Here is a 57,032-nt window from a genome sequence, read left to right as displayed (position 1 = left end):
ACGATAATTTTACTTTATCACCAAAACGCTTTTAAGCATTAAAGCGAAAAACCAAAAAAACCCAAACGGATTTCGTTTGGGTTAGACTTATAGAACGGAAGCAAGCTGGTCTTTTGTGATTTTCCAATGAGATTCATTCCACTCCGGTTTTCCATTTTTAAAATAAATCACCTGAGGAGATTCATGTCGAATATCCGTCACCTGAGCAATATGATTGGATAATTCCCGCGCTTCCTGGACCGCCAGGTAGACCCCCTGCTGACCAGAATCAGGGTCTTTTATAAATGATTCGTATGATTCGTATGCGGCAGCACTGATGGGACATGTGGTACTATGCTTTAGTAAAAAGAAAGGCTCATTTCTTTCCAAAAGTTCTTCAAACTCCGCAATATACATAATCTTCTGCATCCTGACAGCTCCTTTTTCAAAATGAAAAGCCGGAACTAGTCCGGCTTATTCTTATTTGTTGTTAAACTTTTTATTTGAGTTGTTATTTCTGTTGCCGTTGTTATTGTTGTTGTTGTTATTTAAACCGCCGTTTTTCTTTTTTTCATTAATACCTTTGTCAGCTGGTTCCACCCATCCGGCAGAAGTAGCATTCGTTGATGCTGTTGTGCTCGAAACCGTTGCTGTTGAGGTTGATGTATTGCTTGATGTGTTGCTGCTTGTTTGATTTGAATTATTTTTTGCTTTTTCTGCTTCGTCAAACGCTTTTTTTGTTTCATCAAGCTTTGTTTTAGCTGTATCAGCTGTTGTATCTACTGTATCTTTTACCGCTTCTGCTACGCTGTCTACAACCGATTTTGCATCTTCTTTTTTCTCATCCAGCGATGCCGAATTCATTGTTCCAGTTCCTGAGTCAGCATTGTCAGATGACTTCATGGACTTCACTTTATCCATTAAAGTAGAAGATTTTTCCTGAACTGCGCTTGTTAAAGAAGATGTTTTATCTTTTGCCGTATCCGTTAAGCCGCTGGCACGCTCTTTTAAAGAGCCGGCCTGCGAATTTAAGCTGCTGCGCAGTTCTGTACCTGATTTGGGTGCAAACATCAAAGCGGCCGCAGCACCAACAACTGCACCAAAGATAGCGCCTGTAACAAAGTCTTTCGTATTCATCGACTCTTCATAATCATAACGGTCTGTACTCAAATCAAAGCTGTCATATTGAGGCTGAGCCTGAATTGGGTATTGAGGTGAATTAACCCCATTCTTTTTAATATTAAACTGATCATATGTGTTTTTAGTTCTCATGGGTAAACGCTCCTCTTCAAATTTAGTCGTTATGCTTTACTTTTTAGTCATTCATATGTCGTTGTTTTTGTAAGCTGGGGCTGGTAAAGCTTCCGTACGTCCTGCTGGGGACGGGGAGCCTGCTGTATTTTTTTCGTCCTGTTTAAATTTGTCAACCAGCTGCTTTATAACATTTCCCCATTGCACAGCTTGAGAAATTTTGTATTGATTTTTTTCTACCTGGGATGCAACAGTTGTTGTCACCTTTTTCAATGAATGGTTCAAGTTATGAACAGATGAACCAACATCCTTTACAGCATAAACAACTGTATTCAGCTGCTCCGTTTTATGCTGAACATCCTCAGCCAGCGCATTCGTTTTATGTAACAGTTCAGCCGTTTCCGCTGTCACATTTTTCAATTGCCCTTCTAGGCGGTCAACTGTACGGGATAGAGTATCAAGCGTGTTATCGACGGATTTTAATGTTCTGGACAAATTAAGGACCAGAATTAAAAACGCGATAGCCGCAACTGCCGCACTCAAGTAAAGAATAATTTCCACTCCGGGACACCTCCAACGTTTGTTTATGTAATAAAATTACCCTGTGCCTATGATTATAAACACTAATTTTATTATTTCTTTTTTTACGATTAAATTTCCTGCTTTTTGCACAAAGTTTCGGGAAATCGTACAATAAAAAGGATTAGGAGGATGATTTTATGAAAGATTCACGTATTCAAACATTAGCTGCCAATTTGATCAACTACTCCTGCCGAATACAACCCGGTGAAAAAGTATTGATTGAAAACTTTGGTCTGCAGCGCGAATTGGTCACTGCTCTGGTAGAAGAAGCATATAAAGCTGGAGGATGGCCCTACGTGCTGTTAAAGGACCATAGAGTAGACCGCTCGCTTCTGATGGGTGCACAGGAAGGCCAGTTTAACCTTATGGCCGACTTTGAAGCGAATGTAATGAAGGAAATGGATGCTTATATTGGTCTGCGGGCCGGTGATAATATAAATGAGCAAGCTGATGTGCCGGCAGAAAAAATGAAAATCCACAGCAATACGATCGGCAAAAAGGTACACCGTGACATTCGGGTGCCGAAAACAAAATGGGTTGTTCTTCGCTATCCGACATCTTCTATGGCGCAGCTTGCCAAAATGAGCACAGAAGCGTTTGAAGATTTTTATTTCGATGTATGCAACTTGGACTACAGCAAAATGGATACAGCAATGGAGCCGCTTGTAGCGCTCATGAACCGCACAGACCGCGTACAGATTAAAGGACCTGGAACAGATTTAACTTTTTCCATTAAAGATATTCCTGCTGTTAAATGCGCGGGCCAGCTGAATATCCCGGATGGTGAAGTATACACAGCGCCTGTGCGTGATTCTGTGAACGGCGTCATTTCTTTTAATACGCCTTCTCCTTATAATGGCTTTACGTTTGAAAACATAAAACTGCGGTTTGAAAACGGGAAAATTATTGATGCACACGCCAACGATGTTAAACGAATTAATGACATTTTTGATACTGACGAAGGGGCTCGGTTTATCGGTGAATTTGCCATCGGTGTCAATCCTTATATTCTTCATCCGATGCAGGATATTTTATTCGATGAAAAAATTGACGGCAGCTTTCATTTCACGCCCGGTGAATGTTATGAAGATGCTTATAACGGCAATCATTCGAATATTCACTGGGATATGGTCAATATTCAGCGTCCGGAATACGGCGGCGGTGAAATATGGTTTGATGATGTATTGATTCGAAAGGATGGCCGGTTTGTTCTTCCGGAGCTTGAAGGCTTGAATCCAGAAAACTTAAAGTAAAAAGTGAATTTGCCCCACAAAAAATGCCCGCTGCCGGGTAACGGCAGCAGGCATTTTTCGTTAAGCAAGCTGTTCTTCATAAGCAGCCTGGAATTTTTGAATGTCCCCAGCGCCCATAAAAATTAAAACGCTGTTTTCATGCTTTCTTAAAACCGGCGTGCCGTCTTCTTTTATAAGCTGCGCGCCTGGAATTTTTTCTTGAAGATCTTCAATTGTGAGTTTGCCATGGTTTTCACGGGCTGACCCGAAAATATCACATAAGTAAACCGCATCTGCTCCATTTAAGCTGTCTGCAAATGCATCGAGGAAAGCCTGTGTACGAGAAAACGTATGCGGCTGGAATACAGCTACGATTTCACGGTTTGGATATTTTTGGCGTGCTGCATTAATCGTTGCACGAATTTCAGTTGGATGGTGCGCATAATCGTCAATCAGCACCTGCCCTCCTGCCTGCTTCTCAGAAAAGCGGCGTTTTACACCCGAGAATGTCAGCAGCCGTTCTTTTACGATGTCTGTATCAATATCCTCATAGTGGCATAAGCCAATAACCGACAGAGCATTTAAAACGTTATGATCGCCGTAGCCGGGGATGCGGAACGTCGCATAAAATTCATTCCGGACAAACACATCAAAAGTGGTTCCTTTTTCGTCAAAAGACGTATTGCGTGCCTGGAAATCATTTTCATCGCCAAAGCCATAAAAAACAACCGGTACGTTCGCTTGAATGCCCTGCAAATACTCGTCATCACCGCATGCAAAAATACCTTTTTTCACCTGCATGGCCATTTGTTGAAAAGCAGAAACAACATCCTGCACATCGGCAAAATAATCAGGATGATCGAAATCGATATTCGTCATAACGGCGTAATCAGGCGAATAAGATAGGAAATGACGGCGGTATTCACATGCCTCAAATACGAAATAGGCTGCATCTTTTGCTCCGCGGCCTGTTCCATCTCCAATCAAGTAAGACGTTGGCGCCGAGCCGCTTACAACGTGTGCCATCAAGCCGGTTGTAGACGTCTTCCCGTGTGATCCTGTAATCGCCACGCTCGTAAAGTTTTGCATAAAATCTCCTAAAAACTTATGGTAGCGGATCACCGGCACGCTCATTTCATGAGCGCGTTTGATTTCTTCGTGATCATCTCCGAAAGCATTTCCCGCAATAACCGTCATGCCTTCTTGAATATTATTTTCGTTAAATGGCAAAATTAAAATGCCTGCTTCTTCAAGCGCTTTTTGTGTAAAAAATGTTTTTTCTACGTCAGATCCCTGCACAGTATACCCTTTATCGTGAAGAATATGGGCGAGGGCGCTCATTCCAGAGCCTTTTATTCCAACAAAATGATAGGTTGTCATCATTAAACCTCCAGCATTCTCTAGCCTTTTACATGTAGTATATGTATTCCCGCCTCATTTGAAACGGAAGGCAGTCAATCATTGCATTTGTCCATTATAGCATTTTTTTCAGAGTGTGACTATTCTTCAAAAAACCGGTGCATATGCACCGGCCGGTTAATTTGATTCTTCGAAATAAGTCATCAGCTCTTCTTCCGAAATCAACACTTCCCGCGGCCGTCCCGCCCGCTGTCCAGAAACAAGACCTTTTTCTTCCATTATTTCAATCAGGCGGGCAGCGCGATTATAGCCTACCTTTAAATTCCGCTGCAGCATGGAAGTCGAAGCGCCTCCCTGGCGGACTACCAGCTCACAGGCTTCTTGAAACAGTTCATCTTCTTCCTCATGAACGGCTGCTTTTTGCAGTAGCTCTTCCTGCTTAAACAAATAATCGGGCTGCTGCTGTGCTTTTGCAAATTGAACCACTTCATCAATTTCCTCATTGGTTACAAACGTTCCCTGCAGACGGACAGATTCGCTCGCGCCGTTATTTAGGAACAGCATGTCCCCTTTTCCAAGCAGTTTCTCCGCTCCTACTTTATCTAAGATCGTGCGCGAGTCAATTTGTGAAGAAACCGAAAAGGCAATCCGCGTGGGAATGTTCGCTTTAATCAAACCTGTAATAACATCTACAGACGGGCGCTGGGTTGCCACAATCAAATGAATACCGCAGGCGCGGGCTTTTTGGGCAATCCGGCAAATCGACTCTTCTACATCCCCTGGTGCCATCATCATTAAATCTGCCAATTCATCAATCACTATGACCAAATACGGTAGATGCGGTTCATTGAATTCCGAGGCTTTTACTTTTGCATTGTAAGAAGCCATGTCCCTTACACCTGCATGGACAAAAAGCTGATACCGCCGCTCCATCTCTTCTACCGCCCATTTCAATGCCGCAGTCGCTGCCTTTACATCCGTGATCACCGGGCTCGCTAAATGCGGAATGCCATTATACGGCGTTAACTCAACCATTTTCGGGTCAATGAGAAGCAGTTTGAGTTCATGAGGCGCTGCTTTGTACAAAAGACTCACTAAAATGGAATTAATACAGACGCTTTTCCCCGAACCCGTCGCACCGGCAATGAGCCCGTGCGGCATTTTTTGCAAATCCAGCACAACCGGATTTCCGGCAATATCAAGACCCAGCGCGGAAGCCAGCGGTGAAGAGTGTGATTGAAAACGGCTGTGGCCGATAATTTCACTGATATAGACCGGGCGGCTTTTTTCATTAGGGAGCTCAATGCCGACCACCTGGGTGCCTGGAATTGGTGCTTCAATTCGAATCGTCCGCGCGGCAAGACTGCGTTTAATATCGTCTGTTAAACTAACAATCTTGCTCACTTTAACCCCAATCGCTGGTGTTACTTCAAAGCGCGTAATAGACGGGCCAGTGGTTACTCCGGTTACATGTGCATTAATATTAAAGCTTTTCAATGTTTCATTCAGCAAAGCTGACTTCTCCTGTACCCAATTATCGTCAGCTGATTCCTGTGCCGGCGGTGTTAAAAACGAGAGCGGCGGGCGATTTATTTTCTCTGGGATCACCGCCGGTTCCTGTACAGGCGGCTTGTCCTCTTTGGCTTTGGCGTCAGGCACATTGGATGGAGCAGAAGCGGAATGGGGCTGCTGCTTCAATGCCGGCTTGGGCTTTGCAATTTTCTCGCGATCTTTCTTCAGCATGACAACGTTAAAAGGGGAATGGCGCCGTTCTCTCGGCTTTTCTTTTTGCTCGGAAGACATGCTCTTTTCTGGATAAAGGACGGCCGGCTTTTGTGCCGGCGCCTCCTCTTCCTCCCTCGGCTTTGGTACTTCCCGTCTTGGCACCTCTTGTATAGGTGCTTCCTTCTGCCGTTCAAGCGGACGCTTCGCTTGCTCTTTTGAAAACAGCAGAAGCGGCTCATTCCTTTTTTCCCGCTCTTCGCTGCGTACACTGCGTATATCTTCTTTCACCGGCCGGGACCGAAACCCATAAATAGGTGACGGAATCTCTGTTGGCTTAAACGGACGCGGTGCAACACGCGATGCTCCTGACGCAGAAGTATACACGGGCTTGTGTCCCTGCTCACTCCTCGATGATTCGGCCGGCGCCGCGGAAGCAGGCTCGTGCCGGGTGATGCGCGGCGAGCGGCGTGGATTTTCCTCATGCCCGCTCCGCTTTACAGTCGGATACCGGTATGCTACACGCGTAGAAAGCTGCTGCACGGATGGAAGCGAAGGAATGGCGCGCTTCTGCTCAAAAGAAGCAGGGGCTGGAGCCCGGCGCGGCGGCTGCTCTTCCACCGGCTCTGGTTTTGGCTCTTCAACTGTATCAGCATCGACTGGTTTCGTTTCATCTACTTCAATGATTTCAATTTCTTCTCTGAAATAGGAGAGAATTTTTTTAAACAGACTCATTTGTAATCACTCTTTCTCCTTAAAGTCTTTTTCATTGTACCAACTATACACGATTTGTTAACAGAAAAACGAAATTTTGGGAAAATAGATGGGGATGAAAAAGAACCGTCCGCTAAAGACGTTACTCTTTATGCGGACGGTTTTTCGCTAAAATAAAGATTGGTTCAAGGTGTCCTTCTTCATACACAAAAGAAAGAGCGGTGATCGGAACACGGCCGGCTGCGAAAAAGCTCATCGCCATCTGTGCCAATATGTCATAGCCTGTTTCATTCCGAATGTCCCCAATAATGAGTACATCCCCATGTGGAATAGAAACCGTCATCGCTCCTTCTATTTTCTCACTCATTTCCTTTAAAAACCGTTCATTTAAAATACGAGTGGCATCATAGCCATCATTTGAATTCAAGAAATAAAACACATTTCCCGCTACTGTATCCTGTTTCATCTCAAGCGTCAGGGAGCGCAGGTTAAAACGGGCTATTTCCCGTATTTGCTCTGCTGTCCATCCTTCTTTTTTCATGAGCTTCTCATCGATCAGCCGATAAGTGGTGCCAAGGTCAACCGCATAATATATACGGGTTTCTGCTGTATGTTCATCCCAAAAAAGCGGCACACCTTCCTCCGCCTCTGTTGGAAAAGAGGCGGCCCGGATTACCGGAAAAATCTGCTTTTCTTTTTCTTCTTTTTGCCCGGCTCCATCGAATGCATTTAACGCTTCATTTACATAATAAATCGTTTCCTCAGCTGCTTTTTGAACATTGCCTTCAAATTTAGCCAAAATGCCACCCAGTGCCACTGTAACGCCTTTTTTCGTTTCACTGTTTTCAATCCGCATTTCTTCTTTTTCACGGTCGTATACGATGGTTCGATTCGGCTGTTTAAGCGTTTGTTCAAGTTCTCTTTTTAATTTCATGGTAGACATATCAGTCTCCCCCCATCTTTAGTATTGCTTGATCGTATCAACCACTGCTTTATCCATACTGGTGACCAGTCGAACGAGCAGTTCTTTGGCTGCATCATAATCGTCCGTATGAATAATAGATGAATGTGTATGAATGTACCGGGAGCAAATACCGATCACGGCACTTGGCACGCCGCTTCCTGTCGTATGAACACGGCCCGCATCTGTACCACCGGGCGATACGAAATATTGGTAAGGGATGCTGTTTGATTCTGCCATATCAAGTATAAACTCACGCATACCCCCGTGCGTCACCATAGAGCGGTCAAAGATACGCAGAAGAACTCCCTTGCCGAGCTGTCCGAACTCCTTTTTATCCCCTGTCGCGTCATTGGCCGGGCTTGCATCCAGCGCAAAAAAGATATCTGGGTTGATTAAATGGGCAGCGGTTTGTGCCCCGCGAAGACCTACTTCTTCTTGAACGGTTGCGCCTGAATACAGCATGTTAGGGACTGTTTTTCCACGAAGCTCTTTGAGCAGCTCAAGCGCCAATCCGCATCCATATCGATTATCCCAGGCTTTCGCCATGATTTTTTTCGGGTTTGCCATTGGTGTGAATGGGGAGACAGGCAAAATAGATTGACCCGGCCTAATGCCAATCGCTTCCGCATCTGCTCTGTCGTCTGCTCCTACATCGATCTGCATGTGCTTAATCTGCATCGGTTTACTACGTTGATCTTCCGTTAACAGGTGCGGCGGTGTGGAAGAAATCACCCCTTCTATCGGACCATTCTTTGTGTAGATGCGGACTCTTTGGGCCAGCATGGTTTGATTCCACCAGCCGCCAAGCGTTTGAAAGCGAATCATTCCATTATCGGTAATCGCGGTTACCATAAAAGCAACTTCATCCATATGGCCTGCTACCATCACACGCGGCCCATTTTCATCTCCGTTTTTCACCCCAAATATGCTGCCAAGGTGATCTTGAATAATAGAATCAGCGTAAGGCTCCATTTCCTTTTTCAAAAAAGCGCGCACGGCATGTTCATTTCCCGGTGCACCCGGCAGTTCTGTCAGCGTTTTAAACATATTTTTGGTTTCCTGATTCATTTGCTCCATTCCTCCCGCTTTTCTTTTGTTCATTATACCGAAAATAACGCTCAAGGTGGACTGAAGCGCATTTTAGTTTTCAGTCCTTTCGTCTTCTTGTATACTAAAGAAGCAATCAACTAGATAAACAGGGGGTTTCAATATGGTAAAATGGGATCGAACCGCTTTTTTGATCGGCGCAGCCGCTGGAGCAGCCGCCGCCATTTTGATTCAAAAACAAACGTCCAAATCAATGAATATTCCACCTGAAAAAGTATTGAAAAAAGTAAAAGAGACCTTTAAACAGAATGGACCGGTCGATGGTTCCTGGATTCAAATGAAGCCGGAACAAATTGACAACAATGGATTTCCTGTACTCGTTTATAAAGGCGGTATTTCCCGCCCTGGCGATTCCGGAAATACACAATTTGAATTTTCAGCAGATGCAAAAACTGGCACACTGTTAAACGTGCAGCCTGTATAAAACAAAAATCCCAAACGGGTTCGACCCGTTTGGGATTTTTTATGGACGCGGCTGGAATCGGGCCTCCGAACGGTAAATTCGCTGGCCTTTTGCCGAGAATTTTTCTTCATATTCAGTCATCACATTTCCTTCAAAGGAGCTGTTGTGCAGATCCAGGCTGACAAACGTTAACAGCATACCATATTCGGAAAAGCTTTTTAACGAGAATTCAAACAGCCCTTGGTTGTCAGTTTTAAAATGCACTTCCCCGCCCTCAGGCATAAGGGATTCATACAAGCTTAAAAACGTCTTATAGGTTAAACGCCGTTTGGCATGGCGGCTTTTAGGCCATGGGTCAGAAAAGTTTAGATAAACGCGGCCTACTTCCCCTTTTTCAAAATAATTGAGCAGCTCTGCTCCATCTACATTAAGCAGTTTCAAGTTAGGAAGGCCTGCTTCAATAAGCCGGTCAAGCGCCGTCACAATGACGCTTTCATACATTTCAATCCCGATATAGTTAATATCAGGGTTTTGTTTTGCCATCCCTGTTACAAATTGGCCTTTTCCTGTTCCTACCTCAATATGGACCGGATTGTTGTTGCCAAAAATTTCATGCCAGTGCCCTTTTGCTTCCTCAGGATTTGGAATAATATATTGTGGATGAGCGCTGATTTTCTCGCGCGCCCATGGTTTATTTCGTAAACGCATCTTGCCTGTTCTCTCCATTTCCAAATAAATTATGCTCTGCTTCCAACAGCTGATGCAGAGAAGCTAAACCGCGGTTCATATCGTGGAAGCGGGTTTTTTCACGGTTCCACTCAATAGATGAAAGCAGCTGTGCCGCCGCATACCATTTCATGCGGTGAAAGAAATCTGGTGTTAATGCCCAGCCATATTGATTGAGCCACTCGGCCCAGTTTTCCCGTTTCACATATCCAAACAGCAATGTGCCAATATCCATCGCCGGATCGGCAATCATGGCGCCATCCCAATCAATTAAGAATAACTCGTCCTCGTCAGAGAGGAGCCAATTATGATGGTTTACATCCGTGTGACATACGACAAATTGATAATCTGGCACATTTGGCAGACCCTCTTCTAAAAAACGAAGCGCATCTGAGACAATCGGATGGGCAGATATCGAATGAACTTGGGAACGGATATCAGATAAAGTAGCTGCCGGCAGTACAGGCTGTTTTCCAAGCCGTTTGAGCATGTTTAAAAGCGGTTTGGATGAATGAATTTTCCCCATCAGCCGGGCAACACGATCTGACTCCATTTCTTCCGGCCCAAGTTCCCTGCCATTCATCCAATGCTGCGCGGAAATCACATCGCCGTTTTCAAGCCGCTTTGTCCAAACAAGTTTTGGGACAATTCCCTCAGCTGAAAGCATAGCAAGAAAAGGAGAAGAATTCCGCTTTAAAAACAGCTCCTGTCCAGCATGGCGCGCAAAAAAAGCTTTTCCCGTTACGCCTCCGGCAGGCATGATTTCCCAATCTCTTCCCAAAAAGTGTTCCAAAAACCTCACCTTTTTCATAAAAAAAAGACAGCAGCCGCTTCGAGAAACAATCGCTGTCTTTTTTATTACTTGTATCGTTCGTCTATCGTCTGACATATTGTATCATGAATCGGCGCTTTCGGCCAGTTCCTTTATGAAACATTCTATCTGACGTAAACGGCACAGCTGAACGGCTCTACTGAAGCGTCTTGCTTCACCGTTTGAAGCGGCTTTGTTCCAGCTTGAGTACCTGAAACGATCTGGTGCCATTCTTCTCCTTCCGGAAGTGCAAAAGTCGAAGCCATTTTGCCCGTATTAAAGCTTAAAACCAAATCTTTCCACTTGCCGTACGAGCCGACATCCTTCAGCCAGACAGTTAGTGTATCTGCATTGGCCGGCCATTTAACAATATGATAGCAAATGGCTTCTTCTTCTCTAAGACGCAACGCCCCCGTTGATTTTCGGACTTCTATCAGCCCTTTCACGTATTGCACATGGTCTACAAATTCACCACGGCGGCGCCAATCCATTTGATTAATGATGTCGGAGCTTGTATAGCTGTTTTCAACTCCATGCTTTGTCCGGCAAAATTCCTGTCCGGCATGCAGGAATGGAATTCCCTGAGAGAAAAGCACAATGGCGGTGGCCAGAAGATGCCTTTTCTTATTGGTTTCCGTATCTCCTGGAAAGCAAGCTTCAAGCTTATCCCATAGTGTGTAATTATCATGACATTCTACATAGTTGACAGACTGGGCCGGCGAGTGAAACAACCGGTCCACACCGCTGCATCCGACATTGGCCGTCAGTGCGGCAAAGGCATTGTCGAGCATCTTGCTGTTTCCAAACGCAAAACCGGTTTCAAACAGCTGAAAGGTACTTCCCTTTATGGAGTCACGGAACCGGTCATTGAAAAAAGCAATCTCCGGCAGTGCATGTTCATTGCGAATCGCCGCTTTTTCCTCGGCGGGCAGCGCAGTGTTTAAGTCCCATCCTTCTCCCAGCAGAATAAGACCTGGATTATGACGGCGAAGACGGCTGGCTGCCTGCTTCATCGTTTCCACATCAATCAGTCCCATCAGGTCGAAACGAAATCCATCAAGATTGTAGGCTTCCATCCAGTACTGAAGAGAATCTAAAATAAATTTGCGGCCCATTTTCCGCTCTGATGCAAAATCGTTTCCGCACCCTGAACCGTTCGAAGGCATTCCGTCGATTCCCTGGCGGAAAAAGTAGCCCGGAACGAGCTTTTCAAACGAGGAAGTCTCCCGAACGAATACATGGTTGTACACCACATCCATGATGACTCGGAGCCCTTTTTTATGAAATGCTTCGATCATTTGCTTCAGCTCTATTGAACGTGCATACAAGTCAGCTGGATTGGAGCTGAAGCTTCCTTCCGGCACGTTAAAATAAAGAGGATTATAGCCCCAGTTGTAGTTGGCGGAAAAATCTGTGTCGGATACACCAAAAAAATCGAAAAAGGGCATCAGTTGTACATGGGTGACACCGAGCGACGCAATATAATCCAATCCAGTCGGCTGCCCGTCAGGACTCTGTGTCCCTTCCTCTGTCAGCCCAAGATACAAGCCCTGGTGCTTAATGCCGCTTTCCCGCTGGCTCGAAACATCACGAATGGAAGCTTCGTAAATAATCGCATCGAGCGGAGAAGAAAAAGGAGGGAGCTGGTTCTTTTCCACCTTCATTTTTTCATCATCGACAACACGTGCCCACTCGCTGTGAACTGAAACCATTTTTGCATAAGGGTCCACCGCTTCATGCCAGATATTATTGACCCGCACCTGGTAATGGTAAAAAAATCCTTCTGCATTTCCGTTTATTTCCGCTTCAAATGTACCGGATGGTCCTCTTCTCATTGGCATATAGCGGAGCGGGGCTTCCTCTGTTTCTTTAAACTTCACAAAAGCTTCAGTTGCCGTCGGTGCCCACACGCGAAAAGAGGTTTTCTCCGGCGTGTACATGCTTCCCAGCCTACCTTCGTAGTAAAAGAGCCGGTCGAATTCTTTCGTCCGGATTACACTGCCCATTTGCAAATCGGTACGCATAAGGCGTTCATCTAAAATAACATGCTCCCGGCCAAATTCCGGCATTTCTTTTAAGCGGCACGTGTATTTTATTTCTGCATTCAATTCCTGCACGCTCACAAGCTCCATTTTCGTTACGTTGCCCCCGCTCTCAATATAAAAAGCAGAAGACTTCCCTGAATAATAATGCTTTGGAAGCAAAACAGCGACTTCGGTCAGTGTATCTAAATATGCATTAAACGGACGGGTTGAAATCATTTATATCTCCTCCTCCCATTCTGGGCGGCGCAGGCTGATCGAATCTGCATGTGTAAGCAAAACTTTTGCTGCTTTCAGCTGAATCGTTTTCAGTGGTGAAGACAACTGTCTCATTTCTTGAAACCAGTGGGGAAATTCACGCTTATCAATGTAATATATGTCTGCTGGTGCGGACGGGTCATCAATGTAGCCGTTTCGAGATAAAATCGCTTTTCGAACGGGGATATCCACTTCATGATGCCGGAGCAGTTTTTTGACGATCGTTTCTGTTCTCGCCAATGAAACGGCAGGACTTAACACTTTAGATTCCTTTTCTCGAAAACGCTTCATCCAAAACCGGTCAGAAGAACCGGTAAAAACCGCTTCGTCCTGCTCTTCCAAAAATGTAAGGCACCAGACCTGCAGCGGTGTGATCAATACAATGTCCAGCTCGACAATGGCTTTTTGAAAGCGGAAAACCGGCTTATACAAAATAAGGAACGTATCCGGCAGACGCATCGCTAAAAATTTCAGCTGCTCATCCACATAATATTTGTGGTCGAGCGGTGATTGATGCAGCAGCGTTGAACTTGCCCATTTCACTTGAAAAGCAAACATTTTATCAACGAATGCTTTTTTTGCATCCTCTTCTGTTTGTAAGTATGTGAATTCTGATTCATTCATTGAAAACAAAGCTTCATTTTCCTGCAAAGGCCCGGGCTCTGTTTCTACCCGTTTTTCTTTTTTAGAAAACAACCCCCGGAGCAAAGCATGCTTTTCCTTTGGTTCTTCCAGCAGCCAATTTCCCTCTTCGCCGGGTTCTGTATGTATTATTCCCGTGCTCCGCTGGTATTCCCACTGGTTATGAAACTTTTCCCACTCTCCTTTTTTCAGCCGAACATACCGGGCTGGGTAATGGAAAGGGTCTTGTTCATATCTTGAAATATAATTTTGAAGCTTAATTAATTGCGCCATGGCTCTTGTTCCTCTCCTGACCCGCTTAATAGACAGGACCATCTTTTCACGTACTTTGGACCCTCTGCCCTTTTCGTTTCATACAAAGCAATTTCAGCTGCAGGAAAAGACGGCCATTCCGGAAGTACATCTGGCACATACGGCTTGGAACCCGCCCATTTTCGCGCAGTGGTAATATGGGGGCGAAACGGTTTTTCATCTATGGAAATTCCTGCTTTCCGGCACGCAGCTGCCACCCCTTTTTGCACATCGAAAAGAGAAGAAGGCCCATTCGTTCCAATCCAGAAAATACGTGGAGACGTTTTTTGGCCAAACGCACCAAATGACGTCAGTTTAAGTTCGAAAACAGGTATATGTTTTATGTTTTCCTCTATAAACACGCAGGCTTTTTCCAGATCCGAAAGATCAGCTGCGCCCACAAATGCCAATGTCAAATGGTAATCCTCCTTATGGACCAGCCGTTTAAAAAGCTCATTTCTTCCTTTCATTTCATCCGCAATCGTTTCTTTCACATCATTGGGAAGAACAAGTGCAAAAAAATAATGTGGCTGCATACCCTACACTCCTTTTTTCGACCAATTGTTATTTTTAGTTTACCAAAAACCCGCAAGAAAAGTCGTCTTTTCTCATCCACTGTATTTCGATTGGAATTGTTCGAGTAATGTGCTTTAATTGAACAAAGAAAGGGTGACGTTTGATGAAAGTTGCTGATAATATTGCCAAACTGATTGGCGACACACCGCTCGTAAAGCTGCAGCGTTTGTCACCTGAACATGGAGCAGATGTATACGTAAAATTAGAATTTTACAACCCGAGCAGAAGTGTAAAGGACCGCGCTGCTTATAACATGATTATAGAGGCAGAAAAATCAGGAAAGTTAAAACCGGGAGCTGTGATCATTGAACCGACAAGCGGAAATACAGGCATCGGTATTGCCATGAACGCGGCTGCCAGAGGGTACAAAGCCATTTTGGTAATGCCGGACACGATGACAAAGGAACGCATCAACCTTTTAAAAGCATATGGTGCAGAAGTCGTTTTGACGCCGGGAGATGAAAAAATGCCTGGCTCCATCCGCAAAGCACTGGAGCTGGCCGAGCATATTCCAAACAGTTTTATACCCATGCAGTTTGATAATCCCGCTAATTCGGATGCCCACCGTGGCACGACCTCCTCGGAAATTTCCGAAGCTGTAGAACAGATTGGCAAGCGGTTTGCTGCTTTTGTGGCAACTGCAGGCACAGGCGGAACAATTACGGGTACAGGGGAAGAACTAAAAAAGCAATTCCCTGATTTAGCTGTTTATGTCGTAGAGCCGGCCGGGTCCCCTGTTTTATCAGGCGGCCAGCCTGGCCGGCACAAGCTCGTCGGTACGAGCCCCGGGTTTATCCCTTCTATTTTAAATACAGAGGTTTATGACTCGATCTTTAAAATTACGGATGAGGACGCCTATGACATTACCCGCCGCCTTGCTGCTGAGGAGGGGATTTTGGTCGGTCCATCTGCCGGTGCTGCATGCTTTGCCGCGATCCAAGCGGCTAAAGCTTTGTCAAAAGATGATATAGTCATTTGCCTCGCTCCAGATACAGGCGAACGGTACTTGTCTACGGATGTATTTCAAGACGAGTAAATGAGCTTTCCTCTAAAAAAGAGACGATAAATGAAGCTGGCCGGACTGCGCGCCCTTTAGGGCAGTGTGGGATCTTCGTCCGGCAGTCTTCACTTAGTGATGTGGAAGATCAGCAAGCAAGGGCTGACTAGACCTTTTTTCTTTTTTACACAGAAAGATATACAACCTTATTCACTCTATACAATCTCGTTGCAAGCCACTTGGCGGCGGGAGGGCGGCGCAGGCTCCTATGGGCTCAGCGCCTGCCCCATGGAAAGCGGAGCTGCCTGGACGCCGCCGGTCTATCCCATTCATGTGCACAGTTATCCATATCATTTGTCTACAATCTGAAAGAACCCTGCCGTTATGACAGGGTTCTTTTTAATTCTTTTTTCCAGCAAGCTCGACAATAGCCCGTGCGTAAATAGCCGCTGCCCGGAACAGATCATCCAAAACTGCATATTCATCTTTCTGATGGGCAACGTCAGCCCGTCCAGGAAACAAGGCTCCAAACGCAACGCCTCTTTTTAAAGCCCGCGCATATGTACCGCCGCCGGTCGAAAGCAGCTTCGCCTCCTCGCCGGTTTCCTCTTCGTACACTCGCTTTAGCGTTTGGACAAATGGATCATCCGGCTCTGTATAATGCGGAGGATTGTTGTCTAAAACCTGTAGTGAAACAGGAGAAAGAGATTCCTTAAGCTTGTGTATTTCTTCTTCAAATGAAAAAGAAACAGGATATCGAATATTCAAGCCGATTTGCGCTGTTTGCTGCTTTTCATAGGAGAACAAAGCCGCGTTCACTGTAACATCGCCCATTTCCGCATCGGTTAAGGCAATGCCTAGCTGGTGCCCCCGTGTATCATCCTTGAAATAATCTACAATAAACTGCAAATAAGCAGAGGCAGCGGGATCAATCGCTTCCTTGACTAAAAAATCGGCCAGGAACAGCGCAGCGTTTTGTCCATCCTTTGGTTCCGCTGCATGAGCAGATACGCCATTCATTTCGAGAAAAACAATTCCTCCGTCAATATAATAAGAGCCTTCTAAGTCGTTGTCTTTTATATACTCTGTATAGTTTTGTAAAAATAATGTATGCTGCTTTTCAATCCAAACGGCTGCTTTTGCATAATCCGGAACCATATTATACCGGCTGCCTGCCTTAAACGATTCGATTTGGATATCAGCTTGTCCGGGCTCCGGAACGGTCAGGTCCAGCTGAACATCCGCAATCCCTTTTTCTGCAAAAATAATCGGGAAATCTGCATCAGGCGCAAATCCGACTCCTGGCATTTCTTCTGTTTTAAAGTAATGCTCCACGCATTGCCATGTACTTTCTTCATCAGTCCCCACAATCATTCGGATCCGCTTTTCGAGCGGAATGCCTAATTCCTGAACGGTTTTCATAGCATAGTATGCTGCAATAGTCGGTCCCTTATCATCAATCGCCCCGCGTCCAAAGATTTTACCGTCCTCTACTTCTCCCTTAAATGGTTTATACGACCAGCCGTCTCCCGGAGGCACAACGTCTACATGGCACAAAATACCAATCAATTCTTCCCCTTGTCCCATTTCAAGGTGTCCGGCTACGTTTCCTGTGTTTTTTATACGGAAGCCGCTTTTCTCGCCCAGTTCAAGCATAAAATCAAGCGCCTGCCGTACTTCCCTTCCGAAAGGAGCATCTTCTGCTGCCTGATCGCTTTTCACACTTGGAATTTGAATTAACGACTGCAAATCCTGAATCAATTCGCCTTCGCGTTTTTTTATTTCATTTCGCCAGTTAATGGTACGCATAAGCATTCCTCCTTTTTTCATTTTACATGGGAACCGGCATTTTAACCAATTTCTTTACAAAAGATTTATTTTTCATTTTTTTTACCAAAATACGTACATTTTTTTTGTTATCAGGCATAATATTATTAAAAAAGGGTAAATCTCTTGTAAATTAAGCTCTTTTCCCTAGCATAATCTCTATAAATACAGTACACTGTAATTGTCAGACAGTTTAGCGCCTGTTAAACAGGTGCAAGGAGATGTCTGAATCAGCTTATCATATTATCATTTCATGTCTCCTGCTGTCGTTATGTCTCATGGGAAAAAAGATGAGGGAGTGGTATTTTGAAGCCTACTACAAATCGGATGCTGACTCGCATAAAATCCATCTATATGTTCATTAAAGAAAATGGAACTGTGACAACGCAGGATATTGTAGATGAATTTGGCATCACCCCGCGAACCATTCAACGCGACTTGAATGTACTGGCTTACAACGAGCTTGTTTTTAGCCCCACACGTGGGAAATGGACAACCACAGAAAAGAAAGTTCGGATGACATCATAATGTTTTTATCAAAAAAACGGCTGCCTTTTCAGGCAGCCGTTTTTTCAGCTTTCACGCAGTAAAGCAAGCTCTTCCTCTGTTACTTCCCGGTACTCGCCAAGCTCCAATTCTTCGTCAAGCAAAAGACCGCCCATCGATAGTCTTTTTAAATAAAGCACTTCTTTACCTACGGCTTGAAACATTCGCTTTACTTGATGAAACTTTCCTTCCGTAATCGTCAGCTCAATCTCCGACTCCTCGCCTGCTGATAAAATAACAAGCTCTCCCGGCTTTGTATGATAACCGTCATCAAGCGTTACTCCTTCTTGAAAAGCTGCTGCATCTTCTTCCGTTACATGGCCGCGGATGCGGGCAAAATATGTTTTAGGGACATGATGCTTCGGCGAAAGCAAAGCATGGGAGAGCTGTCCATCATTTGTTAAAAGAAGCAGCCCCTCTGTGTCTTTGTCAAGGCGGCCGACGGGGTGCGGGTCGAAATGCTTATGCATGTCATCAAGCAGGTCCACCACTGTTTCGTCCCGCTTGTCTTCTGTTGCTGAAATCACCCCTGCCGGCTTGTTCATCATCAAGTAAATAAATTCACGGTATTCAACCGGCTCATCAAACAGCATCACCTCATCTGTTTGGGGATGAACGTGCTGCTTTGCATCTTTTATTACTTTTCCATTCACTGTTACGGCTCCCGATTTTAACAGCTTTTTTACTTCTTTGCGGGAACCGATGCCAGAATTGGCCAGCCATTTATCTAAGCGCATAGCGTTACTCCTTTTATGCTTTTTTCAAGCGTAGTTTTCGTTTAATTCCATCCAGCCTTGAACCGAATACCTCATCAAGCAGGCCAAACTTCTGGCTGAGCACAAAGTAAACAACGGCTCCAGCGCCAGCACAGATGATGGTAATCAATAAAGCAGGACCGTCCGATTGTGCCGACAATACGAAAGACAGCACCCCGTAAAGGGCCATCACAACCACAGCCATCACTACGTTAAACCCAATAATTAAGCCGATTTTTTTCGCAAGCGGGCGAAGTGAGTAATTGGCATAAAAACGGATGACAACCAGATTGATGATAATAGAAGTGGAGTAGCCGAGTGCAGTCGCATAAACAGCCCCTTCTGTTTCAAACAATTTAATAAGCGGAATATTTAAAGACAGCTTAACCAATATGCCGGTCAATAAACTTAAAACTGTAAAGCGCTGTTCATTAATTCCTTGTAAAATGGCTGCCGTAACGGAAAATAGGGCAAATAAAATCGCAATTGGTGCATACACACGAAGTACGTCTGTGCCAAGCGCACTCGCTTCATAAAAAATGGTATAAAGCGGTTCTGCTAAAAGCGCCATACCGACCGCCGCAGGAACCGTTAAAAAAAGCAGTACTTCAAAGGTTTTATTCAGCTGCTGCGTGACAACATCCATTTTTCCCTTTACAAATGAGCTCGTGACCATCGGAACAAGTGTCATGGCAAATGCAGTGGCAAGGGAAACGGGAATAATGACAAGCTTCTGCGTGCTGAAATTTAAAATCCCAAATGCCGATACTGCCTGGTCGGCTAAACCGATTTGAGACATAGCGCGGGAAAAGGTTAACTGGTCGACAAGCTGGTAAAGCGGAATCGCAATGCCGACAAAAATAAACGGAATTGCATATACGACAATTTCTGAATACATCCCAAATAATGAAACTTTTGCTTGTCCTTTATCCTGCTCAAGGAGCTTGTCCAAATGCTTTTTTCGCTTGAAGAAATACACGTACAGCACAATGAGCCCGAACACCGCACCGATAAAAGCGGCAAATGTCGCAACGCTGACCGCTGTTACGACCGATCCGTCCATCACATAAATCACAATATAGGCTCCAGCCAATAGAAAAGCAATGCGGGCGATTTGCTCTACAACCGTTGAAACGGCTGATGGCCCCATTGATTGATGCCCCTGGAAAAATCCGCGCGTGATGCTCATAAATGGAACGATAATCAAAGCAAAGCTGACTGCGCGTATAACGGTCGTGACGTCCTCAATCGTATAAGTCGTCTCTTCCCCATTTAATGATAATTGTGCAAAGAAAGGCGCAAATGAGTACATAATAAGAAAAGCAGCAAAACCGGTCATCAGCATAATGACCATGCCCGATTTAAACAGCTTCCTGCCAACGGCATACTCTTCTATCGCATTATACTTTGCGATGTATTTAGAGACAGCAAGCGGAACTCCTGCAGTGGCAATACTGATAAAAATCGTATAGGGCACGTAGCCATAACTATACAGCGCTGCCGCATCTTCCCCTCCGATAATACTGTAAAACGGGATAACATAAAACAAGCCAAGAAATTTAGATATAAACGTGCCAAGTGTGAGGATAAACGTCCCTCGGATCAAATTGGATGACATACATTGAATCCCTCTTTTTCTCTTTAAACATCACTTGCTAGTGTACCTCTTTCTCTCGTGTCTGACAATTTTTTTCGCCATCTGCTATAATGAACAAAGTTCGAACAATGAGGTGACTATATGTATGACGTAATCGTCGTGGGCGGCGGACCAGCCGGCTTGATGGCAGCGATTGCCTCCGGCCGTGCAGGCGCACGCACACTGCTTATTGATAAAGGGCGTAAACCGGGAAACAAGCTGCAAATTTCCGGCGGCGGGCGCTGTAATGTAACAAACCGCCTGCCTGTTGAAGAAATTATCCGGCACATTCCCGGTAACGGCCGTTTTTTGTACAGCGCTTTTTCTGTGTTCAGCAATGAAGACATTATCCGTTTTTTTGAACAGCTCGGCGTGAAGCTGAAAGAAGAAGACCACGGACGAATGTTCCCGGTCTCAAACCGGGCGCAGGACGTTGTGGAAGCACTGCTCGGTGAACTTAAGCGCGTTCGGGTCGATATGCGCCTTGGCTCGCCTGTTGACTCATTATTGATGGATGAGCAATATATACGCGGTGTCCGTCTGGCCTCCGGCGAAGATATTCATTCGAATGCAGTAGTGCTGGCAACAGGCGGGAAAGCGGTGCCGCAGACAGGCTCTACCGGCGATGGCTATCCATGGGCCCAGCAGGCAGGCCATACCATTACCGAGCTGTTCCCGACAGAAGTACCTATTACGTCAAAAGAGCCGTTTATTGTAAACCGCTCTATGCAGGGGCTTGCTCTTCGGGATGTCGGCTTGTCGGTGCTCAATAAAAAAGGCAAAGTGCTTGTTACTCACCGAATGGATATGCTATTTACTCATTTCGGTTTATCGGGTCCTGCTGCCCTGCGCTGCAGCCAATACGTCGTGAAAGAAGGCAGGAAAAACGGGTTTCCCGTTCAAATGGCCATCGATGCGTTTCCAGACGGAAATGAACACGACGCGGGTGTTGCCATCCGCAAAACGATAAAAGAAGAACCGAAAAAAGCAGTGAAAAACAGCTTTAAAAAAATGGTGCCGGAACGATATCTGCACTTTTTGCTCCAGCAGGCCGGTATTGATCTTGATACACCTGGAAACGGATTATCGGAAGCGTCCATCCGTGAACTCGCTTCTCTTTTCAAGTCATTTAAAATGTCCGTTCACGGAACATTGCCAATTGAAAAAGCGTTTGTAACTGGCGGCGGTGTATCCGTAAAAGAAATCGAGCCCAAAACGATGGCTTCTAAAAAGAAAGACGGCCTTTTCTTCTGTGGAGAAATACTCGACATTCATGGCTATACCGGCGGCTACAATATTACGGCGGCTCTTATTACCGGACATATTGCCGGCACTAATGCAGCAGGCGTTCGGTAAATAAAAAAACTGTGCGGACTCGCTCCGCACAGTTTTTTATTTTTTCGGTGCTGTTTCACCTGCATAGTTCAGCATGCCGCCTGTCATGTTTGTGGCTTTAAAGCCGTTTTCAATGAGAAAGCGGGCCACATTCTCAGAACGTACACCTGAACGGCATACGATGATATAGTCGGTTTCTGGATCAAGGCGATCCAATTCACCAGGAATGGTTCCCATGACGATATGCTCTGCTTCCGGGATCATGCCTTCTGCAACTTCATCTTCTTCACGAACATCGATCAGGGCTAATGTTTCGCCGTTTTCGAGTTTTTGGCGTACTTCTTCTGCTGTAATCGTTGGAATCATATTCTTCATCCCCTCAACATTAGTTCGCTACAACGTTCACAAGCTTGCCCGGTACAGCAATAACTTTGCGAACCGTTTTACCAGCCAGCTCCGCTGTAAACTGTTCGTCCTGCATGGCTAGTTCTTCCAGTTGTTCACGCGTAGCGTCTTTAGATACCATACGTTTTGCTTTTACTTTTCCATTCAGCTGCAAGACGATTTCGACTTCGTCATCGACAAGCTTTGACTCATCAAATTGCGGCCATGCTTCGTACGTCACCGTCTCGCTGTGGCCGAGCTTTTCCCATAGCTCTTCTGCCAAGTGCGGAGCAAGCGGTGATAGAAGCTTCACGAATCCTTCTGCGTATTCTGTCGGAATTGTTTCGGCTTTGTTCGCTTCATTTACAAATACCATCATTTGTGAGATGGCTGTGTTAAAGCGAAGGCCTTCATAGTCTTCCGTTACTTTCTTCACGGTCTGGTGATACACTTTCTCAAGCGCTGTATCTCCTTCGCCTACTTTTGATGTTAACGAACCATCATCTGTCACAAGCAAACGCCAAATGCGGTCAAGGAAGCGGCGTGCCCCTTCTACTCCGTTTGTGCTCCAGGCAATCGATGCTTCAAGCGGGCCCATGAACATCTCGTAAAGGCGGAGTGTGTCGGCACCGTGGCTTTCCACGATTTCGTCCGGATTAACGACGTTGCCTTTTGATTTACTCATTTTTTCATTGTTTTCTCCAAGGATCATTCCCTGGTTAAACAATTTCTGGAATGGCTCTTTCGTATGAACCACACCGATATCATACAGCACTTTATGCCAGAAACGCGCATATAGCAAGTGAAGTACAGCATGCTCTGCTCCGCCGATATAAATATCAACCGGCAGCCAGCGTTTTAAAAGATCGGCATCCGCAAGCGCTTCTTTGTTGGTCGGATCGATAAAGCGCAGGTAGTACCAGCAGCTTCCCGCCCATTGCGGCATTGTATTTGTTTCCCGGCGGCCTTTTTTGCCTGTTTCCGGATCTACGACATTCACCCAGTCTTCGATAATAGCAAGTGGTGATTCACCAGTGCCGGACGGACGAATTTCCGTCGTTTTCGGCAATACAAGCGGCAGCTCTGATTCTGGAACAGCTGTCATTGTACCGTCTTCCCAGTGAATAATTGGAATTGGCTCACCCCAGTAACGCTGACGGCTGAACAGCCAGTCACGAAGACGGTACGTCACTTTTTTCGTACCAATACCTTCTTTTTCGAGCCAGGCGATCATTTGTGCAATTGCATCTTCCTTGTTTAAACCGTTAAGGAAGTCTGAATTAATATGCTCGCCGTCTCCTGTATAGGCTTCTTCTTCTATATTTCCGCCGGCTACCACTTCCTTGATTGGCAAATCAAATTTCCGCGCAAACTCATAGTCCCGCTCATCATGTGCCGGAACGGCCATAATCGCACCCGTACCATATGTGATCAATACATAATCTGCGATCCAGATCGGCATTTTTTCACCGTTTACCGGGTTTACGGCATAAGCGCCTGTGAAAACACCGGTTTTGTCTTTGGCAAGATCGGTCCGCTCCAGATCACTTTTTGATTTGACTCCATCAATATATTGCTCGACGGCTTCTTTTTGTTCCGCTGTAGTAATTTTTTCAACAAATGGATGTTCGGGAGCCAAAACAGCATACGTCGCTCCAAACAGCGTGTCTGGACGCGTTGTGAATACCGTAAATGTTTCGTCATGGCCGTCAATATTGAACGTTACTTCTGCTCCTTCAGAACGGCCAATCCAGTTACGCTGCATATCTTTAATGCTCTCTGGCCAGTCCAATTCCTCTAAATCTTCGATCAAACGGTCCGCATAAGCCGTAATTTTAAGCATCCATTGACGCATTGGGCGGCGTTCAACCGGATGGCCGCCGCGTTCCGATTTCCCGTCAATCACTTCTTCATTTGCAAGAACCGTTCCTAGTGCCGGGCACCAGTTAACCGGCACTTCATCTACATATGCCAGCCCTTTTTTATACAATTGAAGGAAAATCCACTGTGTCCATTTATAATAATCCGGGTCTGTTGTATTGATTTCACGATCCCAGTCATAAGAAAACCCGAGTGATTTGATTTGACGGCGGAAGTTATTAATATTTTGTTCTGTAAATTCGGCCGGGTCGTTTCCAGTATCAAGCGCGTATTGTTCTGCTGGAAGCCCGAATGCATCCCATCCCATTGGATGAAGCACATTGTATCCCTGCATACGCTTAAAACGGCTTAAAATATCCGTTGCCGTATAGCCTTCCGGGTGTCCAACGTGAAGCCCGGCGCCTGATGGATACGGAAACATATCCAGTGCGTAAAACTTTGGCTTATCCAAATCATTGTTCATTTTAAACGTTTTATTTTGTTCCCAATGGTGCTGCCATTTTTGCTCGATCTTTTTATGATCAAAATTCATGTTGAAACCTGCCTTCCGTTTATGTACTGCCGATCGAAAACTGAATACGCCGCCCTTTGCGGCCTTTATCGTAGACCTAATAGAAAACTCCTGCCCAGCGAGTGGGACAGGAGAGGTTTTTCTCTACCCAAAATGGAGCATTAGTCCGACGGCTTTCTTCATTAATCTTTACCTTTCATTTTAGAAAAATTCCAGCTAATATGCAAGCGCATTTTACCCGCTTCCCTCTTCATGCTACAATTTAAAACGAGCTTTAAAGGAGGAATGAATGATGACAAACCCGTTTCCGTACGCAAGCGACGACAGACGGTATCATACATGGAATTACCATTTGCGGCAGCACTTCGGTCATAAAGTATTTAAGGTAGCACTTGACGGCGGATTTGACTGCCCTAACCGCGACGGCACGGTTGCTTTTGGCGGCTGTACATTTTGCAGTGCAGCAGGCTCAGGTGATTTTGCCGGTGACCGGGTTGACCCGCTGGAAAAACAGTTTCATGATATAAAAACAAAAATGCACGAAAAATGGAAGCATGGAAAATATATGGCGTATTTCCAGGCATATACGAATACACATGCGCCGGTTGAGGTGCTTCGTGAAAAATACGAGACGGTCCTGAAGCAGGATGATGTGGTTGGTATTTCGATCGCCACTCGTCCGGACTGCCTTCCGGATGACGTTGTTGACTATTTGGCTGAATTGAATGAGCGTACGTATTTATGGGTAGAACTCGGCCTGCAGACCGTTCACGAAAAAACAGCCCGCATTATTAATCGTGCCCACGATTTTCAAACCTATGTGGAGGGCGTTGAAAAGCTGCGCAAGCACAACATCCGTATTTGCTCGCATTTAATTAACGGCCTGCCGCTTGAAACTCCCGAAATGATGATGGAGACGGCCCAGGCTATCGCTGATTTAGATGTACAGGGCATTAAAATTCACTTGCTGCACCTCTTAAAAGGGACACCTCTTGTCAAACAGTATGAAAAAGGCATGCTGGACTTTTTATCGATGCAGGACTATGCGAAGCTTGTTGTAGACCAGCTTGAAATCCTGCCGCCGGAAATGGTTGTCCACCGCATTACGGGCGACGGCCCAATCGAGCTGATGATCGGTCCAATGTGGAGTGTCAATAAATGGGAAGTATTGAATGCCATTCATGCCGAAATGCAAAAGCGCGATACGTGGCAGGGCAAGTTCTACAAAGGAGCTATTGTGCAGCCATGACGCTAGATGGAATTTTGCCGTTCGCGCGGCTTCTCATTCAAAAAACCCTGTCAGATGCCCCATGCTTTGTCGATGCTACAGCCGGCAATGGACATGATACGGTATTTTTAGCCGGGCTGGCCGGCGAAGACGGCCGCGTTTTTGCGTTCGACGTTCAAGAACAGGCAATTCATAATACAAAAAAACGTGTAGCAGAAGCGGGCTTCTCAAACTGTGTTTCACTGTTTCATAGCGGCCATGAAGAGGTCCGAAAGCATATTCCAGACTTCTACCACGGAGGGATCAATGCGGCTATTTTTAATCTCGGCTACCTGCCAAAAGGTGACAAATCAATCATTACCAGACCGGATACCACTATTGAAGCCATCCACCAGCTGTTTGATATGCTTAAACCCGGCGGTTTGATTGTACTCGTTGTATACCATGGCCATACAGGCGGCGCTGATGAGCGGAATGCGGTAGTTGAATTTGCTGCCGGTCTTGACCAGCAGCGGGCGCACGTGATGCAATACGGCTTTATCAACCAAGTAAACACGCCTCCTTTTATTGTCGCTATCGAAAAACGTCCGGCCATATAAAAAAGCTTCCTCCTTTTAAAAGGAGGAAGCTTTTTTACAGATTGAAATATCTTATTGTGCAGGAGATCACTTTTTAACCATCAAATACATAAAATAGGGAGCGCCGATCAATGTGACAATAATCCCTGCCGGTACAGAGGTTGTAAACGGCAGCAGGCGGCCGATCGTATCCGCCCCAAGAAGCAGCAGGGCACCGATGACCGCTGCAGCCGGCACAAAATGCTGATGACGAGGTCCTGTTAATCCTCTTGCAATATGCGGGGCCATCAAGCCGATAAACACAATGCCGCCGCTCACTGACACGGCTGCTGATGCAAGTGCAACGGATAGGAGCAGCAGCATAATCCGCTCCCTGCCGACTCTTACTCCAAGCCCCGCAGAAGTGCCTTCATTTAAGTTTAATAGATTCAATACATTTGATTTCCACAATACGGCTGGAATCAAGATAACCAGCCATGGCACCAATGCTTTTACAAAGTTCCAGTCATTACCCCATATATCACCGGCAAGCCAGCCGGCGATAAATTCGTATTCGCGCGAGTCAAACTGTGAAGCAAGGATCAGCATGATGCCCGCCATTGCCATCGCCATGCCGACTCCTGCTAAAACAAGACGAATCGGATCAAGACCTTCTGTTTTATGATAGGAAACTGCGGAAATGATGAGTGCCGTCACCATGCCGCCAATAAATGCGAACAGCGGCACCATATATAAAAATGTTGAAGACTGCGGCGTAAAGATCAACGCGTAAATGGTGACCATCAAGCCCGCTCCCGCGTTAATGCCGAGAATTCCTGGATCGGCCAGCGGATTGCGGGAGATACTTTGCAATATCGCGCCTGAGACGGCCAGCGCCGCTCCGGCAAGCATCGTAATCATCATGCGCGGCAGACGGAAGCTGTATAAAATAAGCTCTTCTCTGGGTGTCCCATTACCGAGCAGCGTTTCTAGCAGACGCATCGGCGGAACAGCTGCTTTTCCCGACGCAGCACTTGCTATAAATAAAACAACAAGAAGTACAACTGACACGGTGAAAACGCGCCTTGCTCTTTTCTTTAAATGATCATTCATTGTGTGAGCCGCCCCCTTTTGCGAATAAGATAAAGGAAAAACGGCACGCCGATAACAGAAATGACCGCGCCAACCGGTGTTTCGAATGGCGGGTTAATCATACGGGCTGCTGTATCAGCCAGCACAAGCATCATGCTTCCGAAAAGAGCTGAGCCAGGAATAATCCACCGATAATCCGTTCCGACAAGCGCCCGGACTAAATGTGGAGTCATTAAGCCAATAAACATAATCGGTCCCGCGACAGAGACGCCCGACCCAGAGAGGATAAGCACGACCAAAATTAAAATCACTTTTACAAGCGTTGTCCGCTGTCCGAGCCCTTTAGCCATTTCCTCACCAAAGCTTAAAATAGTCAACGATCTTGACAGCAGAATAGCGGTCAGCAGACCAATTCCAACGACCGGAGCCAACACTTTAAGCTGAGGCCAGCTTGTTCCGGAAACACCCCCGGCCTGCCAGAAAGCAAGGTCCTGTGACAGCTGAAACATAAGGGCGACACCTTCTCCAAGCGCCGTTAACAAAGCAGAAATGGCGGCCCCTGCGAGTACAATGCGCAGCGGCGAGAAGCCCCCTTTTTTGATTGAAGCCAGGCCGAATAATAAAACAGCTCCGACAGCTGCGCCAGCAAAAGAAAAAAGAATAGCCATTGTATAAGAGCTGGCAGAAAAAAAGGCCAGCATACAGGCAAGGCCAAGACTTGCACCTGTATTCAAGCCAAGCAGGCCCGGCTCCGCCAGCGGGTTACGTGTAACCCCTTGCATAATAGCTCCTGCTGTTCCAAATGCCGCTCCCGTCAGCGCCGCTCCAATCTCCCTTGGCAAACGGATGCCCATAATAATTTGATCTGCTTTACGGCTTGGATCAAATGAAAAAATGGCCTCCCAAACCGTTTTCAGCGTCAGTTCTGCTGCCCCGACCGAAACGGACAACGCCAGACTGATCAATAAACCTGCAAATCCTGCTAAAAGAACGAATACTCCCGTCTTTGGACGGGAGCCTGCTTGTAATTCACTTATATGATTCATACGGATCTTCCCTTTATTGCGCCGCTTTTTTCGTTAAAGCGTCTACGATAAAGTCAAGTTCTTTTTCAACTGAGATTGGATCATTGAAGTAAAAAGAATCCGAGTCGAATGTGATCACGTTTCCTGCTTTCACAGCCGGAATGTTTTTCCAAAGTTCTGTTTCCATAAATGTTGAAGATGATACGTTGGCACCTTCTCCAACGAAAATATAATCACCTGCATATTCTGGAATCGCTTCAGCCGAGATGGCCTTATAGCCTGGTCCAAATGCTTCCGCTTCTACTTTTTCAGGGGCCTTCATGCCAAGAGCCTGATAGATGACTTCTGTTCCACGGCCCCAGTTTTTGCCGTATACATACGTGTCTTTGCCGAATGTTTCAACCACAGTTGCTGTGGCATTTGTTCCAATCGCCTCTTGAACCTTTTTCTTCGCTTCTTCTGCTTTCGCATTCCATTCATCTACCCATTTTTGGGCTTCTTCTTCTTTGCCTAAAATTTTGCCGATTTCAAGATGCTGATCAAGATAATTGTATTTCTCGTAAGACAGTCCGACTGTTGGCGCAATTTCTTTGTATTTCGCCATGTTTTCGTCTCCTGTATACGTAATAATTAAATCTGGCTCTAAACCAATCAACGTTTCATAATCATCTGGGGCTACTACTTTTGCATCTTTTAGCTTATCACCTAAAAACTTGCTTTTAGCAGACCAGTCTGTAATCGCAACAGGGGTTACACCAAGCTCCAGGAAATTCCCTGGATACGTAGCAGCCATGACAGCTACCCGTTCTGGTTTGGCCGGAATCTCAATGTCACCTTCTTCTGATGCATATGTACGTGTTTCTGCTTCTGTATTTGATTTCTTTTCCTGCCCGCTTTCTTCTTTCTCCTGAGAACACGCGGCTAGGAAAAGAGCACTTATGATCATAAGCAGCGGTAAAACTGAAAATAATTTGCGCTTCATGTTGTTCGTCCTTTCTAAGTGAAAATGATTATCAATAACTAGGTAAATCTTATCGAAAATGATTCTCATTGTCAACGTTATTTTTTTAAAAAAGCTCCTTTTACAGGAGCTTTTTATTACCCACCGCCTCAGCAAGTAATTGAAAGGAGCGTTTCTTTTTTTCAAAATCAAACAAGATCGTCACAGCCATGATCTCATCCGTCCCGCATTTTTCCGCTAATTCCTCCAGCTGCGTTCGAACAGTGTCCGGTCCTCCCACAATCATACGCTTTCGGTTTTCTTCAACATGCATCCGCTCAAACTTCCCATATGAGTAAGACGCTGCTTTTTCCGGTGAAGGTGTGCCGGTTGAGCGAATTCCCTGCCCGGTCATCATCAGGGACAGATCAAGGCTTCCCGCAAGAAAATCAGCTTCCTCATCTGTCTCTGCACATACAAGAAAAACGGCCACAGCGGATTTTGGCTCCTTTAAATGAGAAGACGGCTGAAAGGTGCGCCGGTACTCAGCCAGCTCATCGGGCCCCCCGTCGCCATTAATAAATTTAGCAAATACGTAAGGCAGCCCTTTTTGGGCAGCGAGCGCTGCACTGGACGGGCTTGAACCAAGCAGCCACACATCAGGCGGTACTTCAAGAGCAGGAGTTGCCCTGACACCAGAATACGGATGGGGAACAGGCTGATCATACAAATAAGCGAGCACATCATCAATTTGTTCCGGAAAGCGGTCTTTTTCCCGCTTCCGGCCATTCGACAGGGCAAACGAAGCCCTCGGCATGCCGCCTGGTGCCCGCCCTACACCTAGATCGATTCGCTCCGGAGCAAGCGCAGACAGTACTTTAAAATTTTCAGCAACTTTATAAGCGCTGTAGTGTGTCAGCATCACACCGCCTGAGCCAAGCCGAATGCTGTTTGTTTTTGCTGCCAAATGGCCGAGCAGCACCTCTGGCGAAGAGCCGGCGAGTGTATCTGCATCATGATGCTCAGATACCCAAAACCGTTCGTATCCAAGTTCTTCCGCCCATTGAGCCAGCTCTACCGTTTCCTGAAGAGCTTTCATGGCGCTTTGTCCTTCCGACAAGGGAGACTGATCCAATATACTAAGCTTCATATGCCCTCTCCTTTTACCGGCCGGCCTGGCGCATTTTCCGGTATGTTTTATAAGTTCGGCCATTCCAATAAAAGAAAATACTGGCCGCTCCAGCCGTATGGACAAGCTTGCGGCAATGTCCACGCACGCTTTTTTTGCCAGCCGCTTTTTCTTCCGATAAGTAAACAGCCACAATGCCCTCAATTAAAAATGAGTGAAACTTAGCGTGCGGCAGCCGTTCGGTTCCTTTCTTTGCCTGGCGCAAGAAGTAAAGAAATCGTTCCATCATTTCTGTTTCGCTGTTGTAGTATGTACAGAAATTTAACTCGCCATCTTCCATATCTTCTTCCTGGTCAATAAAATAGTCGAGCAAAATGTGAATGCCCTGCACATATGGGAAATAGCAGTCACGCACCATTTTGGCGTATGTAGGCGTAAACGCCGGCTGCATCGCACAAGACATTAGGCAGTATACACCGACTGTCGAACCCGTGCAGGCAGCAAACTCATACCATTCCATTTCCGGTAAATCCACTTTGTAACTCTCAAACCAGCGAATCAAGCGCTCTTCCCGCTCTTCTTCACGAACATGCTTATGAATCTGCAATTCGCTGTAATAGCGGCTTAAATCCAGCACATGCGGTTTTGCCGCTGCAAAGGAAGGTGTTTCTTCCACCACCTGGCGGCAGCCATCAACCAGTGCATCTAAATAGCCGCCATCATTCTTGGTTTCACGAAATCGATAATAATCGCTTTTAGGCTGGCCGGGACAAAAACAGTCACGCAGCGCTTCATGAAGCGCCGCGAAATCATTTGGATCAAATGATGTGGTCTGGTCGCATAAATTATCGAGATAATCACAAATTAATTGATAAGGCACAATAAAAGAGATCGCTTCTTTTTGGCTATTCCCGGCCAGCATTGAAATCACACCGCCTGCTTCGCAGTGAAAGTATTTTTTTTCATATACGTCCATTGCCTGCTTGCGCAGTTCCGGATTGGGTATTTGTTCCGCCAATGCCTTCCATTTGCTCCACTCCGTTTTCACAGCAGGGAAAATGGTTTTATATATTTTTCGCATTAACAGGAGCGAATTCGTAGGGACTGTCATGTTCTTACCTCACTTTTCCATAATAAAACCGAGTGACCGCAATCGGTTGTGAACAAAATCAAGGGCATATTGAAATACATCTTCCCGCTCTGGTTCGTTAAAAATTTCATGATAAAGGCCCGGCCATTCCTTATATTGCAGCTCGGACAGCTCCAGCTTTTTGGCAAATGAACGGGCTGTACTTCCGTCGGTGATCCGGTCTTCTCCCGCCTGCATAATCAGGTGGGGAATATCTGGCACTTCTCCCGGTCCAGCTGTTGCGATTTTGATGGCCTGCACAATTTCTCTGTACCACCGAACCGATACTTTCCGGACAAACAAAGAGTCTTCAGCATCAAAAGCCCAAATTTCTTCGTTCCGGGTCGCCATTTCAGACGTAATGCCTGAATCAAATTTCAAGGACGGGGTCATTGAATTTAAGCCGTGTGTAAGCACATTTAAATGCTTAGGCGGCACATGTTTCATTTTAAATAGAGGAGACGACATAATGACCCCAGCGATCTCCGGCTTTTCCTCCTGTAAATAGCGGGTAATCACAAGCGCACCCATACTGTGACCCAGCAAAAACACAGGGACGTTAAATTGATATGCTGCCTGCACCCAATCCGATAATTCATTCGTATATTCTTTAAAAGATGAAATGTGGCCGCGTTTTGCACGTGAAGTCATTCCCTGCCCAGGCAGATCTCCCATGACAACATGAAACCCGTTTTGCCGCCACATTTCAATAAGCCAGCCGTACCGGCCATGGTGTTCAAGGGCACCATGCACCATTACAATCACGCCTTTTGGCTTTTCTTCACATTCCCATTTCCACATAATGCTCTCTCCTTCAAAAAACGACAACCGTTTTTTCTATTATACAAATCTTTTGCTGTTCGATAAAATAAAACGGTATAACAGACAAAAAAGAAAGGGGCCTAAACCATGATTTATCCGTATAAAGATAAACAGCCGGTGATTGCTGAATCCGCTTTTGTTGCGGACTACGCAACGATTACAGGAGATGTCGTGATCGGCGAACAATCCACTGTTTGGTATAACACCGTTATACGTGGAGATGTTGCACCGACGATCATTGGCAGTAAAGTGAATATCCAGGACAATTCCGTTCTTCATCAAAGTCCAAACAACCCGCTCGTCATTGAAGATGCAGTGACAGTTGGCCATCAAGTGATCTTACATAGCTGTAAAATTCGAAAAGGCGCCCTAATCGGCATGGGATCCATTATTTTAGACAATGCCGAAATCGGAGAAGGTGCATTTATCGGCGCGGGCAGCCTTGTACCGCCGGGTAAGGTGATTCCTCCAAATACAATGGCCTTCGGACGGCCTGCTAAAGTAGTGCGAAATGTAAATGAAGAAGACCGCAAAGACATGGAACGTATCGTGCGTGAATACGCTGAAAAAGGCCAGTATTATAAATCTATTCAAGCATAAAAAAACCATGCCCAAATACTCGGGCATGGTTTTTTTTTACTTCGCAGCTGCTTTCAATGCTTCTGCTTTATCTGTACGTTCCCACGGAAGATCTACATCCGTGCGGCCAAAGTGGCCATACGCTGCTGTCTGACGGTAGATCGGACGGCGAAGGTCCAGCATTTTAATAATGCCTGCTGGACGAAGATCGAAGTTTTGACGGATTACGTCAACAAGCGCTTCTTCCGCTACTGTTCCGGTTCCGAAAGTATCAACTGAAATTGACACCGGATGTGCTACACCGATTGCATAAGCAAGCTGTACTTCACATTTGTCCGCAAGGCCTGCTGCTACGATGTTTTTCGCTACATAACGTGCTGCATAAGCGGCAGAGCGGTCAACTTTTGTTGGATCTTTACCAGAGAATGCGCCGCCGCCATGACGTGCATATCCACCGTACGTATCTACAATGATTTTACGGCCTGTTAAGCCTGCATCCCCTTGAGGTCCGCCGATAACGAAACGGCCCGTTGGGTTAATAAAGAATTTTGTTTCCGCGTCGATTAATTCGGCTGGAACCACTTCATTAATTACTTGTTCGCGAATTTCTTTTTGAATTTGCTCAAGTGTTACTTCTGGATGGTGCTGCGTAGAAATAACGATTGTATCAACACGAACAGGTTTGCCGTTTTCATCGTACTCAACTGTTACTTGCGTTTTACCATCTGGACGAAGGTAATCAAGTGTCTCGTTTTTGCGCACTTCTGTTAAACGGCGTGCCAATTTATGAGCAAGTGAGATTGGAAGCGGCATAAGCTCTTCTGTTTCGTTACACGCAAAACCGAACATTAAGCCCTGGTCTCCGGCACCGATTTCATCAAGCTCTTTATCCGTCATTTGGCCTTCACGCGCTTCAAGAGCTACGTTAACCCCTGCTGCAATATCAGGTGACTGTTCATCGATAGATGTTAAAACCCCTGCTGTTTCAGAGTCAAATCCGTATTTTGCACGAACATACCCGATTTCTTTTACCGTTTCACGAACGATTTTTGGAATATCCACATAAGAAGTAGTGGTAATCTCCCCTGCAACAAGAACAAGTCCAGTTGTTACAGATGTTTCCGCTGCCACGCGGGCATTCGGATCTTTGTCAAGAATGGCATCAAGAATCGCATCGGAAATCTGGTCACAGATTTTGTCCGGATGTCCTTCCGTTACGGACTCTGATGTAAACAGGCGGCGCTGTTTTGTCATGAAAAAATTCCTCCTTAAAATCAGTGTGTGTACGGTACTCATTTCCCTCAGGTGATCCAGAAAATAAAAAAACTCTCCCGGCATTGAGAGAGGAAAGGTTGTTTTCACTCGGGCCTTTCACTCTTATCGTCCAAGGCTGATCCTTGCTCAGGTTTAGCACCTTGTCCGTAAAGTACGGCAGGTTGCTGGGTTTCACAGGGCCTGTCCCTCCACCAACTCAGGATAAGAGTATCCGTTCAAGTGTCAATGTTACGAAATATCGCGCTTCGTGTCAACCCGTTTCTCTTTCAAAAAGCAAACAATTTTTAAAGATGCTTTTTTGTGTATCCCGCTTTTCTTCCTATTTAATTAATTCACATATTTAGTAGCATGGCCTAAAAAATATAAAAATATACGAAAAATTTCATCCAATAGTATAGACTATTCTTTTCAATGTGTTATACTAATTTCAAGTTAATCAAACACATTAAAACTTAAATAAAGGATGGTTGTACATGATGAACTCTTTAACTGTTTCCAGCGAATTAACTGAGCTGCTCAAAGGCTCCAATATTCTCGTTCAGCCTTCTGTACCGGTTCTTGTAGAAAAGGTACTTCAGCGCGGCGAAGGTGTTTTAACCGCGTCCGGTGCTGTTCGCGCCGAAACAGGCAAATATACAGGCCGCTCCCCAAAAGACAAGTTTACTGTCCGGGAAGCATCCGTTGAAAACAGCATAGACTGGGGTTCAGTCAACCAGCCGATTTCTGAAGAAGCATTTAACCGCTTGTATGAAAAAGTGGTTTCTCATTTAAAAGAAAAAGATGAACTGTTTCTTTTCAAAGGCTTTGCCGGCGCGGATCAAAAACACCGCCTTCCGATTCAGGTTATAAATGAATACGCCTGGCATAACCTGTTTGCGCACCAATTATTCATTCGTCCAACAGAAGAAGAGCTTAGAGCACATGACGCGGGCTTCACTATTTTGTCAGCGCCTTCTTTCCAGGCGGATCCTCTTACAGATGGCACAAACTCTGAAACATTTATTATTGTTTCCTTTGAACAGCGTGTTATTCTTATTGGCGGCACAGAATATGCCGGTGAAATGAAAAAATCCATTTTTTCTGTGATGAACTACCTTCTGCCGCAAAATAACGTACTGCCAATGCATTGCTCAGCAAACGTCGGCTACGAAGGAGATGTAGCCCTGTTCTTTGGTCTTTCGGGTACTGGAAAAACGACGCTTTCCGCTGATCCAAACCGCCGTTTGATCGGCGATGATGAACATGGATGGTCCGCCAACGGAGTGTTCAATATTGAAGGCGGCTGCTATGCAAAGACAATTGGCCTGACACGCGAAAAAGAACCGCAAATTTTTGATGCGATTCGTTTCGGCTCTGTTCTTGAAAATGTTGTTCTTGATTCTAAAACACGGGAGCCGGATTACGACGATAACACATTAACCGAAAATACACGGGCCGCTTACCCGCTTCAAGCCATTGATAATATTGTAGACCCGAGCGTTGCCGGCCATCCGAATACGATTATTTTCCTGACTGCAGATGCGTTTGGTGTGCTGCCTCCAATCAGCAAACTGTCGAAAGAACAAGCAATGTACCACTTTTTAAGCGGATATACGTCTAAACTTGCTGGTACAGAACGCGGTATTACAAGCCCTCAGGCAACGTTCTCTACTTGCTTTGGGTCACCGTTCCTGCCGCTGCATGCAACGGTTTATGCAGAAATGCTCGGCAAAAAAATCGATGAGCAAAATGTGCAAGTTTTCCTCGTGAACACAGGCTGGACAGGCGGCGAGTATGGAACTGGCGAACGAATGAAGCTTTCCTACACGCGTGCAATGATTCAAGCTGCTCTAGAAGGCGAATTGGCGCACACACCAACTTATAAAACAAAAGTTTTTGGCCTGGAAATTCCGCTTCATGTTCCAGGTGTGCCGGATGATGTTTTGATTCCGCGCAAGGCATGGGCGGATGAAAAAGCCTTTATGCAAAAAGCGCAGGAATTAGCAGCAAAATTCCGGGAAAACTTCAAAAAATTCAGCGGCATAGCAGATGAAATTGCCCAAAAAGGCGGTCCGCTCCTTTAACCCATACAAAACGCCCGAAGGATCAAAATCCTTCGGGCGTTTTTACTTTTCGTCTACACTCATAAAGCCCGAGGGATTGTCTCTCAGGCTTTCATTTTTAATTCGTTGATTTCAAAGAAACGAGCGTATACGTAATGGTCGTTTTCTCCTGCTGCCATTCTACTTTTTTTATGAGGGCGGTACCGCTTTGTTCGCTGTCCTTTGTTTTAAACACGGCAATTGGAATATCAATTGGATACAGCCGGTAGCCGTCTTTTTGAAGAACGAACCGATTTTCTTCCTCCCGTACTTCATTTCCTTTTGTGACAATCATCGTATTTAGTTCCATAGGCATTCCCATAATTTTAGTCCCCCTTTATCCATTTTGCAATGTAACCGACAATCTGACGGTTTACCGCAGGCGGTATGTAATGATCATATTTATCCAAATACATCGTGTCTGCATGCGGCACAGCTTCTTTCAGCCGGTAAGCATGCTCTACCGATACATTCTTGTCACTGCGGCCGTGAATAATCAGCACGGGCGCTGTAATCTGGCCGGCTTCTTCCAGGGGTGTCCGCCAGTCGTACGCCTCCGGCACTTTTTGGGGCGTTCCGCCGATCACACGCTTCATCATTCGGCGCATATCCTTTCTTTCTTCATACGTAAGTTTCATGTCGGATACGCCGCCCCATGTAACAAGTGAAGACACCGGCCGGTGGATGGCTGTCCAAAGAGCCATGATGCCGCCCCGTGAAAAGCCAAACACATGAATCCGGCCATTTTTTACACGCGGATGATTTCTTAAAAGGTCAAAAGCGCTAAAGGCATCTTCGCGGTCTTCTCCTGCGAAGTCTTCATTTCCTTCTCCGCCGCGATTGCCTCTGTAAAACGGTGCAAAGACAATAAATCCCTCTGCTGCGAATTCGGCGACTCTTGACGGCCGGACCATGCCAATGCCTTTAATACCGCCTCGCAAGTATAAAAAACCTTCGTACGATTCCTGGTCAGCCGGCTCCGCTAAAAAGCCTTTTACTAAAAGACCCGCAGACTTATAATGAACCAGGAAAAGACGCACATGTGGATTTGGCGATGGGTACGGTATACACTCCATTAGACCAGCCCCTTTCTCCTTACTTCTGATAACGCGAGCGGAATCATTTCATCTTTCATTAAAAAGGAATAATGAGCTCCAAAGCGCGCCTCGAGCAAATCATCCTTTTCTATATATGGACCGTCTGTTTCTAAATAATCTTGTTTCTTTTTTATATCCGTTACGTGCGCAAAAAAAACCGCTTTTAAAAACGGCTGCTCTGGTGCATGAACATAATACTCACCTATGAAGTGCAAACCGGATATCGCGGCCCCCGTTTCTTCTGCCACTTCCCTGCGGGCTGCTGCTTCAAGCGTTTCACCCGGTTCTCTTTTTCCGCCCGGACATTCAAGACCTCGCACTTTATGTTTTGTTAAAAGCCAAGAATGCTCGAGTCGGCATAAAACAAGAACGTGAGACGGCACCCTTCCAAACGCTCCTTTTGTAAACACCATCGTAACAGGATAATTATTTTGATCGGTAAAACTGTGCAACCGGCATCCCTCACCCCTGCTTGCTTTCTCTCTATTATACGTTATTTCTCCACTTTTTTATATGTTGTCGTGCGTCTTCATCTCCAAGTTCATAGATTTTTTCGTATACGGCCATCATATAGTCGTCATATCGGTCATTGTTTTGATCTTCATGATACGGAATAGCCGGAACGTGCGCCCGCCAAAACGAGCCAAAATCCTCCCGGTTCATTCCATTTAATAGCTCACGCAGCGACTGTATTTCCCTATCATTAGCAAAAATACGAAAATTCCATGGGGACACATCCGGCTGTGATTGAATTTCTCCATTCGCGATTGCAATATAGTAAGGCTGTTTTTCCACGTCAATCCCTCCTTTTTACAGCATGTGCGCTTTTTCTTTTCTTCATTCAATAAAAAAAGTTGGAATATGATAGCGTTTTCATGTATAACTATATATATATTCTTAAAAAGGAGGCACAGCGATGAAATTTGTAAATGAATTGTTTGAGCTGTATCGCGGCCGGCTGCAGGGAACAGAAGACGACCTGGATATGATCACGCTGACCGTTCTTGGTGAAATGACTGAGACAGATATCCTGTCCATCATTGGAGAAATGCCGAATGAAGAACTTGCCTGGCTGTTCCGCGTTTATTTGTACGAAGGATTAAAAGAAAAATTCAACCAGGATCAAATACCTGCCGACCGAAACCGCCTGCTCCATTAATACATAAAGAAAAAACGGAGAGGACTCACTCTCCGTTTTTTTGTTTCCTTTCATAAAAAAACCGAGCTCTTATCAGCTCGGCTTGTTCATTATTTTCCTAGGAATGATTTAAGCATCCAAACATGCTTCTCCAGGCTTTGGTGGATCGCCAGAAGCATATCGCCTGTTGTTTCATCGCCTACTTCAGCGGCTAAATCCATTGCCTCTTTTAATTCGCCAGTCAGTGTTGTAAAGTCATTGACAACTGACTGTACCATTTCTTCCGCAGATTCCTGCCCTTCTGCTTCATTTACCGTTGCCAGTTCAAGGGATTCACGAAGCGTTGCTACCGGCTTTCCGTCCAGCGCCAAAAGACGCTCAGCCAGCTCATCAATATGCCCGCTTGCTTCAGTGTATAACTCTTCAAATTTTGCATGCAGCGTAAAGAACTGGGGTCCTTTTACATACCAATGATAGTTATGAAGCTTTGTATAAAGCACCGTCCAGTTTGCAACCTGTTTGTTTACGCTGCTGATTAGCTGTTCTGACATAAAAGAATCTCCTCCAACATTTTCAAATTTATCTCGACCTTTTTAGTATACCACCCTTATACAGAACTAAACAAAAACGTGATACACTATGAAAAAAAGGAGGGATTTCCTTGTCGGATATGATGATGGTCCTTATCGTTTCTGTGCTTGTTGTTCTCGTTGTACTGGCTCTTTCCTTATTCACCATTCAAAAAGGATACCGTTACAAACACACGATTGATCCGCCAAAAGAAAACTCCACATATGAAAAACAGGAGGAAAAATGAAAAAGCTATTCTTGTTTTTGATCCGCTTTTACCAAAAAGGAATTTCACCGCTAAAGCCGCCTTCATGCCGCTTTTATCCGACTTGTTCCCATTATGGGCATGAAGCCGTTCAAAAGCATGGAGCCCTAAAAGGCGGGCTGCTTGCTGTTATTCGTATTTTAAAATGCCATCCATTTCACCCTGGCGGCGTAGATTATGTGCCCGAAAAGTGGCCGCCAAAAAAAAGAAATTGAATTAAGCGGAATGAACCGCTTTTCGCTGCTTTTCTATTCGCTTCCGGCTGACTCCGAAGCCAATGCCTGGTTCCTGCGACAAGTGAATCCGGCCGTTTTGAACAAAAATGCCAGGCTCAATAAAATCTTCTTCCCAGTAATAGTCAGTGGAGACGATGTCACCTGGCATCGTAAATCCTGGAAGCGAAGCAAGCGCCACATTGTGTGCGCGCGAAATGCCAAATTCAATCATTCCGCCTGCCCAAAGATCGATATTCTGTTGAAGGCAGTAATCATGGATGCGCTTTGCTTCCGATATTCCTCCTACCCGGCTGAATTTTACATTGATCACCCGACAGGCCTTCATTTCAACCGCACACTTGGCATCGTGGAAAGAACGGATGCTTTCGTCTAAACAAACCGGTGTCTTAAGCTGGCGCTGCAGCTTTGCATGGTTCCACATGTCGTCTGCTTCAAGCGGCTGTTCAATCATCATCAGCCCATACGTATCAAATGTTTTTAAATAATCGATATTCTGCAGCGAGTAGGCTGAATTGGCATCGGCCATCAGCGAAATGTGTGGGTATGCTTTACGAATCGCTGTCAGCATTTCGATGTCGGAGCCCTGGCTGATTTTTACTTTAATGCGCCCATATCCAGCTTCTACATGAGCTTGTATACGTTCCAGCATGTCGTCCGTTGTTTTCCCTGAAGCAACCGCTCCGACCGAAATGGATGAGCGCGTTCCGCCAAGCACTCCAAAAAGCGGCTGATCCAGCTTTTTAGCGTACAAATCCCATAGTGCTGATTCTACACCCGCTTTAGCCATCTGATTGCCCCGTACAGCCCAAAAAAGGGACGATGCATCCGCCGGATGAGAAATATCATGCTCTTTCAGCAGCGGAAACAGCACGTCCTTTATAATGTGCCACTCTGTGGCCACCGTTTCTTCCGTGTACCATGGCGTAGAAAAAGCGGACGCTTCTCCCCATCCTACTGTCCCATCCTGGTCTTCTACCTCAATGATAATCGCTTCCCGCTTCGTGACCGTTTCCAAGTGTGTGTAAAACGGCGCTTTCAGCGGCATTTCAACCACATGCATCGTGAGCCGCTTAATGTTCATAACGCTCACTCCACTGCCTCGCCAGTTCACGTCGGAGCAATTTATTTGCCGCATTTCTCGGCAGGACTTCTACTTCAATAAAATAAGCCGGCACTTTAAAACGGGCGAGCTTTTTCTGACAGAAATGCATCAGTTCCGCTTTCGAAACTGGAGATTGCGCCACATAAAAAGCAGCGGGAACACTTCCCCATTTCTCATCCGGCACACCCGCCACCCCGGCTTCTAAAAGGGCTGGATGACTGGTAAGGACGGACTCAATTTCGGCCGGGTAAATATTTTCACCGCCAGAAATAATTAAATCGGAACGACGGTCCAGTACATATAAAAATCCTTCTTCATCAAGCCGGCCGATATCTCCAGTCCGAAACCAGCCATTTTGAAAAGCCTGCTCGTTCGCATCCGGGCGGTTTAAGTAGCCTGGCGTCACGTTAGGGCCGCTGACCCAAATTTCCCCCTCTCCTTCTCCATCAATATGGATCGCGCATGGAAACAAAGGCTTGCCGGCGGAACCGATTTTCCGGAAAGCATCTTCTGGTGCGAGCGTTACAATTTGAGAGGAAGTCTCAGTCATGCCGTACGTTTGGTAAACAGGAATCCCTTTTGCCTGGCACGTCTCCAATATGGAAAGAGGAGCAGGGCCTCCGCCAAGAAGAACACAGCGAAGCCGGGCGTGGTACGCTCCCTCGAGTGTATGCAGCATGGAAGAAAGCATGGCCGTGACAACTGAAATCATAGTCACTCGCCCTTCTTGTAACAGTGCGTTTACATAGTTCGGATCAAATTTTTCGATGAGACACACTTCCATCCCATACAACACGCTTTTCATTAAAATAGAATACCCTGAAATATGAAATAGAGGCACCGTACAAAGCCAGGCATCGTCCGAGTGAAGACCAAGATTTAAAGCCGAAGCTGTCGCGCTGGCATAATGATTGCCATACGTCTGTTTAACACCTTTTGGCCGTCCTGTGGTACCAGATGTATACATAAGCGAGCAAATGTCTTCTAAAGCAAACATTTCACGCTTGTTTTCTTTCGCTGCTTTCCCGAATGAGGTAAAACATAAAGGACGTATATCTGTCACAGAATGAGCTTTATCCTGATGCTCCCCGTCATACAGCAGACACACAGCATCGGCATCTTGAAGCTGCCAGGCCAGTTCTTCTGCGGCCAGACGGCTGTTTAGCATCACTGCTGCAGCGCCGATCTGCTGAAGAGCATGAATGAGAAAAACCGTTTCCGGACGATTTCCTGCCAGTACACCGCAATAGTCGCCTTTTTTTATTCCCGCTGCCTTCAATTGATCTGCCAGCACGGATGCTTTATCGAACAATTGTGAAAAGGTCCACGTTTCGTCATAAAAAGCAAGAGCCGTTCGCTCAGGAGTTAAAAAAGCACGCTGCTGAAGCCAGTTTGGCATATTCATTATGGTCATCCTTTCCATTTAAAAAAAGAGTGTCCGGTATAGGACACTCTTTCGATTTCGTTACGGGAATCTTGGGAACTGGCCGAAGTCCGGATCGCGTTTTTCTTTGAATGAATCCCGTCCTTCTTTTGCTTCATCCGTTGTGTAGTAAAGAAGCGTCGCATCACCTGCAAACTGCTGCAGGCCTGCAAGACCATCTGTGTCCGCATTCATAGCCGCTTTGATAAAGCGAAGCGCCGTTGGGCTCTTTGAAAGCATTTCTTCCGCCCACTGCACCGTTTCTTCTTCTAATTTTTCAAGTGGTACAACCGTGTTTACAAGACCCATGTCCAACGCTTCCTGCGCATTGTACTGACGGCAAAGGAACCAAATTTCACGTGCTTTTTTATGGCCGACGATGCGTGCCAGGTAGCCCGAACCGTAACCAGCGTCAAAGGACCCGACTTTCGGTCCTGTTTGTCCGAATACAGCATTGTCCGCTGCAATCGTTAAATCACATACAACGTGAAGCACGTGGCCGCCGCCGATTGCATAGCCTGCCACCATTGCGATTACCGGCTTTGGAATAACACGGATCAAACGCTGTAAGTCCAGCACGTTTAAGCGTGGAATTTGGTCATCTCCTACGTATCCGCCGTGGCCGCGCACTTTTTGGTCACCGCCGGAGCAGAATGCTTTTCCGCCTTCACCGGCTAAAATAATAACGCCAATTTTAGAATCGTCACGCGCATATGCGAATGCATCGATCATTTCCGTGACTGTTTTCGGACGAAATGCGTTATGTACTTCGGGACGGTTGATCGTCACTTTGGCAATGCCATTATACGTTTCATACTTAATGTCTTCGTATTCGCGTTCTTTTACCCAATTAATTGCCATTTTGTTGTCCTCCTTTTTGATTCAACAAAAACGTCTTTACTATTGTACCAAATTTTTCGCGCTGTTCCACATGAATTGCATGGCCTGCTCCGTCAAATTGAATCCATTCACAAAATGGAAGCCGCTCCTTCATCCGGCAGGCGATACGTGTAAATTTTTCATCCTGCGTTCCTGTAAGCAGCAAAACAGGCATGCTAAGCATCTGAAGCCGGTTCCAATACGATGGCTGGCTGCCGGTTCCCATCAAACGAAGTGACGACGCCAGCCCTTCTGCCGACTGGGCCAGGCGCTCCCTCCGGACCTTTTCTTGAACAGCCGCTGGCAGTTTTTTCTGCGAAGCAAACATGGGAATATTTTCCCAAAAATCAACGAACGAGGCAACGCCTTCCTGTTCAATTCGCTGAGCCAGTTTTTCATCTGATTGCCGCCTTGCTGCACGCTCTTCTTCACTCTCGAGCCCTGGTGAAGTGCTTTCCAGCACCAAAGACCGGACCGCTTCCGGGTAAAGAAGCGCGAGAGCCAAAGCGAGGCGGCCGCCCATTGAATAACCGATAAGGTGAAAAGAAGAGAAACCGGCGTCATTCATCATCTTTTTAAGAGATTCAGCTTCTGTTTCCAAATCTGCTGACAAACAGTTTGTTTGTCCATGCCCGGCAAGGTCGGGCATCACAAGCTGAAAGGGAAGATGCTCGTCCAAGCCTTTCCATGTAGAAGAACTTCCCGTAAAACCATGCAGCAGTAAAACCGGCTCTCCTTCGCCTTTTACTTGACGAAAAACGGTCATTGAATCACCTGTTTTGCAGCTGCAATTGCTCTTTGCCATAACTCCCGGTGAATCGCTGTGTTTTGGGAACGATCCGTTAATGCTTCTAATATGGTGATTCCGTCCCGTTTCACGGACAGCTCTCTTTGAAGCTCGCCGCTGTTCTCAATTCGAACGTAGTGGCAGCCGTAAAGTGCAGCTGCATGATCAAACTTTAAGCCCGACGGAGTGCCGAACAGCCTTTCAAAATGCTTTCGTTCCCCCGCCTGCGGCAAATAAGAAAAAATGCCGCCGCCATTGTTGTTCATAATTAAAATGGTCATCGACAGACCATTCATTTTGGCCGCCAGCAAACCATTTACATCGTGAAAAAATGATAAATCTCCCATAACAGCATAAACCTTCTCCCCGCTTGCGGCAATGCCAAGAGCTGTAGAAACAAGTCCATCTATACCGTTTGCCCCACGATTTCCGTGAAGACGAAGAGTTTGTTCGCCTGAAAATAAAAAGGAATCAAGATCCCGAATCGGCATACTGTTTCCTGCAAAAACAGAAGAGCCCGATGGCACTGCCTCTAAAAACTGCCGAAACAATGAACCTTCGTCCATGCCTTCTGCTTTTTTCATCTCCGAGCGGGCTGCTTCGTTTACGCTCTGCCATAATGCGTACCATGAAGAGCGGCTTCCTTCCAATCTCTGTATCATTTCATGGCAAAAAGAGGCTTCATCTACATTCACCATATGGGTCGCAATATGGGAAGGATCACGCCATCCTCCGTCTGCGTCTACAATTACATGCACCGCATCCTGCTGACGCTTCATATATTGCATAAGAGATTTTGAGACCGGCAGCGCACCAAACCGAACGATCGCTTCTGGTTTTAACGCGTCTTTCACCTCATCATCACGTAAAAAGGCGTCATAGCTGTCAATCACTGTTTTGTCCCTACGAAGCTGCGAAAGCGGATCGGCTACAACCGGCCAGCCTGTTTTTTCGGAAAGCGAAAGGATCGCTTCTGACATCTCCGGCTTCACAATCTCTCCCGCTACAATAAGACCTTTTTCGACTTTGAGTGCTCCTGCTACATCATCCAGCATAATCGGATCCGGCACCTTTCTGCCAGAAATCAGCCGAACAGGAGCAGGTATTTTGATTCGTTCGAAAATACCATCATAATCCGGTACGAGCGGCTCACGGTAAGGAAAATTTAAATGAACCGGTCCTGCCGGTTCAGCAAGTGATTCAAAAACCGCCCGGGCACCCTGTGTGCGGACGTACTGCAACGCAGATTGATCTGATTCAGGAAGAGCCATTTCTGCAAACCATTTTGCTGTATGACCGTATAAGTGAAGCTGGTCAATCGTCTGCGGAGCGCCAACATCCCGGAGTTCAGGCGGACGGTCTGATGTCAGCACAATAAGCGGAACGCGTGAGATTTTCGCTTCTGCTACTGCCGGCATGTAGTTGGCCGCCGCCGTGCCGGATGTACAAAGAAGCGCAACAGGATTTTGTGTGGCTTTAGCCAGCCCAAGCGCAAAAAAACCCGCCGACCGCTCATCCACTTGAATAAAAGTGCGCAGCCGAGGATGCTCTTCCATTAACAGCGCCATTGGTGTCGAACGGGAGCCAGGGCTGATGACCGCCTCCTTGACTCCCGAACGGACCAGGCTGTCTATAAAATGTGCATTGTATTGTGTCATGTTGTCCTGATGATTATTCATTGCCGCCTCCGATCGCCCGCAGCATCGGCCGCAGCTTCATGTTTGTTTCCTCAAGCTCCATCTCCGCAACAGACTCCGCCACTACCCCACAGCCTGCATATAAAAATGCTTCGTTCTGTACCAGTAACCCAGAGCGAATCGCCACCGCAAACTCACCATTTTTCCGATAATCCATCCAGCCAACCGGCGCTGCATAGAAGCCCCGGTCCATATCCTCCAGTTCACGGATCACACTGAGTGCTTTTTCACTCGGAAGTCCGCCAAGTGCAGGAGTTGGATGAAGTGCCTGAACAAACCGCAGAATAGACTCGTCCTTGTCTGCTTCTCCGATGACCGGCGTATACAGATGCTGAATATCTCTTACTTTCATTACGACCGGCGCATCCGGCACAGCCACGTAATCGCACATTGCCTGCATTTCCTCCCGGATCATCTGCACAACATAGTCATGTTCCATCCGGTTTTTATTATCATGCAGCAATGCATCCGCTAATTGCTCATCTTCCTGCTCTGTTGCACCGCGGCCTGTTGAACCGGCAAGGCACGTTGTTAAAACGGTTTGTGCCCGTTTCTTCACAAGCCGTTCAGGAGAGGCACCTAAAAAACAGCTGTCCATTGCTTCAATGGAAAAAACGAAGCTGTCCGGCTGTCCTTCGTCCAAGCGGCGAAGAATGCGGTCTGACGAAATAGTACCGTCAAAAGCAGCGGTTGCTTTGCGGGCCAGTACTACTTTCTTCAGATCGTCATCTGCTTCAATTCGATGAACCGCAGCTTGAACGGACTCCTTCCACGCTTGGGTATCCCCAGCACGAAGTTCCATTAATACCGCTTCTTTTTCGAATGAACGCTTCAAATCTGACAAAATGGCCTGCTTCCGTTCTTCAATTTGATCAAACAACCGGCCTGACTCTACATCTTCGCACATCATATTGACGGTTACATATGTTTCACCGCCATAAACCGTCATCATTAATTCCGGCACATAAAAAAAAGACGGCGCAAAGCGGGACCACTCTTCTCCTTGAGGGCGAAGCGGATCAAATGAAAAACCGCCAAATGCAACGGGCCCTGTCCCGTAAATATCATAGGGATTATGGATGGAAGCACGCTTCATCAGAGCATCCCACTGCCCTTCCACATCCTCAAACCGCTCGGCTTTGCTGCTTTGGATCGTCTGTACGCTGCCGAGTCCCGCAATCGTTCTTTCCCCATCACGGTCTTTGAAATAAAACCGTTCTCCTTTGTACCACTCTTTTCCGTTTTCATAAAAACAGATCGGATCGCCTTTTTCCACTTTTTCTACATAACTGAATAAAGTCGAACCGTTTATTTCGTTTATAAAATCAACAAAGGCCCCTTTAAGCGGGTGCCCCTTTATCATAGCCAATGAAATCCCTCCATTGTGCCGACCACACAGGGTCAAACTTCTTTGGCCCCTTAAGGCACTAAGACATTGCGGCTTTTAAACCGCGCTTTATGTTTCCTTCTTATTATATACCACTTGTGCTACATTTTCATTTCCGAAAAACGATGTTCGATTTTTCGGAAAACATTCAAGATTAATATCCTATTGAAAAAGGATTGACACTTTTGGTTCCGTTTTCTACACTTGATGAAGGACATTTGTTTATTTGTTCACAATGAAAATTGGGAGAGAAGAAGAATGAATCAAACCCCTTCCGCTGACACTGGCTTTCAAATATGGTGGCAGCTTATGCGGCCTCACACGTTAACAGCTGCGTTTGTTCCTGTTTTTCTTGGAACGGCGCTGGCTCTGGCCCATACAGACCTGCATATTCCGTTGTTTCTAGCGATGTTGATTGCCTCTTTGCTTATTCAGGCAGCAACAAATATGTTTAACGAATACTTTGATTTTAAGCGTGGCCTTGATACAGAAAAATCGATCGGTATCGGGGGCGCTATTGTACGCAACGGTGTTAAGCCGAAAACCGTTCTTTATATGGCTTTCGCTTTTTTTGGCATCGCGCTTTTGCTCGGTCTATACATTTGTACCGCTTCTTCATGGTGGATCGGCTTAATTGGCATCATTTGTATGGCTGTCGGCTACTTGTACACAGGCGGCCCCCTTCCGATTGCTTATACACCGTTTGGCGAATTGGCATCCGGCGTTTTTATGGGCGGCATCATTATCTATATTTCGTTTTATATTCAAACGGGTTTCCTGTCTACAACAGCGATTTTATTTTCGCTTCCTATTATATTGCTTGTTGGCAGCATTAACTTATCCAACAATATTCGTGACCGTGTTGGCGACAGTGAAGCCGGCCGAAAAACAATGGCTATTTTAATTGGCCATGACCATTCGGTTTTCGTTCTTGCTGCATCTTTTTTCATCGCTTTCTTGTGGGTGATTGTTTTATTATTCACAGATTCAGGTTCCCCTTGGCTGTTTCTTTCATACTTGAGCATCCCAAAAGCCATAAAAGCAGTGAAAGGCTTTAAAGGCAAAGGCGGGGAACCTCCGTTTCAAATGATGCCGGCGATGAAGGCGACCGCCCAGACCAATACGTTTTACGGCTTCCTTCTTGCTTTCGGCTTATGCATCAGCTACCTTTTTTAACCCGATCAAACAATCGGGTTTTTTTCTATGTCAAAACGGCTATAGAGTAGGATATAGATGAAAGGATGAGGCAACTTATGCTTACACAAGAACAGTTAAACGAACTCAAACAAGAATTGCTCCGTCAAAAGGAGCAGCTGACCGGCCGGCTGGAGCATGATAACGATAATGAGGATGTAGGAGAGCTGTCTTCTTACGACAATCATCCGGCGGATACTGGAACGGAATTGTATGTACGGGAGCGGGATATGGCCATTGATGATCACAGCCGGGATGAGCTGGATAAAGTCGAGGCTGCTCTTGCGGCAATGGAAGATGGCACATACGGCATTTGCAAAGAAAGTGGTGAGGAAATTCCGTTTGAGCGTCTTCAGGCAGTCCCAACTACCCTTTATTCTGTAGATCACACACCAGATCAAGAACCTGAAACCGACCGTGTGCCGGAAGACCGTCTCTCCCATCCGGATGACGGCATTGACAGTTTTAGTGATGCAGCAAGTTATGGAACTTCAGAGACTCCTGCTGATTTTGTAGAAGACAAAGAGAATTATAACGAACTGTATAAAGAAGACCGTGATGAAGACAATGAAAATCCAGCGACGTAACGTCGCTGGATTTTTTTAAATATGCCAAATGCCTTTTGCGTATTCCTGAATCGTACGGTCGCTGGAAAAAACGCCGGAGCCGCTAATATTGTGAACCATCATTTTACGCCAGCGTTCCGGATCGTTTGTATAAATCCGGCCTGCTTCTTCCTGGGTTTTGCAATAAGACTCAAAATCTTTCAGCACAAAATATTGATCATTCTCTCCAAGAAGAGAATCATAAATGATATTAAACAAGCCTTTATCATCAAGCGTACCATCCACAAGCTGGTCAAGCGTACGGCGAATGAGCGGATTATGGTGATAGTAATCCATCGAACGGTAACCGCCTTCTCTATCATACGCCATCACTTCTTCTGCTTTTAAACCGAAGATAAGAATATTTTCAGGACCTGTTTGTTCTAAAATTTCTACATTCGCTCCATCAAGCGTGCCGATGGTAATGGCTCCGTTCATCATAAATTTCATATTTCCAGTACCGGATGCTTCCTTGCTTGCAGTAGAGATTTGTTCACTAAGATCTGCTGCTGGAATGATATCTTCCGCCAGGGACACGCGGTAATTTTCCATAAACACGACAGTAAGCAGCCCTTTTGTGGCCGGGTCATTATTCACCAGGTCCGCTACCGAATGAATCAGTTTAATGATTCGTTTCGCATAAAAATAGCCCGGTGATGCTTTTGCTCCAAATACAAAAGTGCGCGGTGGAATCTGGTAAGAAGAATCTGCTTTTACCCGGTTATAAAGAGAGAGGATATGAAGCACATTTAACAGCTGCCGCTTATAAGCATGAAGACGTTTAACCTGCACATCAAAAATCGAAGACGGATCGACCTGAATGCCGTTTTGATCAAAAATACGCTTAGCTAATATTTCTTTCCGCTTCATTTTTACATCCCACAGCTTTTCCTGAAATGCTGCATCGTCAGCATAAGGTGCGAGCTTAGAGAGCTCTGCCGCATTTTTGTGAAAACCGTCGCCAATCGTCTCTGTTAACAGGGATGTAAGCTCTGGATTTGCTTTTAACAGCCAGCGGCGGTGGGTAATGCCATTGGTTTTGTTATTAAACTTCTTCGGATAAAACTGATAAAAATCGTTCATTTCACGATTTTTTAAGATTTCCGTATGAAGGCGTGCTACTCCGTTCACACTATGACTGCCGGCAATGGCTAAATGAGCCATGCGAACTTCCCCGTTAGCGATAACGGCCATTTTTTCAATCCTTGACCAATCACCCGGATATTTTTCCCACAAACTTCTGCAAAAGCGTTCATTAATTTCTTCCACAATCATGAAAATACGCGGCAGGAGCGGTTTAAATAAACGAATCGGCCAGCGTTCCAGCGCTTCCGACAAAGTAGTATGATTCGTATAAGCAAATGTTTTTTCTGTAATATGCCATGCTTCTTCCCACGAAAGCTGATACTCATCAAGCAAAAGACGCATCAATTCTGGTATAGCTAATACCGGATGAGTGTCATTGATATGGATCGCTACATGTTCATGAAGCTCCTTTAATTCCCCGCCAGTGCTGAGAAAGCGGCGTAAAATAGAACGGATGCTCGCAGATACTAGAAAGTATTGCTGCTTTAAGCGCAAAATCTTTCCTTCATCATTGGAATCATCAGGATATAGAAACTCAGAAATGGCTTCTGTTTCCCGTTTGTACTTGAGCACATCATGCATCGGTGTCATGGTAGACATTTCTGCGCTCCATAATCGCAATGTATTAATGGTTTCTCCGCCATAGCCTACAACAGGCATATCATGTGGGACAGCTCGTACATATTCTGCATCTACATGACGAAACTTCATTGCACCGTCGCGCTCGATCACATCGACACTGCCCCAAAACGGGACATCGACTGATAAATCAGACTTTCGTATCTCCCATACATAACCGTAACGCAGCCAGTTTTCCGGCAGCTCCATTTGAAAGCCGTCGACCATTTTTTGTTCAAACAACCCGTGTTTGTACCGAATACCGCATCCATGTCCCGGTAAATTCAAGGAAGCCAGTGAGTCCAGGAAGCAGGCAGCAAGGCGGCCTAAGCCTCCGTTGCCAAGCGCAGCGTCCGGCTCAATCTCCTCCAGCTCATGAAGCGGAATATTTAAATCTGACAGCCACGAATCCAGTTTTTCATGTAACCCAAGATTAATTAAATTTTGTCCAAGCAGGCGTCCGAGCAAAAATTCTATGGACAAGTAGTACACCTGCTTGTTGCTTTTTCGATAGCGTTCATTTGTTTCAATCCACTCGCTGCTGATGTATTCGCGAACCATGCTGCTGAGCGTAACAAACTGCTGGGAACGTGTAGAATCTTGAAAGCTGATGCTATAGGACTGTTCCAAACGTTTTTTAAACGAGTCCTGAAATGCTTGTTTATCAGAAAACATGACTTTCCCTCCTGTTGGATACATCCTCATAGAGCTTCATATATTCCTTAGCAGATTGCGACCAGCTGTAATCCGCCTGCATAGCATGCTCGACAATTTTCGCCCATACTTCAGGCTCTTCATGATAAAAATGCAGCGCCCTGCTCACGGTATGCAGCATATCATGGGCATTAAAATTACTGAATGAAAATCCGTTCCCTGCTCCGGTTTCTTCATTGTATGAATGAACAGTATCATTTAACCCCCCTGTTTCTCGAACAATAGGCAGCGAACCATACTTCATGGCAATTAACTGGCCAAGACCGCAAGGTTCAAACTGGGAAGGCATTAAAAATAAATCAGAGCCTGCGTAAATACGATGGGCCAGCTCCTCATTAAATCCAATATAGGAGCGGACTTTTTCCGGATACACCCATTCCATTTCACGGAAAAAGTTTTCAAACTGGGCTTCACCGCTGCCAAGAAGGATAAATTGCACATCTTCCTGCATGATTTCATGAAAAACATGTTGAATGAGTGACAGTCCCTTTTGCTCTGTTAAGCGGGATATAAGACCGATAACCGGAACATCCTCACGAACAGGCAGATGGAAAAACTCTTGAATCCGGCGCTTGTTCTCCGCTTTCCCAGCCATATTTTCAACACTGTAGGGTTCAATCATCTCATTGGTTTCTGGATTATATATGGAGTAATCTATCCCATTTAAAATACCTTTTAAATCACCCTGACGTTCCTGCAGAACGCCTTCAAGCCGCTCTCCAAAATATGAATTTAAAATTTCATTTCGATATGTCGGGCTCACAGTCGTAATCGCATCGGCAGCGACAAGTGCGCCTTTCATAAAGTTTGTATTGCCATTAAACTCAAGCTGGCCCGTTTGATAATGCTGGCTATGTAAGTTTAATAAATCGGTTACAGCTTCAGGAGGGAAAATTCCCTGGAACATTAAATTATGAATGGTGAACACGGTCCGTATTTTTTCATATCCCGGCCGGTGCTGATGCTCAACTTTGAGCATAAATGGAATCATGGCTGTGTGCCAATCATGACAGTGAAGGATATTTGGGAAAAAGTCCAAATGACTTAAAGAATCCAAAATCGCTCTTGTAAAATAAGAAAAACGCTCTCCGTCGTCATAATGGCCGTACAAGCTGTCCCTTTGGAAATAGTAAAGATTATCTATGAAGTAGTAAGTAACGCCATCCTGCTTCAATTCAAAAATGCCGCAATACTGATTTCTCCATCCAACCGGCACAGTAAAAACAGCGACTTGTTTCATTTCCTGTTGATATTTTTGAGGAATCGTGCCGTATTTCGGCATGATTACCCGCACATCCACTCCCATACTGGCTAATTCTTTGGGAAGGGCCCCTGCCACATCGGCGAGGCCCCCTGATTTGATAAATGGTACACATTCTGAAACAGCAAATAAAACCTTCACGAACTGGTCACCGCACTTTCAACAGATCCTTTTTTAATGACAAGCGGCTTTTCCGGCGTTCCGCGCAAAATAGCCCCATCTTGTACTGATACATCTTTATCAATAATGACGTGCTCCAGCACGCAATTTTCGCCTATCTTACTTTTTTGCATAACGATGCTGTCTTTAATCGTCGAATTTTTGCCGATGGCTACGCCACGAAAAACGATACTATGATTAACTTCCCCGCTGATGATGCAGCCGTTGGCAATCATGGCGTTCGTAACGTGTGAGCCTGCGAGATAATTGGTTGGCGGCTCGTCTTTTACTTTTGTATAAATAGGCTGAAATTCATTAAACAGCTCGCTCCACTTGTCTTTTTCAAGAAGCTGCATGCTTGTTTGGTAGTAATCGTCCACTGTCTTGATCCGTTGTAGGAAGCCTTCAAATTCGTATTGGCATTTTATTAACGAAGAAGATGCATCTTCAACTGCTGCCCGTACAGATTCATATCCTGTTTCATTACGCTGGTCAATTAAGTCAAGCAAGAGCTCTAACGAGAGAAGATAAATATAAGTTGATTCACCTTTATGGGTAACTTCCAAAACATCACAGTTTTGCTTTATAAACCGGTCCAACACAGGAGCAAAATCCATATTGGCTACTGTCGTGCAGTTTGAAACGATCACATACTTTTGATCACTGCGGTGGAAGTAGTCAAGGTGCTCCGACATACGGTCGAGCTGCCCTTCTTTTGTTGGTGAAGGAAAGAAAAACAAGCCATCGCGCTTACGATTCAAATCCCAATCTTTCCCTGAACCTAAGTGGTCCATTAACGAGCGGTAAGGAGATCTCGGAAAAATTGCCACACTCTGTACTCCTGAATTAACCATATTGGAGAGCACAAAATCAATAAGCCGGTACCGGCCCGCGAAAGGGATTGCCGCGGGGGAGCGGTAAAGGGCAAGATCGCCCATTTCCCCTGGAAGCATAGTTGCATCAATAACACCAAGCATCGATTTTTTCATTAGGCTTCCTCCACTTTCGATTGTTGTTCAGTGTGCTCCATTAAGAATTGTTCCGTCACCAGCAAAATATCATTGGAGTCGTTTCGAATAACTGTATTTTCTGGTATTTCAAGATCGCCCATCACGATCGCGCGCTCAATATAGGAACCGCGTCCGATACGGGCATTTGGCATAACTACACACTCTTTGAGTACAGCCTCTTCTTCCACTTCTACCCCCTGGAACATGACTGACTGCTCGATCACCCCGTCAATAATGCAGCCTTCATTTACAAGCGAATGCTGAACTTTCGCCTTTGAGCCGATAATTTGTGGCGGCTGATTCGGATTCACGGAATAAATGCGCCAAGAGTATTCAAATAAGTTTAGATCCTGCTTTTCGTCAAGCAGATCCATATTGGCTTCCCATAAGCTTTTTACTGTGCCGACGTCTTTCCAGTAGCCTTTAAATGGATAAGCAATCAGCTTTAAATTATCTGCCAGCATAGCAGGGATAACGTCTTTTCCAAAGTCATTGGATGAGTCAGGATTGCTTTCGTCCATTTCCAAATATCTTTGGAGAACAGACCATTTAAAAATATATATGCCCATTGAAGCCAAGTTGCTTTCCGGTTTTTCAGGCTTTTCATCAAAACGGGTTACATTGAAGTCCGCATCTGTATTCATAATGCCAAAACGGCTTGCTTCCTCCCATGGCACTTCAATAACAGAGATGGTTACGTCTGCTTGTTTTTCGATATGGTAATCAAGCATTGTATCGTAATTCATTTTATAAATATGGTCACCGGATAAAATCAGGACATATTCCGGATCATATTGCTTGATATAGTTTAAATTTTGATAAATCGCACTTGCTGTTCCGGAATACCATTTTACTTCAGACGACTCACTATAAGGGGGAAGAACGGTTACCCCGCCGTTTTTACGGTCAAGATCCCAGGCACTTCCAATTCCAATGTATGAATTTAAGACAAGCGGCTGATATTGTGTAAGTACACCGACTGTATGAATTCCTGAATTGGCACAATTGGAAAGCGGAAAATCAATGATCCGATATTTTCCGCCGAATGGCACTGCTGGTTTTGCAAGGTTCTCCGTCAGTTCTTTTAAACGGCTTCCTTTTCCTCCAGCCAGAAGCATTGCTACACATTTTTGTTTTGCCATGTTAGTTCCTCCCTTTTTCGTCTACGCGGCGCAGATAAACTGCCCCAAATGGCGGTATATTTATTTCTACAAAAGCAGGCTGTCCATGAAACGTGTCTGATACCGTTTCGATAGAACCGTTATTTACCTGATTTGACCCTCCATACAATGCGCGGTCACTATTTAATACTTCTTCATACTGCCCTGCTTCCGGAACACCTACTTTATAATCACTGTACCCGTATTCACCAAAATTACACACGATGACGATCGGATTTCCCTCTTTGTCTTTTCGTATAAAAGACAAAATGCTTTGTTGGTGATTGTGAACATCAATCCACTCAAAGCCTTCCGGACTGTGATCACGTTCAAACAATGCAGGTTCTGCTTGATAGCAGTGCAGCAGTTCTGTGAAATAACGGTTGAAACTCTGATGCATGTCGTAATCGGTTAAATGCCAATCCACTTCCTCCAGATCCTTCCACTCAGAAAAAGGAGCAAGCTCGGTTCCCATAAACAGCAGCTTTTTGCCCGGATGAGCCATCATAAACATCAGCAATAAACGCAGTTGTGCGAACTTTTGCCAGTAGTCACCCGGCATTTTATCAAGCAAGGACTTCTTCCCATGAACGACTTCATCGTGTGAAAAAGGCAAAATATAATTTTCCGAGTAGGCGTACATCAGGGAAAAAGTCATCAAGTGATGTTTTTGAGAGCGCTCGTTCCAGTGTGTTTCCATATATTCAAGCACATCATTCATCCAGCCCATATTCCACTTGTAATTAAAACCAATGCCGCCTTGATGTACGGGAGCGGTTACTTGCGGCCAGTCACTTGAATCTTCTGCAATCATAAGCGCTTGTGGCTTAAATGAAAAAACGGCTTTATTTAATTTTTGCAAAAATGCGACGCCGTGTGGGTTTGCTTCTAATCCGTCACGGTTAGGCCAGTAAAATATATTTGATACTGCATCGACACGAAATCCGTCGATGTGGTAATACTCCATCCAAAAAAGAGCATTTGAAATTAAAAAGCTATGTACTTCTGTTTTACTTAAATCGAAATTGGCTGTTCCCCATACATAGTTTTCACGATCCCAGCTGTTTTCATATTCATAACTGAAATTTCCGTCAAAATTATGCAGGCCATGAGCATCTTTGCAAAAGTGACCAGGCACCCAGTCTAAAATAACTCCAAGCCCCGCACGATGGCATTCATCAACAAAGTACATAAAATCTTTCGGCTCTCCATAACGCCGTGTAGTTGCAAAATAACCTGTACTTTGATAGCCCCATGAGCGATCAAAAGGATGCTCTGTTATCGGCATAACCTCAATATGAGTAAATCCCTGTTCCTTCACATGTGGAATCAGCATATCAGCCAACTCTCTATATGTGTAAAGGTCATTTTCACCTTTTCCTTTTCTTTTCCACGTACCTAAATGCATTTCATAAATAGCCAGTGGCTCCTCATAAACAGAGGATGATTCCAAGCTGCGCAGCCATTCTTCGTCACGCCATTGATAATGATCAAGCGTTTTCACTACGCCGGCTGTATTTGGACGAAGTTCTGTCATAAAAGCAAATGGATCGGTTTTATGCATAACTCTGCCGCTTTGTGCAACAATTTCATACTTGTACAATGATCCTTCCAAATTACGTGGAACTTCTAAAAACCATACTCCCTCAGCAGATACCTGATGCATTTCATACCCTAGTCCATCCCAGCTGTTAAAATCACCAATTACTCGAACCTTTCTTGCATTGGGAGCCCATAAAACGAAGCAGGTTTTTTCGTTTTGGACGTGCGCTCCAAATAGTTTGTAAGCTTTGAAAAGATTTCCCTCATGGAATAAATGGAGGTCAAAATCGCTTGGATAAAATGTTTCTGATGACATGGTCCACACCCTTTATTTTATGTATTCTTGGTGAAGTGAAAAGAGGAAAATGCGGATAACTCCGTATTTATAATTGAATTATTGTTTAGTATTCTTTAAAAAAACAGATTTCCCTTCTTTATTTGCATATTTATTTATTATCTTCCCTTATTTTTTAAAAAATAACACGAATCCTTATGCTAAAATTTTGCAAATAAAAAAGCACCCGGAAGTTAAAATAACTTCCGGGTGCTTTTCGCTTTTAAATGACCCCTACGGGATTCGAACCCGTGTTACCGCCGTGAAAGGGCGGTGTCTTAACCGCTTGACCAAGGGGCCATATGGCGGAGAAGGAGGGATTTGAACCCTCGCGCCGGTTACCCGACCTACACCCTTAGCAGGGGCGCCTCTTCAGCCTC

54 protein-coding genes, 1 tRNA gene and 1 riboswitch are annotated in these 57,032 nt (G+C 45.5%); of the genes, 14 read left to right on the top strand and 41 right to left on the bottom strand.

All coding sequences use genetic code 11. The features are described 5' to 3' along the window. Nucleotides 1–87: 87 nt before the first annotated feature. The 3 genes from ytxJ to L2D08_RS07950 are packed head-to-tail and all read right to left on the bottom strand — an operon-like array spanning nt 88 to nt 1,791. A complete protein-coding gene (gene ytxJ / locus L2D08_RS07960; protein WP_242233230.1) occupies nt 88–408 on the bottom strand; it encodes a bacillithiol system redox-active protein YtxJ in 321 nt (106 codons plus the stop codon). Between the two features lie 51 nt (nt 409–459). Beyond that, nucleotides 460–1,251 carry a YtxH domain-containing protein gene (locus L2D08_RS07955; RefSeq protein WP_242233229.1) on the bottom strand — a complete coding sequence of 264 codons (792 nt, stop codon included), beginning with the start codon at nt 1,249–1,251 and terminating at the stop codon, nt 460–462. 51 nt (nt 1,252–1,302) lie between these two features. Then, entirely contained in the window at nt 1,303–1,791 is a 489-nt protein-coding gene (locus L2D08_RS07950; protein ID WP_242233228.1) for a DUF948 domain-containing protein, read from the bottom strand. Between the two features lie 158 nt (nt 1,792–1,949). Here L2D08_RS07950 and L2D08_RS07945 point away from each other — a divergent pair, with 158 nt between their 5' ends. Continuing rightward, nucleotides 1,950–3,065, top strand: a complete 1,116-nt coding sequence (locus L2D08_RS07945; RefSeq protein ID WP_242233227.1) for an aminopeptidase — start codon at nt 1,950–1,952, stop codon at nt 3,063–3,065. A 60-nt stretch (nt 3,066–3,125) separates the two neighbouring features. On the opposite strand, the gene murC is transcribed toward L2D08_RS07945, so the two are convergent. From murC to L2D08_RS07925, 4 genes are all read right to left on the bottom strand, one after another. After that, nucleotides 3,126–4,424 carry a UDP-N-acetylmuramate--L-alanine ligase gene (gene murC / locus L2D08_RS07940; RefSeq protein ID WP_242233226.1) on the bottom strand — a complete coding sequence of 433 codons (1,299 nt, stop codon included), beginning with the start codon at nt 4,422–4,424 and terminating at the stop codon, nt 3,126–3,128. 156 nt (nt 4,425–4,580) lie between these two features. Further along, on the bottom strand, nt 4,581–6,860 hold the full coding sequence (locus L2D08_RS07935; RefSeq protein WP_242233225.1) for a DNA translocase FtsK: 2,280 nt from the start codon (nt 6,858–6,860) through the stop codon (nt 4,581–4,583). 121 nt (nt 6,861–6,981) lie between these two features. Then, complete coding sequence (locus L2D08_RS07930; RefSeq protein WP_242233224.1) at nt 6,982–7,782, bottom strand: DUF1444 domain-containing protein; 801 nt, start codon at nt 7,780–7,782, stop codon at nt 6,982–6,984. An 18-nt stretch (nt 7,783–7,800) separates the two neighbouring features. Beyond that, the gene (locus tag L2D08_RS07925; RefSeq protein ID WP_242233223.1) at nt 7,801–8,871 is read right to left on the bottom strand and encodes a M42 family metallopeptidase; all 1,071 of its coding nucleotides are present in this window, start codon (nt 8,869–8,871) and stop codon (nt 7,801–7,803) included. 142 nt (nt 8,872–9,013) lie between these two features. Here L2D08_RS07925 and L2D08_RS07920 point away from each other — a divergent pair, with 142 nt between their 5' ends. Continuing rightward, entirely contained in the window at nt 9,014–9,334 is a 321-nt protein-coding gene (locus L2D08_RS07920) for a PepSY domain-containing protein (RefSeq protein WP_242233222.1), read from the top strand. Nucleotides 9,335–9,373: 39 nt separating this feature from the next. Here L2D08_RS07920 and trmB read toward each other — a convergent pair whose 3' ends face one another. The 5 genes from trmB to thpR form a co-directional block, all read right to left on the bottom strand. After that, on the bottom strand, nt 9,374–10,021 hold the full coding sequence (gene trmB, locus L2D08_RS07915; protein WP_242233221.1) for a tRNA (guanosine(46)-N7)-methyltransferase TrmB: 648 nt from the start codon (nt 10,019–10,021) through the stop codon (nt 9,374–9,376). Continuing rightward, nucleotides 10,005–10,841, bottom strand: a complete 837-nt coding sequence (locus tag L2D08_RS07910; protein WP_309241337.1) for a phosphotransferase — start codon at nt 10,839–10,841, stop codon at nt 10,005–10,007. Before L2D08_RS07910 ends, trmB begins: the two co-directional genes overlap by 17 nt. 134 nt (nt 10,842–10,975) lie before the next feature. Continuing rightward, entirely contained in the window at nt 10,976–13,111 is a 2,136-nt protein-coding gene (gene pulA, locus L2D08_RS07905) for a type I pullulanase (protein WP_242233219.1), read from the bottom strand. Further along, nucleotides 13,112–14,065 (bottom strand): nuclease-related domain-containing protein, encoded by a 954-nt coding sequence (locus L2D08_RS07900; RefSeq protein WP_242233218.1) that lies wholly within the window; start codon nt 14,063–14,065, stop codon nt 13,112–13,114. Then, entirely contained in the window at nt 14,053–14,619 is a 567-nt protein-coding gene (gene thpR, locus L2D08_RS07895; RefSeq protein WP_242233217.1) for an RNA 2',3'-cyclic phosphodiesterase, read from the bottom strand. The genes L2D08_RS07900 and thpR overlap by 13 nt, the downstream gene beginning before the upstream one ends. A gap of 143 nt (nt 14,620–14,762) precedes the next feature. Here thpR and cysK point away from each other — a divergent pair, with 143 nt between their 5' ends. Next, a complete protein-coding gene (gene cysK, locus L2D08_RS07890; RefSeq protein ID WP_375337573.1) occupies nt 14,763–15,695 on the top strand; it encodes a cysteine synthase A in 933 nt (310 codons plus the stop codon). Between the two features lie 360 nt (nt 15,696–16,055). Here cysK and pepV read toward each other — a convergent pair whose 3' ends face one another. After that, nucleotides 16,056–17,465: a dipeptidase PepV gene (gene pepV / locus L2D08_RS07885; protein WP_242233215.1), complete on the bottom strand. Its 1,410-nt coding sequence runs from the start codon at nt 17,463–17,465 to the stop codon at nt 16,056–16,058. Between the two features lie 324 nt (nt 17,466–17,789). On the opposite strand from pepV, the gene L2D08_RS07880 reads away from it, so the two are divergent. Next, nucleotides 17,790–18,011 carry a DeoR family transcriptional regulator gene (locus L2D08_RS07880; protein WP_045851690.1) on the top strand — a complete coding sequence of 74 codons (222 nt, stop codon included), beginning with the start codon at nt 17,790–17,792 and terminating at the stop codon, nt 18,009–18,011. Between the two features lie 44 nt (nt 18,012–18,055). Here the strand turns inward: L2D08_RS07880 and L2D08_RS07875 are convergent, their stop codons facing one another. After that, nucleotides 18,056–18,766, bottom strand: coding sequence for a pseudouridine synthase (locus tag L2D08_RS07875; RefSeq protein WP_242233214.1), 711 nt, complete (start codon nt 18,764–18,766; stop codon nt 18,056–18,058). Nucleotides 18,767–18,779: 13 nt separating this feature from the next. Beyond that, complete coding sequence (locus tag L2D08_RS07870; RefSeq protein WP_242233213.1) at nt 18,780–20,402, bottom strand: putative polysaccharide biosynthesis protein; 1,623 nt, start codon at nt 20,400–20,402, stop codon at nt 18,780–18,782. 120 nt (nt 20,403–20,522) lie between these two features. On the opposite strand from L2D08_RS07870, the gene L2D08_RS07865 reads away from it, so the two are divergent. Then, complete coding sequence (locus tag L2D08_RS07865; RefSeq protein ID WP_242233212.1) at nt 20,523–21,776, top strand: BaiN/RdsA family NAD(P)/FAD-dependent oxidoreductase; 1,254 nt, start codon at nt 20,523–20,525, stop codon at nt 21,774–21,776. A 36-nt stretch (nt 21,777–21,812) separates the two neighbouring features. Here L2D08_RS07865 and L2D08_RS07860 read toward each other — a convergent pair whose 3' ends face one another. After that, complete coding sequence (locus L2D08_RS07860) at nt 21,813–22,121, bottom strand: rhodanese-like domain-containing protein (protein WP_242233211.1); 309 nt, start codon at nt 22,119–22,121, stop codon at nt 21,813–21,815. 19 nt (nt 22,122–22,140) lie between these two features. Next, nucleotides 22,141–24,552 (bottom strand): leucine--tRNA ligase, encoded by a 2,412-nt coding sequence (gene leuS / locus L2D08_RS07855; protein WP_242233210.1) that lies wholly within the window; start codon nt 24,550–24,552, stop codon nt 22,141–22,143. Between the two features lie 271 nt (nt 24,553–24,823). Between leuS and mnmL the strand changes: the two genes are divergently transcribed. Both mnmL and mnmM read left to right on the top strand, forming a co-directional pair. Continuing rightward, nucleotides 24,824–25,780: a tRNA modification radical SAM protein MnmL/YtqA gene (gene mnmL, locus L2D08_RS07850; RefSeq protein ID WP_242233209.1), complete on the top strand. Its 957-nt coding sequence runs from the start codon at nt 24,824–24,826 to the stop codon at nt 25,778–25,780. Beyond that, a complete protein-coding gene (mnmM, locus tag L2D08_RS07845) occupies nt 25,777–26,358 on the top strand; it encodes a tRNA 5-(aminomethyl)-2-thiouridylate-methyltransferase MnmM (protein ID WP_242233208.1) in 582 nt (193 codons plus the stop codon). Before mnmL ends, mnmM begins: the two co-directional genes overlap by 4 nt. 66 nt (nt 26,359–26,424) lie before the next feature. Here the strand turns inward: mnmM and L2D08_RS07840 are convergent, their stop codons facing one another. The 6 genes from L2D08_RS07840 to L2D08_RS07815 all read right to left on the bottom strand — a co-directional run bounded on the left by L2D08_RS07840 (nt 26,425) and on the right by L2D08_RS07815 (nt 32,432). Continuing rightward, the gene (locus L2D08_RS07840) at nt 26,425–27,429 is read right to left on the bottom strand and encodes a FecCD family ABC transporter permease (RefSeq protein WP_242233207.1); all 1,005 of its coding nucleotides are present in this window, start codon (nt 27,427–27,429) and stop codon (nt 26,425–26,427) included. Continuing rightward, complete coding sequence (locus L2D08_RS07835; RefSeq protein ID WP_242233206.1) at nt 27,426–28,454, bottom strand: FecCD family ABC transporter permease; 1,029 nt, start codon at nt 28,452–28,454, stop codon at nt 27,426–27,428. The genes L2D08_RS07840 and L2D08_RS07835 overlap by 4 nt, the downstream gene beginning before the upstream one ends. Before the next feature lie 13 nt (nt 28,455–28,467). Then, entirely contained in the window at nt 28,468–29,415 is a 948-nt protein-coding gene (locus L2D08_RS07830; RefSeq protein WP_242233205.1) for an iron-hydroxamate ABC transporter substrate-binding protein, read from the bottom strand. 100 nt (nt 29,416–29,515) lie between these two features. Then, complete coding sequence (locus tag L2D08_RS07825; RefSeq protein ID WP_242233204.1) at nt 29,516–30,523, bottom strand: LLM class flavin-dependent oxidoreductase; 1,008 nt, start codon at nt 30,521–30,523, stop codon at nt 29,516–29,518. Nucleotides 30,524–30,536: 13 nt separating this feature from the next. Further along, nucleotides 30,537–31,613, bottom strand: a complete 1,077-nt coding sequence (locus L2D08_RS07820; protein ID WP_242233203.1) for a tetraprenyl-beta-curcumene synthase family protein — start codon at nt 31,611–31,613, stop codon at nt 30,537–30,539. Nucleotides 31,614–31,622: 9 nt separating this feature from the next. Then, a complete protein-coding gene (locus L2D08_RS07815) occupies nt 31,623–32,432 on the bottom strand; it encodes an alpha/beta hydrolase (RefSeq protein WP_242233202.1) in 810 nt (269 codons plus the stop codon). Nucleotides 32,433–32,540: 108 nt separating this feature from the next. Here L2D08_RS07815 and L2D08_RS07810 point away from each other — a divergent pair, with 108 nt between their 5' ends. Further along, on the top strand, nt 32,541–33,053 hold the full coding sequence (locus tag L2D08_RS07810; RefSeq protein WP_242233201.1) for a gamma carbonic anhydrase: 513 nt from the start codon (nt 32,541–32,543) through the stop codon (nt 33,051–33,053). A 36-nt stretch (nt 33,054–33,089) separates the two neighbouring features. Here L2D08_RS07810 and metK read toward each other — a convergent pair whose 3' ends face one another. Beyond that, a complete protein-coding gene (metK, locus tag L2D08_RS07805; protein WP_242233200.1) occupies nt 33,090–34,286 on the bottom strand; it encodes a methionine adenosyltransferase in 1,197 nt (398 codons plus the stop codon). A gap of 120 nt (nt 34,287–34,406) precedes the next feature. Continuing rightward, nucleotides 34,407–34,515: riboswitch (SAM riboswitch) on the bottom strand. A gap of 268 nt (nt 34,516–34,783) precedes the next feature. Here metK and pckA point away from each other — a divergent pair. Further along, nucleotides 34,784–36,370 (top strand): phosphoenolpyruvate carboxykinase (ATP), encoded by a 1,587-nt coding sequence (gene pckA, locus L2D08_RS07800; protein ID WP_242233479.1) that lies wholly within the window; start codon nt 34,784–34,786, stop codon nt 36,368–36,370. A 97-nt stretch (nt 36,371–36,467) separates the two neighbouring features. On the opposite strand, the gene L2D08_RS07795 is transcribed toward pckA, so the two are convergent. Genes L2D08_RS07795 through L2D08_RS07780 form a run of 4 tightly spaced genes read right to left on the bottom strand, consistent with a single transcriptional unit; the run spans nt 36,468 to nt 38,280 of the window. Then, complete coding sequence (locus tag L2D08_RS07795; protein ID WP_242233199.1) at nt 36,468–36,710, bottom strand: DUF2584 domain-containing protein; 243 nt, start codon at nt 36,708–36,710, stop codon at nt 36,468–36,470. 4 nt (nt 36,711–36,714) lie between these two features. After that, nucleotides 36,715–37,464, bottom strand: coding sequence for an alpha/beta hydrolase family protein (locus L2D08_RS07790; RefSeq protein WP_242233198.1), 750 nt, complete (start codon nt 37,462–37,464; stop codon nt 36,715–36,717). Beyond that, nucleotides 37,464–37,937: an RNA deprotection pyrophosphohydrolase gene (gene ytkD / locus L2D08_RS07785; protein ID WP_242233197.1), complete on the bottom strand. Its 474-nt coding sequence runs from the start codon at nt 37,935–37,937 to the stop codon at nt 37,464–37,466. The genes L2D08_RS07790 and ytkD overlap by 1 nt, the downstream gene beginning before the upstream one ends. A gap of 34 nt (nt 37,938–37,971) precedes the next feature. Beyond that, nucleotides 37,972–38,280 carry a hydrolase gene (locus L2D08_RS07780; protein ID WP_242233196.1) on the bottom strand — a complete coding sequence of 103 codons (309 nt, stop codon included), beginning with the start codon at nt 38,278–38,280 and terminating at the stop codon, nt 37,972–37,974. Between the two features lie 121 nt (nt 38,281–38,401). Here L2D08_RS07780 and L2D08_RS07775 point away from each other — a divergent pair, with 121 nt between their 5' ends. Beyond that, the gene (locus L2D08_RS07775) at nt 38,402–38,644 is read left to right on the top strand and encodes a DUF6154 family protein (protein ID WP_242233195.1); all 243 of its coding nucleotides are present in this window, start codon (nt 38,402–38,404) and stop codon (nt 38,642–38,644) included. Between the two features lie 89 nt (nt 38,645–38,733). On the opposite strand, the gene L2D08_RS07770 is transcribed toward L2D08_RS07775, so the two are convergent. Then, entirely contained in the window at nt 38,734–39,174 is a 441-nt protein-coding gene (locus L2D08_RS07770) for a Dps family protein (RefSeq protein WP_242233194.1), read from the bottom strand. Nucleotides 39,175–39,293: 119 nt separating this feature from the next. On the opposite strand from L2D08_RS07770, the gene ytzI reads away from it, so the two are divergent. Together ytzI and yidD are read left to right on the top strand one after the other, a co-directional pair. Further along, nucleotides 39,294–39,440: a YtzI protein gene (gene ytzI / locus L2D08_RS07765; RefSeq protein WP_242233478.1), complete on the top strand. Its 147-nt coding sequence runs from the start codon at nt 39,294–39,296 to the stop codon at nt 39,438–39,440. Continuing rightward, nucleotides 39,437–39,673 carry a membrane protein insertion efficiency factor YidD gene (gene yidD, locus L2D08_RS07760; protein ID WP_242233193.1) on the top strand — a complete coding sequence of 79 codons (237 nt, stop codon included), beginning with the start codon at nt 39,437–39,439 and terminating at the stop codon, nt 39,671–39,673. Before ytzI ends, yidD begins: the two co-directional genes overlap by 4 nt. Nucleotide 39,674: 1 nt before the next feature. On the opposite strand, the gene menC is transcribed toward yidD, so the two are convergent. Genes menC through L2D08_RS07730 form a run of 6 tightly spaced genes read right to left on the bottom strand, consistent with a single transcriptional unit; the run spans nt 39,675 to nt 46,945 of the window. After that, the gene (menC, locus tag L2D08_RS07755; protein ID WP_242233192.1) at nt 39,675–40,775 is read right to left on the bottom strand and encodes an o-succinylbenzoate synthase; all 1,101 of its coding nucleotides are present in this window, start codon (nt 40,773–40,775) and stop codon (nt 39,675–39,677) included. Next, nucleotides 40,765–42,204, bottom strand: a complete 1,440-nt coding sequence (locus tag L2D08_RS07750; protein WP_242233477.1) for an o-succinylbenzoate--CoA ligase — start codon at nt 42,202–42,204, stop codon at nt 40,765–40,767. The genes menC and L2D08_RS07750 overlap by 11 nt, the downstream gene beginning before the upstream one ends. A 57-nt stretch (nt 42,205–42,261) precedes the next feature. Next, a complete protein-coding gene (menB, locus tag L2D08_RS07745; RefSeq protein WP_242233191.1) occupies nt 42,262–43,080 on the bottom strand; it encodes a 1,4-dihydroxy-2-naphthoyl-CoA synthase in 819 nt (272 codons plus the stop codon). After that, nucleotides 43,070–43,864 carry a 2-succinyl-6-hydroxy-2,4-cyclohexadiene-1-carboxylate synthase gene (menH, locus tag L2D08_RS07740; RefSeq protein ID WP_242233190.1) on the bottom strand — a complete coding sequence of 265 codons (795 nt, stop codon included), beginning with the start codon at nt 43,862–43,864 and terminating at the stop codon, nt 43,070–43,072. The genes menB and menH overlap by 11 nt, the downstream gene beginning before the upstream one ends. After that, a complete protein-coding gene (menD, locus tag L2D08_RS07735; protein WP_242233189.1) occupies nt 43,861–45,564 on the bottom strand; it encodes a 2-succinyl-5-enolpyruvyl-6-hydroxy-3-cyclohexene-1-carboxylic-acid synthase in 1,704 nt (567 codons plus the stop codon). Before menD ends, menH begins: the two co-directional genes overlap by 4 nt. Then, nucleotides 45,557–46,945, bottom strand: a complete 1,389-nt coding sequence (locus tag L2D08_RS07730; protein ID WP_242233476.1) for an isochorismate synthase — start codon at nt 46,943–46,945, stop codon at nt 45,557–45,559. The genes menD and L2D08_RS07730 overlap by 8 nt, the downstream gene beginning before the upstream one ends. A 282-nt stretch (nt 46,946–47,227) precedes the next feature. On the opposite strand from L2D08_RS07730, the gene L2D08_RS07725 reads away from it, so the two are divergent. Both L2D08_RS07725 and L2D08_RS07720 read left to right on the top strand, forming a co-directional pair. Then, the gene (locus L2D08_RS07725; RefSeq protein WP_242233188.1) at nt 47,228–48,145 is read left to right on the top strand and encodes a 1,4-dihydroxy-2-naphthoate polyprenyltransferase; all 918 of its coding nucleotides are present in this window, start codon (nt 47,228–47,230) and stop codon (nt 48,143–48,145) included. Nucleotides 48,146–48,222: 77 nt separating this feature from the next. Then, nucleotides 48,223–48,750 (top strand): TraR/DksA C4-type zinc finger protein, encoded by a 528-nt coding sequence (locus tag L2D08_RS07720; protein WP_242233187.1) that lies wholly within the window; start codon nt 48,223–48,225, stop codon nt 48,748–48,750. A gap of 15 nt (nt 48,751–48,765) precedes the next feature. Here L2D08_RS07720 and L2D08_RS07715 read toward each other — a convergent pair whose 3' ends face one another. From L2D08_RS07715 to L2D08_RS07690, 6 genes are all read right to left on the bottom strand, one after another. After that, nucleotides 48,766–51,147, bottom strand: a complete 2,382-nt coding sequence (locus tag L2D08_RS07715; RefSeq protein WP_242233186.1) for a glycogen/starch/alpha-glucan phosphorylase — start codon at nt 51,145–51,147, stop codon at nt 48,766–48,768. Further along, nucleotides 51,137–52,588, bottom strand: a complete 1,452-nt coding sequence (gene glgA, locus L2D08_RS07710) for a glycogen synthase GlgA (RefSeq protein WP_242233185.1) — start codon at nt 52,586–52,588, stop codon at nt 51,137–51,139. Before glgA ends, L2D08_RS07715 begins: the two co-directional genes overlap by 11 nt. Next, a complete protein-coding gene (locus tag L2D08_RS07705) occupies nt 52,585–53,595 on the bottom strand; it encodes a GlgC family sugar phosphate nucleotidyltransferase (RefSeq protein WP_242233184.1) in 1,011 nt (336 codons plus the stop codon). Before L2D08_RS07705 ends, glgA begins: the two co-directional genes overlap by 4 nt. After that, on the bottom strand, nt 53,595–54,758 hold the full coding sequence (locus tag L2D08_RS07700) for a glucose-1-phosphate adenylyltransferase (RefSeq protein ID WP_242233183.1): 1,164 nt from the start codon (nt 54,756–54,758) through the stop codon (nt 53,595–53,597). Before L2D08_RS07700 ends, L2D08_RS07705 begins: the two co-directional genes overlap by 1 nt. A gap of 1 nt (nt 54,759) precedes the next feature. Continuing rightward, a complete protein-coding gene (glgB, locus tag L2D08_RS07695) occupies nt 54,760–56,634 on the bottom strand; it encodes a 1,4-alpha-glucan branching protein GlgB (RefSeq protein WP_242233182.1) in 1,875 nt (624 codons plus the stop codon). A gap of 246 nt (nt 56,635–56,880) precedes the next feature. Beyond that, a tRNA-Glu gene (locus tag L2D08_RS07690) sits at nt 56,881–56,952 on the bottom strand. Nucleotides 56,953–57,032: the final 80 nt, after the last annotated feature.

Source organism: Domibacillus sp. PGB-M46, assembly GCF_022668875.1.
Lineage (GTDB): Bacteria > Bacillota > Bacilli > Bacillales > Domibacillaceae > Domibacillus.
This window is presented reverse-complemented; position numbering and strand designations above follow the sequence as displayed.

What these genes read in the sequence shown, in the direction of transcription:
- L2D08_RS07935 (WP_242233225.1), bottom strand. Translation starts at nt 6,860, where the DNA reads ATGAGTCTGTTTAAAAAAATTCTCTCCTATTTCAGAGAAGAAATTGAA.
- L2D08_RS07865 (WP_242233212.1), top strand. Translation starts at nt 20,523, where the DNA reads ATGTATGACGTAATCGTCGTGGGCGGCGGACCAGCCGGCTTGATGGCA.
- yidD (WP_242233193.1), top strand. Translation starts at nt 39,437, where the DNA reads ATGAAAAAGCTATTCTTGTTTTTGATCCGCTTTTACCAAAAAGGAATT.
- L2D08_RS07875 (WP_242233214.1), bottom strand. Translation starts at nt 18,766, where the DNA reads ATGCGCTTAGATAAATGGCTGGCCAATTCTGGCATCGGTTCCCGCAAA.
- L2D08_RS07790 (WP_242233198.1), bottom strand. Translation starts at nt 37,464, where the DNA reads ATGGAGTGTATACCGTACCCATCGCCAAATCCACATGTGCGTCTTTTC.
- cysK (WP_375337573.1), top strand. Translation starts at nt 14,763, where the DNA reads ATGAAAGTTGCTGATAATATTGCCAAACTGATTGGCGACACACCGCTC.
- L2D08_RS07835 (WP_242233206.1), bottom strand. Translation starts at nt 28,454, where the DNA reads ATGAATCATATAAGTGAATTACAAGCAGGCTCCCGTCCAAAGACGGGA.
- L2D08_RS07900 (WP_242233218.1), bottom strand. Translation starts at nt 14,065, where the DNA reads ATGGCGCAATTAATTAAGCTTCAAAATTATATTTCAAGATATGAACAA.
- pulA (WP_242233219.1), bottom strand. Translation starts at nt 13,111, where the DNA reads ATGATTTCAACCCGTCCGTTTAATGCATATTTAGATACACTGACCGAA.
- L2D08_RS07705 (WP_242233184.1), bottom strand. Translation starts at nt 53,595, where the DNA reads ATGAAAAAATCGATGCTTGGTGTTATTGATGCAACTATGCTTCCAGGG.
- L2D08_RS07810 (WP_242233201.1), top strand. Translation starts at nt 32,541, where the DNA reads ATGATTTATCCGTATAAAGATAAACAGCCGGTGATTGCTGAATCCGCT.
- L2D08_RS07930 (WP_242233224.1), bottom strand. Translation starts at nt 7,782, where the DNA reads ATGTCTACCATGAAATTAAAAAGAGAACTTGAACAAACGCTTAAACAG.
- metK (WP_242233200.1), bottom strand. Translation starts at nt 34,286, where the DNA reads ATGACAAAACAGCGCCGCCTGTTTACATCAGAGTCCGTAACGGAAGGA.
- L2D08_RS07795 (WP_242233199.1), bottom strand. Translation starts at nt 36,710, where the DNA reads ATGGGAATGCCTATGGAACTAAATACGATGATTGTCACAAAAGGAAAT.
- L2D08_RS07725 (WP_242233188.1), top strand. Translation starts at nt 47,228, where the DNA reads ATGAATCAAACCCCTTCCGCTGACACTGGCTTTCAAATATGGTGGCAG.
- mnmM (WP_242233208.1), top strand. Translation starts at nt 25,777, where the DNA reads ATGACGCTAGATGGAATTTTGCCGTTCGCGCGGCTTCTCATTCAAAAA.
- pepV (WP_242233215.1), bottom strand. Translation starts at nt 17,465, where the DNA reads ATGCGTACCATTAACTGGCGAAATGAAATAAAAAAACGCGAAGGCGAA.
- thpR (WP_242233217.1), bottom strand. Translation starts at nt 14,619, where the DNA reads ATGCAGCCACATTATTTTTTTGCACTTGTTCTTCCCAATGATGTGAAA.
- ytzI (WP_242233478.1), top strand. Translation starts at nt 39,294, where the DNA reads ATGATGATGGTCCTTATCGTTTCTGTGCTTGTTGTTCTCGTTGTACTG.
- L2D08_RS07955 (WP_242233229.1), bottom strand. Translation starts at nt 1,251, where the DNA reads ATGAGAACTAAAAACACATATGATCAGTTTAATATTAAAAAGAATGGG.
- murC (WP_242233226.1), bottom strand. Translation starts at nt 4,424, where the DNA reads ATGACAACCTATCATTTTGTTGGAATAAAAGGCTCTGGAATGAGCGCC.
- L2D08_RS07770 (WP_242233194.1), bottom strand. Translation starts at nt 39,174, where the DNA reads ATGTCAGAACAGCTAATCAGCAGCGTAAACAAACAGGTTGCAAACTGG.
- L2D08_RS07775 (WP_242233195.1), top strand. Translation starts at nt 38,402, where the DNA reads ATGAAATTTGTAAATGAATTGTTTGAGCTGTATCGCGGCCGGCTGCAG.
- menH (WP_242233190.1), bottom strand. Translation starts at nt 43,864, where the DNA reads ATGACCGTTTTTCGTCAAGTAAAAGGCGAAGGAGAGCCGGTTTTACTG.
- L2D08_RS07840 (WP_242233207.1), bottom strand. Translation starts at nt 27,429, where the DNA reads ATGAATGATCATTTAAAGAAAAGAGCAAGGCGCGTTTTCACCGTGTCA.
- L2D08_RS07830 (WP_242233205.1), bottom strand. Translation starts at nt 29,415, where the DNA reads ATGAAGCGCAAATTATTTTCAGTTTTACCGCTGCTTATGATCATAAGT.
- glgB (WP_242233182.1), bottom strand. Translation starts at nt 56,634, where the DNA reads ATGTCATCAGAAACATTTTATCCAAGCGATTTTGACCTCCATTTATTC.
- L2D08_RS07700 (WP_242233183.1), bottom strand. Translation starts at nt 54,758, where the DNA reads ATGGCAAAACAAAAATGTGTAGCAATGCTTCTGGCTGGAGGAAAAGGA.
- L2D08_RS07945 (WP_242233227.1), top strand. Translation starts at nt 1,950, where the DNA reads ATGAAAGATTCACGTATTCAAACATTAGCTGCCAATTTGATCAACTAC.
- L2D08_RS07820 (WP_242233203.1), bottom strand. Translation starts at nt 31,613, where the DNA reads ATGACAGTCCCTACGAATTCGCTCCTGTTAATGCGAAAAATATATAAA.
- mnmL (WP_242233209.1), top strand. Translation starts at nt 24,824, where the DNA reads ATGACAAACCCGTTTCCGTACGCAAGCGACGACAGACGGTATCATACA.
- L2D08_RS07715 (WP_242233186.1), bottom strand. Translation starts at nt 51,147, where the DNA reads ATGTTTTCTGATAAACAAGCATTTCAGGACTCGTTTAAAAAACGTTTG.
- L2D08_RS07730 (WP_242233476.1), bottom strand. Translation starts at nt 46,945, where the DNA reads ATGATAAAGGGGCACCCGCTTAAAGGGGCCTTTGTTGATTTTATAAAC.
- L2D08_RS07860 (WP_242233211.1), bottom strand. Translation starts at nt 22,121, where the DNA reads ATGATTCCAACGATTACAGCAGAAGAAGTACGCCAAAAACTCGAAAAC.
- menC (WP_242233192.1), bottom strand. Translation starts at nt 40,775, where the DNA reads ATGAACATTAAGCGGCTCACGATGCATGTGGTTGAAATGCCGCTGAAA.
- trmB (WP_242233221.1), bottom strand. Translation starts at nt 10,021, where the DNA reads ATGCGTTTACGAAATAAACCATGGGCGCGCGAGAAAATCAGCGCTCAT.
- L2D08_RS07925 (WP_242233223.1), bottom strand. Translation starts at nt 8,871, where the DNA reads ATGAATCAGGAAACCAAAAATATGTTTAAAACGCTGACAGAACTGCCG.
- leuS (WP_242233210.1), bottom strand. Translation starts at nt 24,552, where the DNA reads ATGAATTTTGATCATAAAAAGATCGAGCAAAAATGGCAGCACCATTGG.
- L2D08_RS07870 (WP_242233213.1), bottom strand. Translation starts at nt 20,402, where the DNA reads ATGTCATCCAATTTGATCCGAGGGACGTTTATCCTCACACTTGGCACG.
- ytxJ (WP_242233230.1), bottom strand. Translation starts at nt 408, where the DNA reads ATGCAGAAGATTATGTATATTGCGGAGTTTGAAGAACTTTTGGAAAGA.
- menB (WP_242233191.1), bottom strand. Translation starts at nt 43,080, where the DNA reads ATGGCAATTAATTGGGTAAAAGAACGCGAATACGAAGACATTAAGTAT.
- menD (WP_242233189.1), bottom strand. Translation starts at nt 45,564, where the DNA reads ATGAATAATCATCAGGACAACATGACACAATACAATGCACATTTTATA.
- L2D08_RS07815 (WP_242233202.1), bottom strand. Translation starts at nt 32,432, where the DNA reads ATGTGGAAATGGGAATGTGAAGAAAAGCCAAAAGGCGTGATTGTAATG.
- L2D08_RS07920 (WP_242233222.1), top strand. Translation starts at nt 9,014, where the DNA reads ATGGTAAAATGGGATCGAACCGCTTTTTTGATCGGCGCAGCCGCTGGA.
- L2D08_RS07720 (WP_242233187.1), top strand. Translation starts at nt 48,223, where the DNA reads ATGCTTACACAAGAACAGTTAAACGAACTCAAACAAGAATTGCTCCGT.
- L2D08_RS07825 (WP_242233204.1), bottom strand. Translation starts at nt 30,523, where the DNA reads ATGAAGCTTAGTATATTGGATCAGTCTCCCTTGTCGGAAGGACAAAGC.
- pckA (WP_242233479.1), top strand. Translation starts at nt 34,784, where the DNA reads ATGAACTCTTTAACTGTTTCCAGCGAATTAACTGAGCTGCTCAAAGGC.